This is a genomic window from Bacillus safensis FO-36b (assembly GCF_000691165.1).
Lineage (GTDB): Bacteria > Bacillota > Bacilli > Bacillales > Bacillaceae > Bacillus > Bacillus safensis.
Genome location: NZ_ASJD01000003.1, coordinates 402,176 through 459,846 on the forward strand (window position 1 = coordinate 402,176; position 57,671 = coordinate 459,846).

Consider the following 57,671-nt stretch of genomic DNA (forward strand, 5'->3'; position numbering starts at 1 on the left):
TAAACCAATATCCGATCGAAAGTTAATAACATATATCACTCCTCAGAGGAGCTATGATGGATTCACGATAATCGGAGCTTCTATATGCTGTGGAGCATTTTCTCAAGAGCTCTTAGTTGAAATTTCTAATAATAAAAATGTGTATGGTATTTTATTCTTCTTTTTATTAGGTGTCCTATTACCGTCAGTTCTATGGAAATTAAAAAACAAAGTTGTTGCATTTAGAGGCAGATATGCTGTCAATGTTGATTCAATCTTTTTTCTTCCATTAACTGCTCTATCAGAAGAATTGATTTGGCGGTTCTTTCTTCCGTTATTATTACTAACAAATTCTGTGGAATCTGTGGCGGTATCGATTTGTATCAGTTCAATAGGATTTATCTTGCTGCATATACCAATAGGCGGTGTTAAGTCTATTGCTTATATGTCGCTTTTTACATTCATCACAGTTATTTCATACTTAACATTTGGTATTCTAGCAGCGATAGCATTTCATATTTCACATAATCTGTTCATTCATTTTTTTCAACCTCTCAAAATAAACAACTTCAAAACGAAACCTCCCGTATTATCTGAAACTGATTGGTGAGGCTTTTATAAAGGTGGTAAACCCTGTGATAATACTAGAAAAGATGAAAGAGCTTAAAGGAAAAAGAGCGCTGGCTCAGTCATGGTTTTTGGATCCAGAAAAAAGAAAAATAAGTTCAAATTATGATAATCGAGAAACGCCATTTACTCGATGTCTATCAGCTGAAACTTTCATTTCTTATTATCAACTAACATTCAAAAAAAAGCCTGCCTCCATTTTAGATATAGGATGTGGACAAGGGCAGATGCTTGAGTATTTATCTAAGCAATTACCTCTAGCTGATTTGACAGGAATTGATTCATCAGAGGAAGCCATACATTGTGCAAATCAATTGAATATAAAAGCTAATTTTATTTGTACAGATATCGAAAATTTTTCATCACATGCGAAAAGTTATGATGCGATTTTAATACATCTGTGTTTTGGGCTATTTGAAGATCCTGTAGCATTATTAGAACAGTTCCTTCCTTATTTATCAAATGAATCTATTATTTATATAGTTGATTTAAATCGAGATAGTATAGAAAGTGGAATGAATTCAGTTCAGAACAAAGAAGAAGAACTGTATTTATATGATCAATATCACGCCTCATTGACATTATCTGAGTTCGAGCAGTTACTCACCTATATTACCCAACCTAGAAAAGATGTAAAGTATAAGATTGGTACTTCTATAATTGGAGGATTCAGCCCATTTAGTATGGAATTTTTATCGTTAATAGGAAATGAAAATTTACAGCACACCTTAAGGCAGGTTCCAGATGAATATAGCAGTTCAGCACAGAAGACACCTTTACTTTTACATGCATGGCTGATTAAACAGTCTGGATACATTCATTCCATATAAACATGATTCTTTCTCTATGTATAATATGAAGGTTATCCGTTTAGTTTCTGCCTGCTTTTCGGGGAGTTCAATATGAATGATTTTTAAATTGCGATTCCCTAAAAATGAGAACGCGTTTCTCTGAAGTGAAGGAGAAAGGCAGTGTGATTAAAATTGAACTGCTTATTTCTTTAACGTTGAAGTACTTATCCATTAGGGGGTTTTGAGAAAGTGGAAAGTGAAGGCTGTTTACTGATACACTCTTTGCTTCTATATGAATAACCATACTGTGTCATACAAAGTTTTTTGGAATTAGAGATGACTTAGTGTAGATGTTACTTTCTTTCATAGGGAGCTCTGTTGTTCGCTCATTGTATTCAGGTGCATTATTATCAGTCCGCTCTGTTCATAGTGGCTTTCCGTTTATATATAAAGGAAGAGAGAGGTATTAATGGTACTGAACATGCTGCATTAATCGATGAGCGAGTACCTATTATAAGGAGGAACTTCATTTGCATAAAAAAATTGGATATGGTATAGTTTTTATGGAAATGCTAACGATTACCGAGACAAGAGTGGGGAAACCCGCTCTTTTGTATTGAACAGGCAATTTTTGTCTCGACATTATTCATCCGTTTTCTGCTCCCCCTGCTCACATAAAGCAGGGTTTTTATGCAGAATGATTGATAAGAGCGTTTATCGAAAGCACAAGGAGGAAGAGAATGAGCAAAAAAGTAGTGGATGTCGTAAGCGAAATGGTGCAGCCAATTTTAGATGGCTTACAGCTTGAACTCGTTGATGTTGAATTTGTCAAAGAGGGTCAAAACTGGTTCCTTCGCGTGTTTATTGACTCTGATAAAGGTGTCGATATCGAAGAGTGTGCCAAAGTGAGCGAAGCCTTGAGCGAAAAGCTTGATGAGGCAGATCCGATTAGCCAAAACTACTTTCTTGAAGTGTCCTCTCCTGGAGCGGAGCGCCCATTAAAGAAAAAAGCTGATTTTGAAAAAGCACTTGGAAAAAATGTTTTCATGAAAACATATGAACCAATTGATGGTGAAAAAGCATTTGAAGGTGAGCTTACAAGCTTTGATGGTGAGATTGCAACAGTGACAGTGAAGATCAAGACAAGAAAGAAAGAGATCAATATTCCATACGAGAAAATAGCTAACGCAAGATTAGCAGTTTCGTTCAATTAACCTTTTCATTGATATAAGGGGGAACCATAAAAATGAGTAGTGAGTTGTTAGATGCCCTGACTGTTCTTGAGAAAGAGAAGGGTATTAGTAAAGAAATTATAATTGAAGCGATAGAAGCTGCACTCATTTCTGCATATAAGCGTAATTTTAATCAAGCACAAAATGTTCGTGTTGATTTAAACCGCGAAACGGGAACGATTCGTGTGTTCGCAAGAAAAGATGTTGTAGATGAAGTGTATGATTCTCGCCTTGAAATCTCTGTAGATGATGCAGCCAATATTAACCCGAATTACATGGTTGGTGACGTCGTTGAGATTGAAGTCACACCAAAAGACTTTGGACGTATTGCAGCTCAGACAGCGAAACAAGTTGTGACGCAGCGTGTGAGAGAAGCAGAGCGTGGTGTGATCTACACTGAGTTCATCGACCGCGAGGAAGACATTATGACGGGAATCGTTCAGCGGATTGACAGTAAATTTATTTACGTGTCACTTGGCAAAATTGAAGCCCTTCTTCCTGTCAATGAACAAATGCCAAATGAAGAATACAAACCGCATGACCGCATTAAAGTGTTCATTACAAAAGTAGAAAAAACAACAAAAGGACCACAAATTTATGTGTCTAGAACACATCCAGGTCTTTTAAAGCGTTTATTTGAAATTGAAGTGCCAGAAATTTATGATGGTACTGTAGAGCTTAAATCGGTTGCTAGAGAAGCTGGGGACCGTTCTAAAATATCTGTTCGTACAGATGATCCTGATGTTGATCCAGTTGGCTCCTGTGTTGGTCCAAAGGGCCAGCGTGTACAAGCAATTGTCAACGAGCTAAAAGGCGAAAAGATTGACATTGTTCATTGGTCTAATGACCCGGTTGAATTTGTTGCCAATGCGCTGAGTCCATCAAAAGTACTTGATGTCATTGTGAATGAAGAAGACAAGGCGACAACAGTTATTGTCCCTGATTATCAGCTGTCATTAGCGATTGGTAAAAGAGGTCAAAATGCCCGCCTTGCAGCGAAGCTGACCAGCTGGAAAATCGACATTAAAAGCGAAACAGATGCAAGGGAACTCGGTATTTTCCCAAGAACTGAAGACTCTGAATCTCTTTTCTTAGAGGCTGAACCAGTAGCTGAGGAATCTGACGAATAAGAGGTGATATTAAAGGTGAAAAGCCGAAAAAAAATCCCGCTTAGAAAATGCGTCGTGACGGGAGAAATGAAACCAAAGAAAGAACTGATCCGTGTTGTTCGTTCTAAAGAAGGAGAAGTGTCTGTTGACGCTACCGGAAAAATGAACGGACGCGGAGCTTACCTTTCTCTCGATAAAGAAACTATTCTTGCGGCAAAGAACAAACGCAGTTTACAGCAGCAATTTCAGACACAGATTGACGAACACATATTTGAAGAATTACTAGAACTAGCTGAAAAGGTGAAAAAACCTAATGAATGAATCTGAATGGTATCCTTTGCTTGGTCTAGCAAATCGAGCTCGTAAAGTCGTGTCAGGAGAAGATCTGGTGATCAAAGAAATTAGACATGCGCGTGCTAAGCTGGTTCTTCTTGCAGCAGATGCCTCATCTAACACAGAGAAAAAGGTATCTGACAAATGCAAATTTTATAATGTTCCGGTTAGAAAAGTTGAAGACCGTTCCGTTCTCGGACGTTCTATTGGGAAAGAAGCTCGCGTAGTTGTCGCTGTCACTGACCAAGGCTTCGCTAAGAAGCTCATAAGCTTGCTCGATTAATTTATTTGGGGGTGAACGAATGGCTAAAGTGAGAGTATATGAATACGCAAAAGCCATAGATGTTTCAAGTAAAGATATTATAGCAGCGCTTAAGGATATGAACGTGGAAGTGAACAACCACATGGCGACGCTTGAAGACGACACTGTGAAAAAGCTAGACGCTATCTATAAAAAAGCCAAAGCAAAAGAGACAGCTAACGAGAAACCCGCAGAACAAAAAAAACAATCATCTAACAAAAACAATGATAGAAAGAAGAATGACGTGCAGAATAATCAATTTAATAAAAACAAAAAAAACAACAACCAAAATAAAAACAAAAACAAACGCGGTGGAAATAACAAACCGCAGCATCAGCAAGCTAGACCTGTGAAGCCTAAAAAAGAGCTTCCTGAAAAAATTGAATTTACAAATTCAATGACTGTCGGCCAGCTGGCTGATGAGCTTGGAAAAGAATCAGCTGAAATCATTAAAAAGCTGATGATGCTTGGTGTCATGGCAACAATCAACCAAGAACTTGATAAAGATACAGTTGAATTAATCGCTTCTGAATATGGTGTTCCAGTTGAGGAAGTCATCATTTTAGAAGAAACTGAACTTGAAAAGTATGAAGTTGAAGATAAAGAAGAAGATATGCAAGTACGCCCTCCAGTTGTAACGATCATGGGACACGTTGACCACGGGAAAACAACTCTTCTTGACAGCATTCGTAAGACAAAAGTCGTCGAAGGCGAAGCAGGTGGAATCACGCAGCATATCGGTGCATACCAAATTGAAGAAAATGGCAAAAAAATTACGTTCCTTGATACACCTGGACACGCAGCATTTACAACGATGCGTGCACGTGGTGCCGAAGTAACGGATACGACAATTCTAGTCGTTGCAGCAGATGATGGTGTCATGCCGCAAACAATTGAAGCGATTAACCATGCGAAAGCGGCAGAAGTGCCAATCATTGTCGCTGTGAACAAAATTGACAAACCAACAGCGAACCCTGACCGTGTGATGCAGGAATTAACTGAGCATGGTCTTGTACCAGAAGCTTGGGGCGGCGAAACGATTTTCGTTCCACTATCTGCGAAAACAGGTGAAGGTATTGATGAATTGATCGAAATGATCCTTCTTGTCAGTGAAGTTGCAGAACTGAAAGCCAACCCAAATCGTGCGGCAAAAGGGACTGTCATCGAGGCTGAGCTTGATAAAGGAAGAGGTTCTGTTGCAACCCTTCTTGTTCAAACAGGTACACTTCAAGTAGGTGACCCAATCGTTGTCGGAAATACATTTGGCCGTGTACGTGCAATGGTCAATGACATCGGCCGCCGCGTGAAAACAGCAGGACCATCTACACCTGTTGAAATCACTGGTTTAAACGATGTACCGAATGCAGGGGATCAGTTCCTCGTATTCAAAGATGAAAAAACAGCTCGTCAAGTCGGTGAGGCGCGTGCTTCTAAACAGCTGGACGAACAGCGTTCAGATAAAGCAAAATTATCTCTAGACGACCTATTTGAGCAAATCAAACAAGGTGACGTAAAAGATATCAACTTGATCGTGAAAGCAGACGTACAAGGCTCTGCTGAAGCATTAACAGCAGCTCTTCAAAAAATAGAAGTCGAAGGCGTAAAAGTGAAAATCATCCATACGGGTGTTGGAGCGATTACAGAATCAGACATCATTTTAGCAAGTGCTTCTAATGCCATCGTGATTGGCTTTAACGTACGTCCTGATGGAAATGCGAAGAGCACAGCTGAGACTGAGAACGTTGATATCCGCTTGCACCGCATTATTTATAAAGTCATCGATGAAATTGAAGCTGCGATGAAAGGAATGCTTGACCCTGAATATGAAGAAAAAGTCATCGGTCAAGTTGAAGTTCGTCAAACGTTCAAAGTATCTAAAATCGGTACAATTGCTGGCGGCTATGTAACTGAAGGAACGATTACAAGAGATAGCGGAATCCGCTTAATCCGTGACGGCGTCGTTATTTTTGAAGGCGAAGTTGACGTGTTAAAACGATTTAAAGATGATGTGAAAGAAGTTTCACAAGGCTATGAATGTGGTATTACCATTAAGAAATACAATGATATCCGTGAAGGTGATGTCATGGAATCATTCGTTATGCAAGAAATCGAAAGAAAATGATCGGTTATACCGAATGTGAGTGCATGATCTATGATGCATCCTCACTGAAGGAAAAACGTGCGGTTCTTCAGCGTATATTGACAAGAACGCGTCATAAATTCAATGTAACCATTGCTGAAATGGATTACCAGGATACATGGCAGCGTACATCAATTGGAATCGCCGTGATTTCCTCATCTCGGGTTCAAGTGGAAAAGGAGCTTCAGCGTGTATTAAGCTTTATCGATTCTTTTCCTGAAATTGAACGAACGATCACGAAAACTGAGTGGTTTTAATTAGAGGTGATAAGATCATGAGTATGAGAGCAACCCGTGTGGGTGAGCAAATGAAAAAAGAATTGGGTGACATCTTAGGCAGAAAGCTAAAAGATCCAAGAATCGGCTTTTTGACTGTAACCGATGTCGAAGTATCCGGTGATTTGCAAATTGCCAAAGTCTACATTTCTGTTCTTGGCGACGAGAAGAAAAGAGAGGAAACCTTAAAAGGCCTTGCAAAGGCTAAAGGGTATATCCGCTCTGAAATTGGCAATCGAATCAGACTTCGCAAAACACCAGAACTGCATTTTGAATTCGACGAATCCGTAGACTACGGAAACCGAATTGAAAGCCTGATTGCTGAATTAAACACAAAAGATCACGAATAAGACGTTGAAATAAGGATAGGCGAAGATCGTCTGTCCTTTTTCATCGTTTATGAAAGGAGAGAACGCAGATGATAAATGGTGTTCTTTTATTACATAAAGAAAGAGGCATGACCTCACACGACTGCGTGTTTAAAGTAAGAAAAATTTTACACACAAAAAAAGTCGGCCATACAGGCACCCTCGACCCAGAGGTTTCAGGTGTTCTGCCTATTTGTATCGGAAGAGCAACGAAGATTGTAGAATACTTAACAGATAAATCGAAAACATACGATGCAGAAATCACGATTGGTTTTTCTACAACAACAGAAGACCAAACAGGTGAGATCGTAGAAGAAAAAAAGGTGGAAAAACCGATCTCAGAAAAAGAAATTGATGCGGCGCTGAAGCAGTTTGAAGGAACCATTGAACAAATTCCTCCCATGTTTTCTGCTGTGAAAATTGGCGGGAAAAAGCTCTATGAGTATGCAAGAGAGGGCATCGAAATTGAGCGGCCAAGCCGAGAAATTACTATTCACCGTATTGAGCGGACTACACCTGTCACATATGAGGATGGCAGCGTGTCATTTAGGTTTACTGTTCTATGCTCAAAGGGAACGTATGTGAGGACTTTAGCGGTTGATATCGGGAAGAAACTAGGGTTTCCAGCCCACATGTCACATCTTATTCGTACGGGGTCTGGTGATTTTACACTTGATGAATGTATTACGCTGGATGAGCTGCGAGATATAAGCGAGGAAGGAACTGTAGATGAGCACCTTGTCCCGATCGAGCGTGCGCTCAATCATTTGCCGAAATGGGAGATAAATGATACATTAGCAAGTAAAGTGGAAAACGGTGCAGTCCTGCCAATGCCTGATGAATTTGCTCATTTCGCAGAGGAGGATCGTGTCGCTGTATTTGCTCCTTCAGGTCGTTGTCTGGCAATATATATGAAGCACCCGACCAAACAGAACCTGATGAAGCCGGCGAAAATCTTATCTCAGGACAAGCAATCTTAAAGAAAAGGTGACATCTCGTGAAGACTATACATATTTCACACCCACATACATTGAATCAAAAGGATCAAGTCCCGTCTGTCATGGCTTTAGGGTACTTTGACGGTGTTCACCTCGGGCATCAAAAAGTCATTGACGAAGCGAAAAGCATTGCGAAAAAAGAAGGATTGGCCTTAGCAGTCATGACCTTTCATCCGCATCCATCACATGTTTTGCAAAAGGCACGGGAACCAAAAGACTTAATTACACCGCTTGAGGATAAAATTGATTTTATCGAACAGCTGGGCGCTGACTATTTATACATCGTACAATTCAGCGAGAGCTTTGCAGCTCTATCTCCTCAAGAGTTTGTGGATCAATATTTGGATGAATTGAATGTGAAGCACGCAGTAGCGGGGTTTGATTTTACGTTTGGCCGTTTTGGTGCAGGCACAATGGAAACGTTCGATGAATACGGAAAAGGCCGTATCAATGCAACCATCGTACCTAAGCTGTCCAATCAAGACCGAAAAGTCAGTTCCACTCTCATCCGTTCCGCATTAAAAAATGGGGATGTTGAATATGTGAGCGAGCTTTTAGGAAAACCTTATCAGCTTCGCGGCATTGTCATCCATGGAGACAAACGCGGACGGACGATCGGATTTCCGACAGCTAATGTCGGCTTATCTGCTGAATACATTATTCCGCCAACAGGGGTATATGCAGTAAGAGCAGAAGTAAAAGGTAAAGTATATGACGGCGTTTGTAATGTCGGCTATAAACCAACATTTTATGAAAAACGTCCTGATCAGCCGGCCATTGAAGTAAACCTTTTTGATTTTAACGAAGAAATATATGGCCAGCCGATTAAATTACAATGGTTCAAGCGCATTCGCAGTGAACGAAAATTTAACGGAATCCAGGAGCTGACGGCTCAAATCAGTCAAGATAAAGAAGAAGCGATTCAGTTTTTTCAAGATCAGCTCAAGCAAACAAAAAAATCATAGAAAAACTGCTCTACCATTTGCAAATTCAGCATATTTTTAGTATGATTATTCCTGTAGCTTTAAAACCACTTACTTGGCAGGCCGACTTCACCGACGGTTGCGAGGTAGATGGGGCTAACATGATTTGGAGGTGAAACAGGATGGCTATTACTCAAGAGCGTAAAACGCAATTAATTAATGAGTTCAAAACACACGAATCTGATACTGGATCTCCAGAAGTTCAGATCGCTGTCCTAACAGAATCAATTAACAACTTGAACGAGCATTTACGTACTCATAAGAAAGATCACCACTCACGTCGCGGTCTTTTGAAAATGGTAGGTAGACGTCGTAATCTTCTTACGTATCTACGTAATAAAGACGTAACTCGTTACCGTGAGTTAATTAACAAACTAGGCTTACGTCGATAATCGTAAAAAGCGGGAGGATTCCCGCTTTTTTATCGTATAATCACTAATATTTTATGGTTAAAATGTTGAAAGAATGGCAAAAACCCTTCTACATACAGCTTTCACATTGATATGTGAAAATCATTTTGTTCATAATAAGAACTAACTAAAACTTTACGATAAGAGAGGAGTTTATCTCAGAATGGGACAAGAGAAACATGTCTTCACCATAGACTGGGCTGGACGTCAACTGACAGTTGAAACTGGCCAGCTTGCGAAGCAAGCAAACGGAGCGGTCCTCGTACGCTACGGAGATACGGCTGTGCTTAGCTCAGCAACAGCTTCTAAAGAACCAAAACCACTTGATTTCTTCCCGCTCACTGTGAACTACGAAGAAAGACTATACGCAGTAGGTAAAATTCCTGGCGGCTTCATTAAAAGAGAAGGCCGTCCAAGTGAAAAGGCGATCCTTGCCAGCCGCTTAATTGACAGACCAATTCGTCCGCTGTTTGCAGATGGATTTAGAAACGAAGTACAAGTCATTAGTATCGTCATGAGTGTGGATCAAGATTGCTCATCTGAAATGGCTGCAATGTTTGGCTCATCTTTAGCTTTATGTGTGTCTGACATTCCATTTGAGGGACCAATCGCCGGCGTTACAGTAGGACGAGTGGATGGAAAGCTTATCATTAACCCGAATGTGGAGCAGCTTGAACAAAGTGACATCAATCTTGTGGTTGCCGGAACAAAAGATGCGATCAACATGGTAGAAGCTGGTGCTGATGAAGTACCGGAAGAAACAATGCTTGAAGCGATCATGTACGGTCACCAGGAGATCAAACGCTTAATCGAATTCCAAGAAGAAATTGTGAAGGCAGTCGGTAAGGAAAAAATCGATATTCCTTTATATGAAGTAGATCAAACGTTAGCAGACGAAGTAAAAGCACTTGCTGAAGCTGACCTGCTGAAAGCGATTCAAGTACATGAGAAGCATGCGCGTGAGGATGCAATCAGTGCTGTGAAAAAAGCTGTAGTTGAGAAGTTTGAAGCAGAAGAACGTGACGAAGCAACGATTAAACAAGCGAAAGATGTATTAAACAAGCTTGTCAAAAACGAAGTTCGCCGTCTGATTACTGAAGAGAAAGTACGTCCAGATGGACGCGGCGTAGATCAAATCCGTCCACTTTCTTCAGAAGTAGGACTTCTGCCAAGAACGCACGGTTCAGGCCTATTTACAAGAGGACAAACACAGGCGCTCAGTATTTGTACATTAGGTGCACTTGGCGATGTGCAAATTCTTGATGGTTTAGGTGTTGAAGAATCAAAACGCTTCATGCACCATTACAACTTCCCGCAATTCAGTGTTGGTGAGACAGGTCCAATGCGCGGTCCAGGCCGTCGTGAGATCGGGCATGGTGCACTAGGTGAACGTGCACTAGAACCAGTCATTCCATCCGAAAAAGATTTCCCTTATACGGTTCGCCTCGTTTCAGAGGTATTAGAATCTAACGGATCTACTTCACAAGCAAGTATTTGCGCAAGCACACTTGCGATGATGGATGCCGGTGTTCCAATTAAAGCACCAGTTGCAGGGATTGCAATGGGACTTGTGAAATCTGGTGAATACTACACAGTGCTGACAGACATTCAAGGAATGGAAGATGCACTTGGAGATATGGACTTTAAAGTTGCAGGTACATCAAAAGGTGTAACAGCCCTTCAAATGGACATCAAAATCGATGGTCTATCAAAAGACATCTTAGAAGAGGCTCTTCAACAAGCGAAAAAAGGAAGAATGGAAATTTTAGACAGTATGCTGTCGACAATTCCTGCTTCTAGAGGAGAATTGTCTCGTTATGCACCTAAAATCTTAACGATGACAATCAATCCGGATAAAATTCGCGATGTCATTGGACCAAGCGGTAAACAAATCAATAAAATCATTGAAGATACCGGTGTGAAAATCGATATTGAACAAGATGGTACAATCTTTATTTCTTCTACAGAAGAAGATATGAACCAAAAAGCGAAGAAAATCATTGAAGATCTTGTGAGAGAAGTTGAAGTAGGACAGCTTTACCTAGGTAAAGTCAAACGCATTGAAAAATTCGGTGCCTTCCTTGAAATCTTCAGTGGAAAAGATGGACTTGTTCATATTTCTGAGCTTGCGCTTGAGCGTGTTGGCAAAGTAGAAGATGTCGTGAAACTTGGCGATGAATTACTTGTCAAAGTCACTGAAATCGATAAACAAGGCCGTGTGAACCTTTCTCGAAAAGCTGTTTTACGTGAAGAAAAGGAAAAAGAAGAAAAGCAGTCTTAATGAGATCAAATAAAATGTGTTAGAAGCCAGGTATCCGTGCCAGGCTTCTTTCTTTTCTTGCGCTAACAATAGTTCTAGCTTGTTTCTCCCCATCATAATTTGTGGTATAGGGGAGGGACAACCATTGAAAAAAACGTTACCATTCATTGTGTTTGTATTTTTACTGCTCGTGTCATATCAAACGATGAAGCAGCCGGCTGCTGTTACATATATTGAATCAATGAAAGAGCATGCCGAGGTTGCATCTGTTTCAAAAGATATTTTATATCAGGAGATTGAATCGAAGTCTTCTGACTATGAAGTAAAGGCGCAAAATGCTAAGATTGATAAAGTGTGGAAAAAGATGCCTGGCTTAAATGGACAGACAGTTGATGTCGATGTCTCTTATGAAAAAATGAAGAAACAGGGGTCATTCGATGAAAAGCTGCTTGTTTTTAATGAAACAAAACCATCTATTCATTTACATGAGCTTGGTCCAGAGCCCATTTATAAGGGACATCCAGATAAAAAAATGAATGCATTCCTCATCAACGTAGCTTGGGGTGACGAGCATTTAATCAACATGTTAAAGACGCTGGAAAAGCATCAAGTCAAGGCGACCTTTTTCTTAGAAGGCAAATGGGTGAAAAAAAGCACAGAGCTTGCTAAAAAAATCGCGGCAGATGGTCATGAAATTGGAAATCATTCATACAATCACCCAGATATGCGCACACTGACAAGAGAACGAGCATTAGAGCAGATAACGAAAACAAATCGCCAAATTGAAGAATCCCTTGGGAAGAAACCAAAATGGTTTGCGCCTCCAAGCGGCAGCTTTAAAGAAGAAACAGTCAAGCTTGCCAAACAAGAAGGCATGGAAACCATTATGTGGACAGTAGACACCATCGACTGGCAAAAACCATCCCCGGCTATTTTACAAAAGCGGGTGCTTGGGAAAATTCACAATGGGGCGATGATATTAATGCATCCAACAGATGCAACAGCGAAAAGTCTTGACGCACTTATCACTCAAATTAAAGAAAGAGGATATGAATTAGGGACGGTTTCAGACCTCCTAAGTGAAAAAAGACATCCGTGATGCGATCTGTTTGTTGAATAGGAGGAGCAAAACTTGGTCAAAACGTATACATGCCAAAACGGAGTAAGAATTGTACTCGAAAACAATCCCACTGTAAGGTCTGTCGCAATTGGCGTCTGGATTGGAACAGGCTCTAGACATGAGACACCTGAAATTAATGGAATCTCACACTTTTTAGAGCATATGTTCTTTAAAGGAACAAAGACAAGATCTGCACGTGATATCGCAGAATCCTTTGACCGCATTGGTGGTCAGGTGAATGCCTTTACATCAAAAGAATACACTTGCTACTATGCGAAGGTGCTTGATTCACATGCTGGCTACGCCCTCGATGTATTAAGCGACATGTTCTTTCACTCAGCTTTTGATGAAGAAGAGCTGAAAAAAGAAAAAAATGTGGTGTACGAAGAAATTAAAATGTATGAGGATACTCCTGATGACATCGTTCATGATTTATTAAGCAAAGCCATTTATGGTGATCATTCATTAGGATATCCAATTTTAGGAACAGAGGAAACACTCTCAACCTTTAACGGAGACTCGCTTAGAAAATACATGGATGAATTCTATACCCCGGACCGCGTCGTGATCTCAGTTGCAGGGAACGTAGATGAGACCTTTATTCGCGAGGTTGAAAAGCTGTTCGGTTCTTATGAAGGAAAAGGGAAAAAGCAGCCTGTAGAAGCTCCAGCATTTCATTATGGCAAGCTCACACGCAAAAAGGAAACGGAACAAGCGCACCTATGCCTGGGCTTTAATGGCCTTCCAGCTGGAGATAAGGGCATCTATGACTTAATCGTCTTAAATAATGTTCTTGGCGGAAGCATGAGCAGCCGATTATTCCAAGATGTAAGAGAGGACAAAGGACTTGCTTATTCCGTCTTCAGCTATCACAGTTCATTTGCAGATAATGGAATGCTGACGATTTATGGCGGAACTGGAGCGAAACAGCTAAACCTGCTCTCTGAGACCATCTTACAAACATTAGACGTCTTAAAACGTGAGGGAATCACGCAGAAAGAACTAGAGAACTCTAAGGAGCAAATGAAAGGCAACCTTATGCTCAGCCTTGAAAGCACAAACAGCAAAATGAGCCGAAACGGTAAAAATGAACTGCTCCTTGGCAAACATCGGACACTCGATGAAATTATTGATGAAATCAACAGCGTCACATTAGACGGCGTGAATAACTTATCTAAACGCATCTTTACAGAAGATTATGCGCTCTCGCTTATTAGTCCGACGGGTGATGTACCTTCTGCTTAAACAAAAAAGGCATGTCTTTTAAAGAGATGCCTTTTTTTGATACAAAAAAGATTAATCAGCTAACTTGTTTTGCAGCTGATGAACAATTTTATTGATTGTTGAAAAGTGCTCTGTCAGTAATTCCTCATCTGCAAATTGAATATCAAAAACCTCTTCTAATTCCAAAATGAGTGAAACTGCTTTAATCGAATCGAGACCGTGATTTGTTAATTCCTCATCTGCACCAATAGAAACCTTGCTGCTATCATCCAAAGAACGCAGAACCAAATCTTTTACTTGACTTGAAAGTGAAAGGACATCTGTCGTTTCATTCATCTGCAACGCTCCCTTTTACAAATTTTCTATCATTTACATAAATTAACTATATTAGAATGGAAAAACATTGTAAAGCAGTTTCGACATAAATAGGAATTGTTGATCATTCTATTCAAATGAAATATTTGGTAGAGTGAGAAGAAAAGAGACTGGAAGGATGAATCAATCCATGAATAAAACAGACCTTATGCAGCACATTCCCTTATTAAAAGAAGCGGTCAGCATAGACCACATTGATAAAGGATATTCTCGGGATGAAAAATGGGTCATGACTACGGTGTCAGGTGAAAAATATGTCCTTCGATTCACAGATCAAGACCAGTATGACAAAATAAAGATGCAGTTTGAGCTGCTTTCCGAATTAAGACGTCATGGTGTTCAGTGTGCTGATCCAGTGAATATCGGTGTTCTAGAAGCAAAACAGCAAGTGTACTATATTTTATCGTTTATAGAAGGCCAGGAAGCAAAAGAAATCATGAGTCAGTTAACTGAAGAACAGCAGTATGCTATCGGGGTAAGTGCAGGTCAGGATTTACGAAATATGCACAAATATCCGGCACCTTCACACATTGAACCTTGGGAAGATCGTGTCATTAAAAAGCATCATCGATATTTAACTGCTTACCGAGAAAGCGGTATCTCCCTTGAAGGGGATGAAAAAGTGGCTCAGTTTATAGCAAAGCACTTACATATTGTGAAAGGCAGACCTAATCAATTTCAGCACGATGATTTTCATTTAGGGAACATTATTGTCAACAATCATAAATATGCAGGTGTTATTGATTTTAACAATTTTGACTGGGGAGATCCCATTCACGATTTTTATAAAGTAGCTCTTTTCAGCAGAGAAACAAGTGAAGCTTTTTCAGCTGGTCAAATCAATGGATATTTTGATGGGAACATTCCAGATGATTTTTGGCTGCTTTACTCTGTTTATGTCGCAATGAGTATCTTTTCATCGATTATGTGGGTTATTAAATTCGATCCGGGTCAAATGGATGAGATGATTGAAAGACTAGAAAATGTGCTAAAAGAACATGATTATTTTAATCAAATAGAGCCTCAGTGGTATGCGCGTATCACTAGATAACAGTGAAATATAGGACGATTGGGCAGTGATGGAAGTCACTGCCTTTTTTGTTATAATGATGCAAATTACACATTGTCATGACTAAAAACATTTTATATAATCCAAACAAGGATCGAAAAAGATGTAAAAAAATTCCGTTTTTTGTTGAAAAAGAGCAAAAGGCTGGTGATGGATTGAAACAAATCGACAAGGATTCAAAGCAGTTATGGCGTGTTTATTTATGGACACTTTCATTCTTAAAGCCTTATACAGGTAAAGTGATTCTAGTTATTATGAGTGGTTTCGTTATTACCTTGAGCGAGCTCATCATACCTAAATTTATTCAATATTTTATTGAGACCATTTTGCCAGCAAAAGACTTTTCAAAAATGAATGGTTTATTGTTAGGACTGACTGGCTTAATTGTACTCGGTATTATACTGACAGCCGCACGAAATTTATGGCAAAGAAAATTAATTGAACAAGCCTCAAGAGATTCACAATTTGCTGCCTTCCAGCAAATCCGTCAACTTGGTTTCTCATACTACGAACAACATTCTGTTAGTGAAACACTCTCCTTTGTTAACACACAGACACGAGCTGTACAAGAAATTTACAGACGATACTTCCCACAATTTATCAATCAGATATTATTTATCGCCATCTCACTTTACTTTATGATAAACATTTCTATTTTTCTCACACTAATCATCATTCCAAGTTTTATTCTCTACTATGTCTTTGGGCCATGGCTTGAAAAAAAGGCCACGATCTACGGTAGACAAAGTGCAGAAGGTTTTCGCACGCTGCAAACAAAATTATACGAAAGTCTTGCTTCGATGGAAGAGCTTAGAATTTTAGGCTATATGAAATGGGATATGGAACGAATTCAAAAACTCCATGAAAAAGTGCGCCAAGATCATGAGAAAAATGTTTTTTTCGCCTATTTACGAGGAAGCAACCGCAGGCTGACTTATTATATTGGCGCTCTTGCCACTTTTGGTATTGGTATCCACCTTGTAAAGACTGGACAGCTAACGTCAGGTGGTTTTGTGGCATATATATTATATTATTTTTCAGCGATGCATATGCTTACTTCCATTGTCACACTTTTAACAGAACAACGAATATTAACATTTCAAATTGAACCTTTATATCATTTTATGAAAAAAACACCTGATATTAGAGAGCCTCAGCAGCCGGTGTACCTTGATCATGTAGAAGGCGATATCGTGTTTCATGACGTCAGTTTTCATTATCCAAATCATCCTCCTTTATTAAAAGAGATGAATCTACATATTCGGAAGGGTGAAAAAGTAGCGCTTGTCGGTACAAGCGGCGGAGGGAAAACATCGCTTCTTAAGTTAATTGGACGCTTTTATGATCCCTCATCCGGGATGATTACAATGAATGGAGTTGATTTGCGCCGTTTACCTACTAGTCAAATAAGAGGTGCGATGGGATTTGTTTTTCAAGAAACGTTCTTATTTAATATGAGTGTAAAGGACAATATTCGTTTTGGAGATACAAGTCTTTCAGATCAACAGATCATTGAAGCCGCAAAAAAAGCAGACTGTGATTCATTTATAAGAGAGTTAGAAAATGGATACGATACCATACTCGGGGAAAGGGGATTAAAACTTTCCGGAGGGCAAAAGCAAAAAATAGCGATTGCCAGGCTATTTGCTAAAAATCCAAGAGTTGTATTACTCGACGAAGCCACAGCATCTCTTGACAATGTCAGTGAGCAAAAAGTCCAGCATGCATTACACCAAACATTTAAGGAATCTACTGTCATTGCAGTTGCGCATCGTTTATCAACGGTCAGCCATTTTGACAGAATTATTTTTATAAAAGATGGTTGTGTGTTAGAAACTGGACCATTTCATGAATTGATGAGGAAAAAAGGGCATTTTTATCAATTGGCGTCTGACCGCTCAGAAAAGGAGGCAGGTGTAACATGAGAAAAAATTGGCTGTTTCTTTTGATCACAAGGCAAAAATGGATGCTCATCCTTGCTCTTTTACTCGTTTTGATTGAAGCAGCAGCTAATTTAGCCATGATAGGACTGCAAAAGTGGCTCATTGATGATGTTCTTTTGAATAGTGGTATCAGTCAACATTTCTCCCAGATCTTGATGCTGTTTGCCATTATATTTCTTGTATATGTTGTGATGTTTGTTGCCAGCCCATATGTGATGCATAAAAACTATCTGACCATCCATCATTCATTGCAGAAAATGATGTTAGATCAGCTTCAGCAAGTATCCATGAGATCATATAAAACTCACCCAGTTAGTTTTTATTTACACAAACTTAATCAAGATGTAAAGACAGTTGCTGTTACGGCTGCTTTACATATACCGAAAATTGTACAAACGATTTTTATGGCCATTGTTTTATCTATCATTTTGCTATCTGTGAGTTCTGTCTTATTTTTCTTGCTTCTCTTTGCAAGCGCTTGTTATTTTATTGTCGGTAAAAAAATGGCGAAAACGGCAACAAACATAGCAAAAGATGTGCAGGAGAGAAGATCAGACCTATTCGTGCATGTAGAAGAAGGCATTTCTTCTACAAGGGAAGTTGTCGCATTCGATCGACGCAAGTGGGAAATCGGTTTGTATGAAAAGCTGTTTAACAAAATGATGGATCGTGTCATGAAGGAAGGTAAGTTTCAAAACAAGCTTCTTTTTTTAACAGAGCCATTGAAATGGTTTGGGATACTATCAGTTCTAGTGTTTGGCACATATCAAGTAGCAGCAGGAAACATGTCCATCGGTTTATTTGTCGTCATTTACCAATATGCATCTCAATTAATGAAGAGTTATCAAGAGTTATTCCAGTATGTATTTGAATTTTTCCAGCAGCGTGCATCTGTTCACCGAATCGCAGAAGTGCTGCAAATGGAAAACGAAGAAAAAGGAACAAAACGAATAGATGCTGTAGAAGACGTGGTGTTTGAAGATGTTTGCTTTTCTTATGAACAAACATCTAAAGGCGCTTTAGACGGCTTGAATCTTCATATTCCAAAGGGAAGGAAAGTGGCGATTGTTGGAGCGAGCGGCAGCGGGAAATCAACGATTTCAAAGCTTACACTTGGACTTTACCGGCCAGACAGCGGGGGAATTTTAGTGAATGGGGTTGATCTATCAGAGATCAATCCATCTCATTTATTAAAGCGAATAGCCGTTGTCCCGCAAGAGCCCTATTTTTTCCCAGACACGATACGCCTGAATTTAATCATGGGATTACATGATGTGACCGAAGAACAACTTGAACAGGCTTGTGAAGTTGCACAAATTCTTTCCTTCATCAAAGGGCTTGAAAAAGGTTTTGACACAGTCATTGGAGAGAGGGGAATTTCCTTATCAGGAGGACAAAGACAGCGTTTAGCTATCGCCAGAGCGCTTTTAAAACAGGCTGATTTACTTATATTAGATGAGGCGACCTCCGCGCTAGATCGGCAGACAGAAAGGAAGGTTCAAAAAGGGATAGACGATGCCAAAGGAGGCGGCACCTTGCTTGTGATTGCACACAGATTATCGACCATACAAAATGCAGATTTAATCTATGTACTTGAAGGCGGTGCTGTTCAAAGCTGCGGTACTCATGAGGAGCTGATGGAAGCCTCCTCGCATTACCGCTCTTTATTTATGGCCCAGGTAATTACAGCGTCTTAGTCAGTTTGTTTTTAACTAAAGTGAAGAGTCGTTCTAAGGTGCGGAAGTGGTCAGGGTGTAATTCTTCGTCTTCAAAGGCAATATGAAAGGTGTCTTCTAATGAAATAACAAAAGAGACGATTTGGACAGAATTTAATCCTAAAGCTTTTAAACTATCATCTCGGCTTGGCTGCTCATTGAGAGACAACTTATTCATGACAAGCTGGACAATTTTTTCTTCAACTTCAGTTATTGTCAGTTCATTCATGTCGCGGCTCCTTTCTAAGAGATTGATATATGTTACATTTTGGTTGATTAAGGAAAAAAATGCAATTGTTTTTATAAATCTATCATAAGGGGTGGCATTCATTGTCATATGTAAGCTATCAAAAAAATGATGTTCGTGTCGTATTAGGTGCAGATGAATCAGTTCAGAATTTAGTGATAAGTAAAGTGCATCCATATATTGACTGCAGCAAAATAACAGAAAAACATGAAGGTGACGTTTGGACGATTTTAACCAGTAAATATGCACAAGAAATTCAAAAAGAAATACCTCTTGAAGAAGTCTTTTACCAAACGAAGATGGAGCCCCGCTGCCGCTACTTGTATGACGGAGAGAAAAAAATCATTGTGATAGATGAACCAAAAGATATCAGATGGACAGCCCAGCATGCGCTTCGGTTAATAAGAGTTTTGCTTCGCCTTTTGTGTTATCAGGATGGACTCATCTATTTGCATGGGGGCATGATGGAGATGAATCAAAAGGGAATTGCCCTAGTGGGCGGATCAAGGGCAGGGAAAACGTCCACCATCTTATCCTTATTATCATTAACCGATGCTCGATATATCACAAACGATGATATAGGTGTTTCATATACGAACACCGAGTACACAGGAACTGGCTGGCCGAGATCTATGAGTATTCGGAAAGATTCGTTTGAAGCCATTGAAAAGCTGGGTACCCCATACAGACTCCAAACATCGAGTCATCCATTTAACGAGGATGATAAAAGCTATCATTTTGTATATCCAGAGGAGCTAGAAAAATGGTTTTCACGTGAAGTCAAAACAATGGGGAAAATCGATGTGATTGTATTTCCTGAATTTTTACCACACGGGCAAACTGGGGCAGAACTTTCGAAAATGACTCCGCAGGAAGCAGCGGAACGTTTGAAGCAGCATGCAGTCATTAATCCTGGAAGACATAATGAATTCTTATTACCATATTTCACATTGCCAACACCCGAAGAGCTAGAACCATTCCTTAACGCACTAGCGGAAAAGGTGCCCTGTTACTCATTAAAACAGGCATTTACTTCTTTAGAGAAAGGCACTGTCCTCATTCAAGAGCTTCTTGAGCAATCCGACATTGTCGTGTAAGACTTTTTGGAGGTGAATTATGGTTGAGCAGGAGTACAAATATTTGTTGTCACAAACAGATTTTCAGCACATATATGACATGTTCATTCAATATCATACACCTACTTATGTTCTTAATTTCAATTACTATTACGACACACCAGATTTTTTATTAAAACGATTTGGTTATACCGTACGTATCCGTCAAATCAGCGGCAAACTAACACTTGAAATCAAATGCCCCAGTCAAACGTCTGGCTATAAAAGAGTAAGAGAAGAAACGTCATTACCTATTGAGGAGTTACCGCAAAAACTAGATGTACAGAACATCATGACGTCTTTACCAATTACAATCACTCAACAGCCAGAATTGTTAGGGCTATTGGTCACTGAGCGAACAACCTTTTACATTGAGAAAGGCATTAAAATCGATTTGGATCAAAGCAGCTATCTTGGCATCACAGATTATGAACTGGAAATTGAATATGACAGTGAAAAAGCATATGAGGCAGATCAATTGTTTCATACATTAACTGATGATTTGGACATGCCAGCCAATCGAAAAGGAAAGCGCTCTCGATTTATCACTAGATTTCAATCGTTTTACGGGAAGGAGTAGTCAAACATGCAGGCTGTTTTGGATCAATCCACTCTCTCAAATGAGCAGAGGCTGTTATTACTTAGCTCACGTATTCAATTAAATGAACAAGAAGAAGAGTCTATTAGAGCTCTATTGAAAGATGGCATCGATATGCCTAAATTAATTGGACTGGCATCAAGACATAAGGTGCTTCAGCTGATGACGCCTCATTTAATTCGCCTTGATGATGAAAAAAACATTACGACGACATACAAATTTTTGCTTCACTATCACTATATAGGGAATCGTCAAAAAAATGTGGAGAGATTCAAGGAATTCAAACGTCTTTTACAAACATTCCGAAATGCAAAGCTAAAAGCGGTCCCCCTTAAAGGCGCCATTTTAACCCCGCTTGTGTACCAAGATTATGGACTGCGAATGATGTCAGACCTTGATTTCTTAATTCATCCAGATGACCGGAAGAATGCCTCTTCATTGCTCAAGAAGGAAGGGTTTATCATCGGGAAATATGACTGGGCTGCCGATCAGGAAATACCGATTGAAAGAGAAGAAGAAATGATGTGGAGAATAAATGCCGGGAATCTTTATTCACATATTAAACGAAGCGGAGAAGATTTTTTGAAGGTACACCGGGTCGATTTCTCTTATGATGTTGAGCTGAAAAAAAACTACGAAGCAACAAATGCCTTGCTGGATGCTGCTGAAGAAAAGCCCTTTTTTCAAACAGATGTCTATTTGCTTCAGCCGTTAGATTTTCTTATCCATCTTGCCTTCCATCTATATAAGGAGGCAACAAACGTACAGTATGTCTACTTACATGCAGATCTTAATTTGATTAAGTTTTGTGATGTAAGGGAGTACGTCATGTTTGCTGAAGAGCAAAATCAGCTTGATTGGCATGCTTTGCAAGAAAGAGCGAAGGAATTAGGGGCCGAGAAAGCACTTTTTTACACGTTTACGTTTTTAGATTTACTGTACCAAACGAACTATATTGACGAATTGAAGCAGCTAGACATGAGTGACCAATCATTCTTAGAAGCCTATGGAGAGAATGATTTCGGTTCTTCGAAAATATGGAAAAAATCCTTTATTGAACGTTTTTTCAGCTTGGATAATCGCAATGAGCTTGAAGAGGAACCAGCCATACAGCTATTTCCTGAAAGGCAATAGCAAATTGAAGGGGAGGATTCTATATGGATATAAAAGCGTTTTTTGAAAAGTCGAAGACCGATTTTCCTTATGAAAAATCATTTGTGTTTGCAGGTATTCATTTTCATATTCTATCTATGGAATTGCTGGCGGTTGAAGATATTGAACATTATATCCCAAAAGAATTGGATCGCCGCGAGGGGGATATCCCATCACAGATTGAAATACGGTTTATCATTGATCCGGAGCTTGAACAGTCTATTCGCAGTGTTTGCTTTCAAAAGGGTGAAACCATTACTGCAAAAAGGAAGTTTACTTACAAACGATTAACATTAGACGATCAAGTATTATTTGCCTCACATGAAGGTGACGAACCGCACAGTGTGGCGGTCAATAACGGGCGTTATGCTGTGATTGGAAAAAACAATAATGAGTCTGCGATACGCTGTCCACTGCGAATTGTTCGAGAGATTGCCCTTAGAACATTAGAAAATCAAGGCGGATGCTTTACGCATGCAGCAGCTGTCTCTTTTGAAGATGGCCAAAAAGGAGCGCTCATTATCGGCGATAAAGGTGCCGGGAAGTCAACCACTATGTGGCAGTTTTTGCATCATGGAGGAGCAGATTTTATTACAAACGATCGTTCCATTTCAGTGCTTGAAGATCAGGAACTTATTGTGTATGGATGGCCGATGTGCTTGGCGCTTGGAGTAGGAACTGTCCAAGCCACCACAAATATACAGGAACTGAAAAACAAAAAATTCAGCCGGTCTCAAGATAAAAGATTATGGGATGAAACGATATCAACAGAGGAAGAGGCAAAAGAAAAATGGGCGAGCGGCTGTAAGTTTGAAATTACACCAAAAGAAGCTGCTGAAATGACAGGAACAACGATTAGAAGCTCTACGAAAGTAGATATGGTAATTTTTCCTTCACTTAAAATAGGTTCGGGTGAGATTAGGCTTGTGCCGGTAAAAAAAGATGATCAAAGAGCAAAAGAAATTATGGCAGCAAATATAAGAGAACCGGAAGATCCCGACTATTTAAAAGGCTGGCTCGGACTTCGACAAGTGTCAGATACCTTTCTAGAGCAAAAGGCATCTGAGCTTATCCATCACTTGTTTAACATGCCATGCTTTTATTTAGAGGGTGATCCACGTTATCTGCAAGAAGCAATTCCAGATCTGTTAAACAAAAAAGTCAGTTCGATTTAAAGAGACGATTGTCTAAACATTCGTTTGAGCCGGTCTTCACGTTTTTTCATTTGCTTGTGATCTGCTGGCAGCAAAATTTGAAAGAGCATTTCGGCAATTGGCCGTGCGAGCCTTTCGTCAGAGTTCATTAGAATGCACACACCTAATTTTGTCTTGGGAATGAATCCAATATAGGAGGTGAACCCTTTAATTTCTCCGCTATGTTCAGCTAAGGTGCATCCGTTAAAAGGTCTCAAAAACCATGAAAGACCGGCACCTCTGCTGAAATCTTCTTCAACCATAACGGGGCTTTGCATTTCTTTTAGCGAATGCTGTTGAAGCACGCTGTTTGCACCGTATTGAGCTTGAATGAATTGAATCAGATCTTCTGCTGTGGAGATTAGTCCGCTTGAACCGTCCTCCCAAGATGGTGTTTCAGCACTTGGATAGGATACGCCGGACAGGCCTGAGGAAGAAACTGTATACCCTTTGGCTGTGGATGCTGTTTCAATAAATCCAGTTTGCTTCAAGTCGAGCGGTTTTAGTATGTGGGTATGCACTAATTCTCTATATGGCTGATGACTCACTTTTTCTAGCACTTTACTTAATATAGAGTAGCCAAGACTGGAATAATTGATGATAGACCAAGGCGGTGTGAAAATAGTGAGTATTTCAATACACTGAGCTAGCGTCATATCTCGTAAATGAACGGCTTTGTCGAGTGCTTTGGGCAGGCCTGAGATATGAGAGGCAATCATTCGGAAAGTGAGTGGAATTGGTTCAGACAAGTGACTTTTTATGAAAGAAAGTAGTGGTTCGTAAGTATGAATGGGTTCATCGAGTTGAATGAATCCTTCCTCTCGCAATTTCATCATAACCATTGCAGTAAAAGGCTTAGTCACAGAACCAATTCGAAAGGTTGTGTCTTTTGTAACAGGGGTGCCGCTTTCAATATCAGCGAGGCCTTCATGCCACGACCAAATGTGCTCATCTTCATGAGAAATACAAATGGAACAGCCGGGAATTTGATGTTGTTCCAATAATTCCCTAATATTAGTGGTTGTATCTTGCAGACGCTGCAGGATCGATTCATTGATCAAAATAGACACCTCTTTCATACAGAATATATATATATTACCAAATGTTTCATGTTGTTTTAAGATGAACGATCAATATTTTTATATTTTAAAAGAGAGCGGGCGATAGATGATGAAAACAATTCAAAAAACCATTCTTGATATTTTAAAAGGTGATGGCCAAGATATAGAACAAATTCCATATGAGCTTGTGGAACGTAAAGGTGTAGGACATCCAGATACGATGTGTGATGCTATAGCAGAAAGAGCTTCTCAATATTATTCTCAATATTGCATGGAGCATTTTGGCAGAGTGGCACACCACTGGTTTGACAAAGTCATGCTTCTTGGCGGAGATGCTGATGTCACGTATGGGAAAGGGACAATGGTCAAACCGTATCAAGTTGTGTTTGCAGGAAAAGGGGCATACGCATACGGCGATGAGCCCATTCCTCTTAAAAAGATTCTTTTCGATGCGGCAAAGGATGTGTTATCAGAGGTGACAACAGGATTTGATCCTGAAGAACATCTCGTCATCGACTGCCGGATCGTTGATCATCAGGGGGCAGGCCGCAAAAACTCACGATATCGTCCGATGGTTGAAACGGACATGATTGAAATCGGTGATCCAAAGCTTGTGTCAAACGACTGTAACTTACTGCATGCTCATGCGCCATTAAGCCGTCTTGAGAAGCTGGTTCTTTATACAGAGCGTTATGTGAATGGTCCAGAATTTAAAAAGGTCAATCCAGATACCGGCTGGGATGTGAAAATATTTGGAAGCAGACGTCATGAAGATTTCAAACTCATTGTGAACATGCCATTTCTAGCTAAAGATATTCATAGTCTTGAGGAATATTTTGCCCGCAAAAAAGAATGCCAAGATCAAATTGCTCGCTATATTCATGAAACGTTAGGCCTCACGCCTGATCTCATGCTGAACGCAACAGATCGCAATGGCCGTCCGTACTTAACAGCGCTAGGTTCTGTAGCAGATACCGGCGATGTAGGAGTTGTTGGAAGAGGAAATAGATTAAATGGCCTGATCACCCCAATGCGATCTATGAGTATTGAAGCGCCGGCTGGGAAAAACCCGCTTGATCATACAGGAAAATTATATGGGGTGCTCGCACAACGGCTGGCAGATCAAATTTTTGAGACGATTCAAAAGCCAACAGAAGTGCATATCTTTACTTCAAAAGAGGCACCGCTCCACAATCCTGATGAAATTTCCGTTCGTATTCAGCAGTGGGATGGAAATGAAGTGGATAGAAAAAGAATTGAAGACCTCGTCATGAATGCGGTTCATTCAATGGGCGATGTGACAACAGATTTAATTTTTAAAGGCGTGACAATGTGGTAAAAAGGATGAAAAAAAGTGTCATTGAAGCCGTACATGCATGTATTCATACAAAAGAACCTATGGCAGTGACCATTCATCCCTATGAAATTGAAAAACAACAACAATTGAAACAACACCATCTTCTGTTGATGCTAAAGCCTGAATTAACAAGCATCAATAAAGGTGTACAGCTTGATCTCATACTAGATGAACTTCTCCACCGATTAGATGATCGTGATGTAGAAATAGGAGCCGTGCGTGTTATATCATCCTTATATTTGAAAGAAAAGAAAATAATTGAAAATCAATATGGGATGCTAAATAAAATTTCTAAAAATGGTCTGAGTGAAGTGTCAGATGCAGCCAAAAAGATACTGGCTTTGAAATACCCAGAGTTTAAAAAGAAGGAACATTTCATATATGGAGGCCATCAATTTTTACAAAAGTACAAAGAGCTCACGCCGTATGGTTTAGAGCTTTTAACCCGAAACGTCAAAGTAGACAAGCTGGGTGCGGGCACATACGCCATAGAGGCCGAGGTGGATGGAGAAAAAATGCTTCTGCTCAATTCATTCCACCCTTGTCAAATAGAGTGGTTCACTGCACCTGCAAAGTCTATTATCGTCATTGAATGTTTTTCAAAGCAGCCAATGAGGATGTTGAGAGAAGATTTCATCGGTGCAACGGACCCTAAAGAGGCTAAAGCGGGTTCTTTTAAACACATGCTGCTGTCGGAGCAAAAACGGTTTGGTTTATCTAACGTGTGTACTCGGTTTAATGGCATTCACCTGTCACCGGGTCCTGTAGAAGCGATGGCGGGAATGATTCACTATTTTAGTACACCTGATACAAGACTGACTCCCGCGCATACACTTTTTGGCCAGCTGTTAAAGGAAAATGGCTTTTCGGCGGAAGCATTAGATCTATTATGTAAAGATGTGTCCATTCATTCAAGCGAAACGCCCGTATTTGAATTAACAGAAAACCTAAATTGGAATGAAGCACTTGATCTGCTAGTAAAAGTGAGAGACGACATTCAAAAGCATCAACGTGTTCTGTAACGGAGGGAACAACTTGAACAATAAAGGAGCTAGCCAGCGAATTTGGATTGTCGGTCCGCCTGGATCTGGAAAAACAACCCTTGCACATCAATTGAAGCAGGAGTTAACGTTACCTCACTATGAACTCGATGCTCTATTCTGGCAAGCGAACTGGAAAAAAACAGATAAGCCGGTGTTTATCGATAACGTCCATGAAATTGTCAAACAAAAGAAATGGGTCGTCGATGGTCAATATTCATCTGTTCACCACATATTGGCTGAATATGCTGATACGATCATTTGGCTTGATGTCAAGAGAAGACAGACATTCCCCCGTCTCATGAAAAGGACATTCAAACGGCTCATCACAAGGGAGAAACTTTGGAATGGAAATAAGGAGCGAATGGGTAACGCGCTCCAATTTTTCTCATATGCCTTTCAAGTCTATCCAGAGGTGATTCATCAAAACGAAAAGCTTTTTCACAAATTAAAAGAAAAATCTCATGTGAAATGCTTGCGCATAGACAAACGGGACGATGCAGACCAGGTGCTAATGAAAATCAAAAACCTTGAGAAAAAGGGGTGAGGACATGACGACACTAGATGATGCTAATAATGTCCTGAAATATTGGTTTTCGGAACAGCCGATTCGCTTAACACCTTTAAACGGAAGAAGCCCTAATGAAGGATGGCTTGTCGAAACGATCAAAAACCGTTTTGTCTTAAAAAAATGTGCGAGAAATCATGATGCAAAGTGGCTTCAATATTTAGAGGAATTAACAGATGCTCTGCTTGATCATGGCTTCCCGATTCAACCTATGGTGGAGGCAGAAGATCATCGTAAGACCATTTTATTCAAAGAACACTTTTGGCAGCTGCGGCCCTATTTCGAAGGAAGACCATATGAAATGGGAAATCGTTCAGATGAACAAGAAGCCATCCGGGTAATAAAACAGCTCCATTCACTGAAGAACTTACCGAAAGGACCTGTGAATCCAAACTGCGAATTGAAGAACTGGATTACTTCTCCGGACGAAACGCTCGGCAAGACGGCTTATGCCCTAAAAAAGGTTGTTTCTTCTAAAAAGGCTGCTGCTTTGCTCAAAGTGTATGAACGGGAACTAATGAATATCATCACGCTGCTAAACCCTAGTATATACGAAGCATTACCTCATGCTGTTACACATGGTGACTTTCATTCTGGCAATCTGCTCATTCGTAACAAAAGGCTTGCCATGGTTCTTGATTTTGATACAGCATGCTTTAGACCGCGAGTATATGATGCAGCCATATCTGCTTTTTTGTTAACGAGAATCAAGAGAGGAACGTTTCAACTAGATATTGTGAAAACGATTCAATTTTTAAAGGCATATGCAGATGACTTATCCGAATATGAATGGCGCTCAATATCTGCGTTTATCAGACTTTTATATATTCCGACAGAGCGGTATTTAACACTGCTGCACACCTATACACCTCACTTACTAAACTGGTATATTGATTGGTCTTTCGAAGCACTAGAATCTGCATCAAACCAGCTGAAGGAAGATTGGTATCTCCAAAAGGAGATGAGAACATGAAGATCGCTGTTGTCACTGGCGGAAACAGGGGCATAGGCAAAGAAGTATGCAGACAGCTTGCGCAGTGTGGAATGCTTGTTATTTTAACTGCACGGCAGCTTGAAAGTGCCAAAATAGCTGCGTCTGAAATGACTGAGCATGTTGTGCCATTTCAGCTGGATGTAACAAATGAAGAATCGGTTGAACGTTTCTCGGCATTTATAAAAGATTCGTTCGGGAGAGTGGATGTGCTCATTAATAATGCCGGTGTCTTTCATGACAACATAAAGGATCACACCTTTCCATCTTTTCTAGATCTTCCTGTATCGACACTCCAAGAAACGATGAATGTGAATGTGTATGGTGCAGTCAGAATGACCAAGGCCGTTTTCCCTTACATGAAAGAGGCGGGATATGGACGGATTGTCAATGTATCCAGCGGTATGGGAAGGCTCTCTGCGATCTACGCTTCAGGCGATGTCAGGCGTGATGGAAAAAGCGGTCCTTACTACCGGATGTCAAAAGCGGCGCTGCATGTTCTCACAAAAGTCACAGCTTTAGAGGGGGCACCCTATTCTATCCTTGCGAATGCAGTGTGTCCTGGCTGGGTACAAACGGACATGGGGTCATCAGAGGCTGTTAAAACCATACAGGAAGGTGCATCAGGAATCGTGTGGGCGGCACAGCTGCCCCGAGATGGACCAACAGGAGAATTGTTGAGGGACGGGCAAAGACTTCAGTGGTAAGAGGAGGCAACTACATGCGAGGTATGAAAGGAAAGACAGTTATTGTGACAGGCGGAGCTCAGGGGATTGGATATGCGGTCGCAGAACGAGCCGCACAAGAAGGCGCACAAGTCGCCATTGCTGATCATCATGTAGATTACGGAATTGCAGCAGAAAAACAGCTCAAAGCAAATGGATATGATGTTTTGTTTATAGAGGCTGATATTGCTGATGAAGCATCCATTGTTTCAATGATCGAAAAAACAGCCAATCATTTTGGGAAAATAGACATGCTGGTGAATTGTGCAGCCGTGTTTATCATGCGGGGTCTTGAAGCAACCGTTGAAGAATGGCGGCGCATTATGGATTTGAATATTATGGGACAAGCGCTTTGTGTCAAACACACTTCGCCTTACATGGAGAAAATAGGAAAAGGATCGATTGTAAATATTGCCTCCATTTCAGGCCACATTGCCCAGCCGAAATATTTAACATATAACGCGACAAAAGCAGCTGTTGTCAATATGACGCGGTGCATGGCAATGGATTTGGCGGATGCAGGTATTCGTGTAAACGCAGTGAATCCAGGCACGGTATGGAACAAAAATAACGAGCGGTTCCATTTAGAAGAGCTTGGATTGACAAGAGAGCAAGCAAATCAGCATCCTGATATTGGCGGGATGCACATGTTGAAACGAACCGCTGATCCAGAAGAGATCGCATCTGCTGTCATCTTCCTTCTTTCAGATGAAGCGAGTTTTATTACAGGAGAAAATTTGATGGTTGACGGCGGCTATACTGCCATGTAGAGGAGTAAAAATTGCATGAAATTTGATCTGCACACACATCATCAACGCTGTGGTCATGCGGAAGGGAACATCAGAGAATATATCGATGAGGCTGTCAAATTAGGTCTGGATTTTATTGGGATATCAGATCACTCTCCGTTCTTTGGTGAAGAGGCTGACCACTTTAAACCATGGGTAGCGATGGCTAAAAGTGAATTTCAATCATATATAGAGGAAGTCCTGCAGTTGAAAAAGGAATATGACGGAAAAATTCACGTGCTGTTAGGTGTCGAATCTGACTATTTTCCAGATCACGAGACCCTTTACCGAGACGTGTATCGACATTATCCATTTGATTATATCATTGGCTCGGTTCATGTCAGTAATGGATATGACCTATTTAACCGGAAACGGTGGGAACAAATCACAGAGCAGAAAGCCATCATTGAAAAAGAAACGTATTACCAGTTAATTAAAATGTCTGCTGAGAGTCAAATGTTCGACGTTTTAGGCCATATTGACGCCTTAAAAGGTTTTTATCCAGAGATTGCTCATCTCAAAACAGAAGCTGTCGATGATGCACTGCAAGCAATTGCGGAGAGTGGTTCTGTCATTGAAGTGAATACCTCTGGCAAAACAAAAGACTGCGGCGGCTGGTATCCATCAATGGATCTATTAGAGCGAGCCAAATTTTATGGTGTGGATGTCACGTTTGGCTCAGATGCACATCAGCCAGCCCGCGTAGCAGATGATTGGCTGAAAGTAAAAGAGACGCTGAAGGAATTGGGTTACAAGGAATGGTATATCTTTCAATCTCGTCAAAAACGAAAATTGGCTCTATAAATTCTAAAAAAAGGGGTTATGAAAATGACAAAAGTTCGCGTAGCAATTGCAGGAGTAGGATCATGCGCTTCAAGTATCGTTCAATTTGTAGAATTGGCAAAGGAAAAGATGGATACGCTCTCCGGTGTTATGCATGATGTCATTGGAGGTTATCACTTGTCTGATGTGGAATTTGTTGCAGCTTTTGAAGTAGATCAAAATAAAGTAGGAAAAGACTTATCAGAGGCTATTTTTACTAAACCAACGGCTGCAGTTAAACATATTGATGTTCCGTTTTTCCAAGTACCTGTTGAAGCAGGTCCTTTATGTGATGGTCTTGAAGGAGATTTGTCCAACTGCATTCAGCCGCATGAACATTCATTAAAAATGAACACACATGATGTGACGCAAAGATTAAAGGACGTTCAGGCAGATGTACTAGTCTGCTTCTTACCGACAGGTTCGTTTGAAGCAGTTCGAGTATACGCAGAGGCGTGTGCACACGCGCAAACTGCCTTTATTAATGCGACACCTGAACCAGTGGCAAATGATCCTGAATTTGTCAAAATGTTTGAAGAGTCGAATACCCCGCTCCTTGGAGATGACTTAAGAAGTCATTTAGGTGCCACAACACTGCATACAGCGTTAATTGAGCTATTAAAATCCCGAGGGATTGACATTACCAATACGTACCAATTAAATGTCGGAGGCAATACAGACTTTTTAAACCTTGCCAACCCAATGAGATCAACGAGTAAACAAAAATCGAAGCGGAAAGCATTATTTGCCTCTGGTATTGATGCCAGCGAAGTGGCAGCAGGTCCAAATGGCTATGTCAGCTATTTAGGGGATCATAAAGTCTGCTTCCTGCGATTGGAAGGAAATTCTGTTTTAGATTCAGACATTTCGCTTGAAATCCGTTTACAAGTAGAAGATTCTCCGAATTCAGCTGGTGTTATTGCTAACGCAATGCGCGTAGCAAAAGCAGCTAAAGATATGAATCACAGTGGTGTCATACATGACGTTTGCCCATTCTTATTCAAAAGCCCTCCAATTGGACAAGTAGATTCAGAATCATTGCGTCTATTCAATGAATATGTAGCAAATGCTGAGCTGAAAAAGGTGTGATCAGTGGAAGCAGAACTAAATCTTTGCGAGATAAAATTTGCCGCTTTTGACTTGGATGGAACATTAATTGATGAACGAGGCGAGCTTATTGGTGATGTCCATGGCGCAGTGAATATGCTGCGCCAAAGAGGCATTATTTCAATAATTGTCACAGGCAGAACCTATGATTCTTTCTTCTCTCTGAACTTAGATCCTTCTTTACTCAATTTATTTCATCATGATGTTTTGCTGAATGATGGAAATGTGATTTGCCATCATCAAAAGAAAACATTTGACGTTAAACAATATCTAAATGCTGCTATATGCCGGCAGGTTATCTCATCACTTGATGGTCAAGCTGAATTTGTCATGGAATCACACGGGAAGCATGTGGCATCAAGTAAAAGCGCTAAGTTGAAATATTGCATGCTTTACACATTTCCACGAGAAAAAATAGAGGTTGGTCATCAGAAAGAATTCACATTTGACCGTGTGACAAAACTATTTATTTTACCGAAAGAAAAAATAGATATCGCTCATCTATTAAGAGATTGTCATTGTGATGTTGCGGATGCCCAGTTTTTAAATGCACAAGTGGTATCCCCGAAAGGAATTTGTAAGGCGGATATGCTTGAACGCCATTTATTAGATTGTTTTGGAGAAAGTGATTTAAATCGTGTGATTGCTTTTGGAAATGGTCATAATGACAGACTGCTGCTCAAGAAGGCGAGGTGGGGGCTGGCAGTTCAAGATAGCCATCCATCGGCGATTGAGTTATGTGATGTTCATCTGGGGGAGTCTATTTATGACTATCTTGATAAAGTTTCACAACCATTAGAAGCACCAAAAGTGATCAATGAAAAGGGAGGAATTTAGTTGAGTACCCTTCAGCTGCCTTTACCAGATGCGCTAGAAGATACAATGATACCAGATTTTGTGGAAAGAGTTTCTTTTCTATCAGCCCATATTTTGCACGTTGATCTTCTTGAAGAGGAATCTGTTATTGAAGTAACAGTCGATCATACGGGAGATGCAGAGGCAATATCAGCTGCGTTTTTAAAGTTATCGTCAAATGTAGCTCAACTGCGGAGGTTTCGTGAAAAGGAAATGAAATCAAATATTCATTTAAAAAGTGAGCCTGTTCATTCGAAACTAAGCGGGGATGACCAAAAGAGAACTTTCTATGACGAAATTGAAATGGAACTCGCACACTATTTTGATCAATTATTCTTAAATATGGGGGCTTCACTTGGGGCCAAATTAAGAAAATACCCTTCTACGATGAGTAAAGAATTAATGGAAAAGTGTAAATACCATACAAATTTTCCGCAAAATATTTATTCTGTTTTTGAAATACCTCATGATTACCAGGTTATTGATGACATTCGAGAAAAGCATCATGGTTTTCTGCCTGAACACTTCCAGCAAGCAGGTCGATTTTTACAGCCGTGCATTTGTTATCACTGCTACGAGGAATGGGAAGGGAAGACCTATACAGACAATCAAATGATGACAGCAGCGGGGCAGTGTTTTAGACATGAAATTTCTTGGAAAGTAGATCCCCTAAGGAAACTAGAATTTAGTATGCGTGAAATTGTCTTTATCGGTAATAACGAATACATTAACGAAACAAGAAAAACACTTCTTGAACACACATGGCAATGTTTTCATCAGCTTGGCCTTAGTGGTAAGGTCACCACCGCAAATGACCCCTTTTTCTTTTATGATGATATGGATAAAGCGAATTATCAATTAATGGCAAACAGCAAATATGAGTTAGTAGCTGTGACAGAAAAGAAAGACGTTTCGATCGCTTCATTTAACGACTGTGGAGAGATGCTTTGTGAAAGGTTCCAAATCAAGGGAGAAAATGATAAGCCGCTTTATTCGGGTTGTGCCGCATTTGGAATCGATCGATGGGTTCAAGTATTTTTACAAACATACGGTCGAAATAAAACGAATTGGCCGGATGAGATGCTTCATATAAAGGAGGGTCACTATGCTGCAAAGTAATCTGACTCAAGAAGAGCACACAGCCCTCATTTTATCTACTCCTTTTTTAGAAGACAGCCAGATAGAAGAGATGCAGGAGCTTCTGTATCAGCAGCAAGACTGGAATGTCATTCTTGGAATGCTGCATGTTCATCGGACAGCTGGTATTGCATGGAAAAATATTAAACGTTACGCCATTCATTTAAGAAAAGATTTTAAAGCAACTTATTTTTTAAAGTCATTAGAGATTATGTATAAGGGGCAATTAGAAACGGCACGAGACAATATCACGTTAAACGATCAGTTATTTCAAGCACTTGATCAAAAAGGAATTGAATATGCCATTGTAAAAGGAAGTGTGATTGGCCAGTGGGCATACGGCGATGTAGGGCTTCGTTTATTTGGGGACAACGATCTCTTTATCTCACAAGATCAGCTGCAAGAAACTGGACATGTATTAAAAGAATTAGGCTATGTTCAAGGTTCTTGGAATTATGAAACGGAGACAGTCACACCTGCGAAACGAAAAGACATTCTTTACCTCATCATGAACTCACATCAAACCTACACCTACATGAAACCTACACCAGAATGCCGCTTTATTGACTGTCATAAAATTGATGTTCAGTTTTCAGTTGACCTCATGACAGGAAACCGGACAGATTCAATTGTCCAAGAAATGCTGTCTAGACGAATTCAAACGTCTGTTGACGATCACCTTGTATGGTCATTAAAAGAAGAGGATATGCTGATTTTCTTATGTATTCATTTTTACAAAGAGGCGATTTATTTAAATGAAGTGGAGTCAATGAAAGATTTACTGCTTTATAAGCTGCTTGATATATATGGCATGTTTATGAGAGAAGACCTATTGGATGTGGAGTTGTTTGTCCGTCGAACGAAAGCGTATGGCTTTGGAAAGATGGTCTATTTTGCTTTGCATTATGTGAATGAAGTCTTTCCTCATACGATTCCTGATCTTGTCATGGAGGCACTTCAGCCTGAATCACTTGCTTATTTATCCGAAGTGCTGGATGCAAATGATGTCGTTCATACATGGAATCAGCCTATTCGTAAACGATTCTTTCACATTAATCGGTCTTTAGAAATTAAAAAGCATTCTGTTCATAAGGAGTAGTGTGATGAAAGATCCGGCAGCTCTATTTGATTTTAAGGGAAGAAACGACGTGATATGGTTTGGGAATATGAATCAAGAACAAATCTGGGATCAAACAAAGGCTTTACCTGTGATGACAGACCATGTTCAAAATGAACTCGTTCTTCAGCAAGAACAACAACTGCTTTTGATTGCTTCTAAGGATCATCATGTCATCATGCATCATCAGCCAGAACCAGCTTTTTTAGTCTATTTGGAAAAGCAGGGTATCAAGCTTCCACATATGATTCAAAAAGAAGATGCGTTCAATTTAAAGGGACTCATTGTACCCTATCTTTTAGATGAATCGGTTGATCAAGATTCGCCACTTGAAAAAAGAAAGATTTATGGTTCAAATCCAACACTCGTAAAGCGATTTAATCATAAGGTTTCGACTAGAAAGTGGGCAGAAGAACATCAGTTTAATGTTACGTGTGGTGCTGTTTGTCAAAATGCTGACGAGTTAAAACAGACGTATGAAGAATTAAGGGCGAATCATTTCTCAAAAATGGTTCTGAAATTACCTTATGGATCATCTGGTAAGGGACTTCGTATTTTAAAAAGCGAGAGAGAATTCATGCAGTTAGTGACTTTTATTGAAAGAAGAAAAATTCAAACAGACCTCCTCTTAGAGGGATGGCATCCAATTAAGCGATCTTTAAATGCCCAATTGCTCATTCAAGAGGAAGGATCACACTTACTTTCAATTACAGAACAGAAAATCAATGAGGACGGCATCTACTTAGGGACGAATTTTGCGCCTATTTATGAACAGGACAAAAAACGTGAATATGAAGTAAGCATGCATCGAATCATAGAGCTTCTATATGCAGAAGGGTATCGAGGCGTGGTTGGCGTTGATTCGATCATTGATATTAATGAACAGCTCATACCGATCATTGAAATAAATGCAAGGTTTACGCAGGTTACTTATTTACTCCCAATCATTTGCCGTTTTTTTTCAACCTACGAATATATTGAAAGCCGCTTTAAAAGATTCTCAAGCAGTGCCGACCTGCCGTTTGAAGATGTGTTAACGGAGGTAACAGAAGCACTCGATCCCGGAGAAGATGGTGGGTTTTTTATTTATACTTTCGGTAAAACGAGAGCGGATAATATGTGGCACTATCGACTGTTTATATTGTTTTACCATATGAAGAAGGACAAGCAGATTCATATGCTGACAAAGTTTGATGATATGGAATTTTCAGCTGAAAGGGGGAGGGAATTTGCCGAAAAATGACGCTACGCTCTTAGAGAAAGCGAATGGTTATGGGACGCCGATGTATGTATACGATGGAGATGCATTAAAAGATCACTATGATCACATTACAGCATGGCTCCATCAATCAGCTGAGGTGTTCTTTTCATTTAAGTCCAATGGAAATGCCTCAATTGCGTCACTGTTACGGTCTTTTGGGGCTGGTATAGAAGTGGCTTCTGCAGGGGAGCTCCTTATGGCTGTAAAAGCAGGTTATTCCCCGGAGCATATCATTTTTTCTGGCCCTGGTAAGCAGAAGCAAGAGATCGATGCCGCTATTCAGCATGAGATCTATTGTATTATCGCCGAATCAAAGGAAGAGCTCATTTATATCGCTGAGTCTGCAAAGCATCAGGATAAACAGGTATCAGTAGGCATTCGGATTAATCCTGAATCCATTGAGTCACGGGCAAAAATCAAAATGGGCGGAGTTCCAAGTCCATTTGGGATAGATGAATCCAAACTGAAAGACGTATTTGACCTATTTCAGAAGTATGATCATTCTCTCTTATTTAAAGGGATTCATATGTATTTGGGAACGCAGGTTCTTGATGAAACATCGCTTTTATCATCGTTTGAATACACGCTCAACACAGCTGTTCGAATCAAGAATGAATTTGGACTAACATGCCAGATGGTTGATTTAGGCGGTGGGTTTGGCATTCCGTATTTTCAGCATGAGACACCTCTTCATGCTGAACGTTTATTTCAAAGCGTAGCGGAATTGATTCGAACGTACGAAACTGAGCTGGAATTTCCGAGGTTTATTATTGAGATGGGGAGATTCCTTTTAGCGGAATGTGGGGTTTATTTAACCACTATACAATATGTAAAAGAATCAAAAGGACAGACGTTTTTAATTGCAGATGGAGGAATGCATCATCATCAAGCGATGACGTTTAGAGGCAGGCTGCTCCGCAATAATTATCCAATGCGGCTCATTAAACCTTCCAGCAAGCCCTCAGCTGTAGTGAAACAATCGATTGTAGGTCCACTATGTACTCCGGAAGACTTAATTGGCCGGCAGGTGGAGCTTCCGCAAGGCGATGTAGGTGATCTTCTTTGTATTGAGAAATCTGGGGCATATGGACTTTGCTACAGTCCTACCTTATTTTTAGGTCATTCTTCTCCGCTAGAGCTGCTTTTGTTTGAAGGAAACGATTATGTCATTCGAGAGAGAGGGACCCCGGATGATCTTTTATTAAAACAAAATAGATTATTCTTTACACAAAGGAGGGATGAATATGACACTGACAGAGCTACGTCAAGAAACGATTGATCGTCTTATTTTGCAATTTTCGGAAAGGGCGAGTCAGCTTGATGACAAATTTCAGTTCCCGCATCAAAATCTAGACGAACTGATTGATTGTGGATTACATGTCGCCAATATGCCGAAACAAGACGGGGGTCTTGGTTATGGATTTGAAGAAACGGTGACTCTTTTGTCACACATATCTAAAGGATGCGCGTCGACAGGACTCATTATGGCGATGCATTACTATTCGCTCGGCGCATTTTCTGAAGTGCTTACAAGTGAGCAGCAGGCCATGGTTTTTGACGATATTCGGCGTTCAGGAGAACTAATCGCTTCTGTTAGCGATCCGAATGTGATTTTTATTTATCAGCGTAAGCAAATGGACGGAATTCCGACCATTACCGCAGAAAAAACAGATGGCGGATATCTTGTAAGCGGAACTAAATTTACAGTAACTGGTGCACCGCGCATTAAATATTTACCGATTTATTGTCAGTATGCTCCGTCGTCATGCACATCTCAATATGGAATGACGGCTCTATTAATGACATTACCTACTGAAGGCGCTGCGATTGAAGAATCGTGGAATTATTCGGGCATGAGGGCATCGATGAGTCATCACATTCATTTTGACCAAGTGTTTATACCCGATCATCAGCTAATCGGACGGGAAGGCTACGCGATAGAAGATACTGAAAATTTAATTTACTGGTTTCGTCTAGCTGTTACAGCTGTTTATTATGGCATTGCAAAAGCAGCATATGAACATGCCCTCGGTATGGCATATAAAAGAAATGATCGAATTTCCAAGAAAAAATCAGCCTTTTTACCAGGTCCACAATTTCGTATTGCAGATATGAAAATTAAATTAGATGTTGCACATTCTCAGCTTATGGCTTGCGCTCAGCAAGCAGATCAAGAAAAGAAACAAAATCATTACTCAAGTGATTTGTATACGAAGACACTGATTACAAAACATTTTGTGACGCAAGCAGCAGAAGAAATCGTGCAGCTAGCTTCTCAGGTCGAGGGTTTTTCTTCATTACAGCAAGGATCTTTGCTCGAGCGTTTAAGCCGAGATGTGAAAGCGGCAAAATTTCATCCGCCTTCTGAAGATTTATTAAAAGAAGTGATTGCGAAAAAAGAGCTGGGCATTATCCCGTTAAAAAATCGATGGGTATGATGGCAAGAAAAAGGAGGAGACATAAGTGGCTACTGCAGCACCTATTTACCGGAACAATTACTTAAACTGTTCTCAATTAACGATTGCAGCCATGCTTCTTAGAAAAGGGATTGAAATTGATAGGATTTGGAGGCAGGCAGGCCTTGTTTATAGACCCCAAGACAAAGGGTTTGTTTTGATCGGTTCCTTTAAACATTTTCGTGAGGATATTCTTCATCATAATGGCATTCATTTAGAAGAAATTTTTTACACGGAAGAGGAATTAGACCTCTATATCAATCGTGTGTTTAAACAGCATCCAAGCGGAGGGACTGTGTCTGTTTCCCTAGATATATTTGAATTACCGTACTGTCCATTTTACGAAAGAGAACATGGGTATCACACATTGGAAGTACTTGAGGTGAATGATGATCATGCAGTGGTCAGTGATCATGCATACTCCTATCATGGCACATTGAGTAAAGACCATTTGATGAAAGCTGCGCGCTCTGTATATGAACATACACCTCGAACCGAAAATCGTTATAAGTGGATTAAACATGTGGAACTTCAGAAAGAACCGGATGTGCTGGTGATATTAAAAGAGCATGCGGCCATATTAGAAGGAGCACCGCCGCATTTTGATTTGCCTGGAGCAGTCACAGGGCTGGGCGCTATTTCAGTCATTCAAAGGGATTATATTGATAGTATCAAAGACAATGAAACTGGAAATTTATTAGACAATGTTTACTTTGAAGGACTAAAGGATGTGGCTAATTCCAGAAAACATATGGTGACATTCCTATCTTCTTATGAAAATGAGCTTTTACATCCCCTTATTCAAGCGTTTGAAGATGCTTATCAAAGCTGGACAGTACTCGCCAATTTTACGGCTAGAGTAGGCCTCAGTAAAAATCCTCGCAGTATGATAGAAAGAACGGCGAATCGGTTTCAAAAAACATTAGAAGTGGAGACCAGCCTGCTCACAGAACTAAAAGAGGTGATTCAAAATGAAGACTTATCAAACTCTTTCTCTTCATGATTATGTCAATAACAGAGGCATCACATATCAAAATGAATATGAAAAAGGCCAATTAACAATTGGCGGAGCTTCTTTGCCGGCTGAGTTAATTATGAACGTGCAAGATCCTTTTATCGAAGGGATTCCATTTCAGTTCATATATCAAGATCAAGGAGACAATATTGAATTAGAGGGACAGTCTCTTCATTTTCCGCCACTTGAAGCAGAAGCGCTTCATGTCGTTGGCTGTTCATCCAATGGCAATCTTTACGAAGAGATTTCATTATTACGAGAGGGGAACGTTGTCTGTGAGACTCGGCTTTCATTAACGGATGTGATTGAACGTGAACCTGCATTTCATGATCGAGCGGCATATGCATTTGATTATATTCATACGGTATCCGGCATTAATCATCATATGACATCAAACCTATGGCTTGATTCGCTCACCTTCTCGAAAAAAGTAGTTTTTGATGAAATTCGCTTTCAAGATAATCCATTTATGCATATTTTCGCAATGACGATTCAGCAGTCAAATCATTAATGGAAGGGAGCCATGTCTATGTGCGGCATTGCAGGTTATTGTCATTTTAACCAAGCACCACTAGATCCTCACATCTTACTGAAGATGAAAAACGCCCTTGCTGTGCGTGGACCTGATGATAGTGGTGTATATCAAGATGACTCAGTTGGTTTGGTTCATACGCGGCTTTCCATTATTGATATTCAATCTGGACCGCAGCCAATAACAAATGAAGATGATTCTATCTGTGTGATTCTAAATGGTGAGATTTATAATTTCAAAGATTTAAGAGAGAAATTATGGAATAAAGGCCATTTGTTTCGTACGCAGACAGATACAGAAGTACTTGTTCATGGTTATGAAGAATACGGAATTTCCTTTGTTGAGCAATTAAACGGAATGTTTGCAGCTGCGATATGGGATAAAAAGAAGAAAGCACTTTATTTGTTTAGAGACCGGTCTGGGATCAAACCGCTGTATGTTTCAGAATGCCGGGGAGGGCTTATTTTTGGATCGGAAATGAAGGCTCTTTTTCAGCATCCTGACATAAAAACTGCTATTGAGCCGGAGGCTGTTCTTAGTTATTTATCCTTCCGTTATTCGATCGGAGAGCAGACTTTTTTTCAAGGAATTCAAAAATTACCCCCAGGTGTTATCTTGAGAATAGATGAAACAGGCATAACAAAAGAGGCCTACTGGCAATATCCGCTTCCGGCTGATGGGATCGATCGGGGAGAACGTTATTATCAAAAGGAATTGTTTGAATTAATTCAAGATAGTGTGCAAAAACAGATGATGTCTGATGTGCCTGTGGGAGCTTTTTTGAGCGGGGGAGTGGATTCGACTTCGATTGTCGCTTTGATGTCCAAATACAAAAACGAGAATATTCATTGTTTTTCGACCAGCTTTGAAGAGGAAGGCTTTTCTGAAGAAAGTTATGCCAAACTCGCGGCAGATCAATACAATGTCAAGCTTCACTCACATCGAATGAGTGAAGAAGAGTACTTTCAATTACTGCCTGAAGTTGTGAAGCGAAGAGATCATCCTCTTTCTATTCCTCATGAAGTCGCTTTTTACCATATGTCACGGGAAGCAAAAAAGCACGTGACGGTTGTTTTATGTGGTGAAGGAGCGGATGAATTGTTTGCAGGTTATGGACGTGTCTTTAGGAGTCCAGCAGATTGGCGGAAAATTTTATGGCTTCAAAAAAACAGAAAACTGTCCTCCATCCTTTCTAAGGTATTATTTGAACCATCCTTTCAGCACGAGGTCCATCAAATGATCCACCTTGAAGGTGAGATGGATCATTACAAAAAAAGGTATGCATGGTTTACTGCTGGCGAAAAAGAGCTGCTTTTAAGTCGTCACGCTGATTCAATTGATCCTCCTGACTCGCACATGAACCAGTTTATTGCCCATTGTTTTCAAAAGATGGGGGGGGAGTCTTATGAAAATAAACTGCTCTATTTATTTCAGCAGATTCATTTACCCAATCTGTTAGACCGGCTGGATATGATGACGATGTCACATGGACTAGAAGCGCGTGTTCCATTTCTTGATCATCGCATCATCCAATTTGTCAATGACATGCCCTTCAAATATAAGCTTCCTTATAAAGGACTGCCTAGCAGGCTGCAAGCCTTTTTTCAGTCGAGTCTCAAAACAAGTGAGGTACAAGACATTCCGAAATATATGTTGAAAAAGACAATGGAGCAAACGGTGGATAAGCGTATATTATATAGAAGAAAAATGGGTTTTCCGGTTCCTGTGTATCATTGGATGAGCAAAAGGATGAAAGAAATCGAAGAGAAGCTTCTTGATCAACAAAGCTTTGCAACAGAACTGTTTCAAAGAAAGCCGCTAGAGCAATTTTTACGAAATCATTCGAATCAGAAAAACAAAAATGGAGCGGATCAAAAAGTCTGGATGCTTTACAACTTGGAATTATGGCATGATCACTACATGAAAGAGGCGCGGCTTCCTCTCCAAACTAGTCATTAAAGAGATCCGGTCTATTCCTCTTGCCTGCTGCATATATGATACGGAAGGGAAGTGATGCGATTTTGAGGCTGAGTGAACTGTCGGGAAAAGAGATTGTCGATATTAAAAGAGCGGAGCGGCTTGGCGTGCTTGGACAAACTGACCTTGAAATCAATGAACAGGACGGTCAAATTACAGCACTCATTATACCTTCCGTGAAGTGGTTTGGCTTTCGAAAACAAGGAAATGACATCCGCGTCCCGTGGAATCACATTCAAAAAATAGGATCAGATATGATCATTCTCGATGTGCCTGAAGAACTTCAGCTGCACGGAGAAAAAGAGCACCCGCAATAATGGGTGCTCTTTTTCTTTTCTCTCTCTGATTTGTTCACAGGCTGAATCCTCTCCTCATATGCTGAAAGGGAGATTCAGAAAATATTACAGACTTTTTTAAATAAAGAAGGTGAACGGTCAGTATGTTGAGCGGTTTAACGGTTGCGGTGATCGGTGGAGATGCAAGGCAGCTTGAAATTATTCGCAAGTTGTCACAGCAGCATGCCAAAGTATTTTTGGTTGGATTTGACCAGCTGGATCATGGATTTATCGGTGCTGAAAAGCTGAAAATGTCTGAACTTCCATTCGAACAAGTAGACAGTATGATCCTGCCAGTATCTGGGACAACGGATGAAGGCGCTGTTGCTACAGTTTTTTCAAACGAGCAGGTCTTGCTGGAAGCTAAATATTTAGAAAGAACCCCTGCCCATTGTACCTTGTACTCAGGTATTTCAAATACGTACTTAGACAATCTGGCAAAGCAGGTGAACCGGAAGCTTGTGAAGCTGTTTGAGCGAGATGATATTGCCATATATAACTCTATTCCAACAGTTGAAGGAATTATCATGATGGCCATTCAGCAAACGGACTATACGATTCACGGGTCTCATGTCACAGTCCTCGGACTTGGAAGAACAGGACTCACCATTGCCCGCACATTTCGGGCACTAGGGGCAGACGTAAAAGTAGGGGCGGCAGACACAGCACATTTAGCGCGGGCCTTTGAGATGGGTCTTCATCCATTTTCAATGGACCAGTTAAAAGAGGAAGTAACGGATGTTGATATTATCATCAATACCATTCCAAGTCTTGTATTAGATTCATCTGTCATTGTCAGCATGACACCAAAGACACTCATTTTGGATATCGCCTCACGCCCAGGCGGAACAGACTTTGACTTTGCACAAAAGCACGGAGTGAAGGCACTTCTTGCACCAGGACTCCCGGGGATTGTTGCACCAAAAACAGCAGGACAAATCATTGCAAAAGTGCTTTCCGGGCTTTTATGTGAACTTGCGGAGGAAAAAAGGGGGATGGAATCATGACAACATTAAAAGGGAAAAGAATCGGCTTTGGTTTAACAGGTTCCCACTGTACGTATGAAGCTGTTTTTCCGCAAATCGAAGCGCTTGTAAAAGAAGGGGCAGAGGTGCGTCCAGTGGTGTCGTACACGGTGCAGAGCACGAATACGAGATTTGGAGATGGAGCCGAGTGGATCGAACGGATTGAGAAGCTGACTGGATTTCAAGCGATTGACTCAATCGTGAAAGCAGAGCCGCTCGGGCCTAAGCTGCCGCTTGATTGTATGGTCATTGCTCCTTTAACTGGAAACTCGATGGCGAAATTTGCAAATGCCATGACAGACAGTCCTGTTTTAATGGCTGCTAAAGCAACCATACGGAATCATCGACCTGTCGTTTTAGGAATCTCAACAAATGATGCGTTAGGTTTAAATGGTACAAATCTGATGAGGCTCATGTCGACAAAGAATATTTTCTTTATTCCGTTTGGTCAGGATGATCCATTCAAAAAACCGACCTCTATGGTCGCGAACATGGATCTGCTATCTCAAACAGTAGAAGAGGCACTCCAGCATAGACAAATTCAGCCAATTTTAATTGGACCAAACGAATAATAGATTCACTAGAAAATCATGAAAGATTCAAAAAAGATGCTTCAAGCCTTGCTTTTCTATGGTAAAATAAAATGTAAAAAGTCATAGGATGGCCATCCGAAAGAAAAGAATCATGGATGGGTCGGAAGGAGTTTTACTGATGGGAAGAGGATTGCATGTAGCTGTAGTTGGAGCGACTGGAGCTGTCGGTCAACAAATGTTAAAAACACTAGCTGACAGAGATTTTGAAATGGATACACTTACTCTACTATCCTCAAAACGTTCTGCTGGAACAAAAGTGACATTCAGAGGTCAAGAGTACACTGTTCAGGAAGCAACACCTGAAAGCTTTGAAGGAGTGAACATTGCATTATTCAGTGCTGGAGGAAATGTTTCTAAAGCGCTGGCTCCTGAAGCAGTCAAACGAGGTGCGATTGTTGTTGACAACACAAGTGCTTTTCGTATGGACGAAAACATCCCTCTTGTCGTACCAGAGGTAAACGAAAAAGATTTGCATGATCATCAAGGGATCATTGCAAACCCTAACTGTTCAACGATTCAAATGGTAGCGGCATTAGAACCGCTTCGTCAGGCATATGGAATGAAAAAAGTTATTGTCTCTACGTATCAAGCAGTATCAGGTGCGGGACATGAAGCCATTGACGAACTATACAGCCAATCACAAGCCATTTTAAATAAAGAGGATGTAACACCAGAAGTCATGCCTTATCAAATTGCATTTAATGCGATTCCGCAAATTGATAAATTCCAAGACAACGGTTATACATTCGAAGAAATGAAAATGATCAACGAAACGAAAAAAATCATGCATATGCCTGAGCTGGAAGTAGCTGCAACATGCGTAAGGCTTCCAATTGAAACAGGTCATTCAGAATCTGTCTACGTCGAACTAGAATCAAATGATGCAACAGTGGAAGACCTCAAATCAATTCTAAAAGATGCACCAGGAATTACGCTGCAAGATGATCCGTCTCAGCAAATTTATCCAATGCCAGCAGATGCTGTTGGGAAAAACGACGTATTTGTCGGCCGCATTCGGAAAGATTTGGACCGTCCAAACGGGTTCCATATGTGGATTGTATCTGATAACCTGCTTAAAGGCGCTGCATGGAACTCTGTTCAAATTGCAGAAAGCTTAAAAGCATTAAAATTAGTTTAACATTCAATGGATGATGAGGACGAACAGAAGAGAGTTAGGCATCTTTCGCCTGCTCTCTTCTGTTACGTCAGAATGAACTTGGAGTGAAAACAGTGAAAATAATTGTCCAAAAATTTGGCGGTACATCTGTCAAAGATGATCAAGGTAGAAAAAGGGCACTTGCACATATCTTATCTGCAAAAGAGAAAGGCTATAAGTCGGTTGTTGTCGTTTCTGCAATGGGACGAAAAGGCGATCCCTATGCGACAGATACGCTGCTCGGTCTGCTTTACGGCAGCGCGCAGCATATGACAAACAGAGAAAAAGACTTACTTGTTTCCTGCGGGGAGAATATCTCAGCTGTTGTGTTTTCAAGTATGCTGAATGAAAACGGTCTAAAGGCTGTAGCGATGACTGGAGCTCAGGCGGGCTTTGTGACAGATAAGGAGCATACAAGTGCGAAAATTATTGACATGAAGTGCGAACGTCTGGAAGCAGCACTGTCTGAACATGATGTTGTCGTTGTCGCTGGGTTCCAGGGAGCGGCGAAAAATGGAGACGTGACAACAATCGGACGAGGTGGCAGTGATACGTCCGCAGCAGCTTTAGGCGCTGCATTGCAGGCAGACTTTATTGATATTTTTACAGATGTAGAAGGCGTTATGACAGCAGATCCCCGCATTGTTGAAAATGCAAAACCGCTGAGAGTCGTGACATATACGGAAATTTGCAACCTCGCATATCAAGGGGCAAAAGTCATTCACCCGCGAGCTGTTGAAATTGCGATGCAGGCAAAAGTACCAATGAGGGTCCGTTCAACATACTCTGATGATGAGGGCACGCTCGTTACATCACACTACTCAGATAAAATGAGCCATGATGTGTATGACCGCCTCATTACGGGTATTGCACATGTCAATGATGTGACACAAATCAAAGTCCCTGCAAAAGAAGGTCAGTACAGCGTACAAACAGAGGTCTTCAAAGCAATGGCAAACGCACAAATCAGTGTCGACTTCTTCAATATCACACCGAGTGAAATTGTGTATACAGTGACAGGTGCAATGACTGAAAAGGCAACGTCGATCCTAAAAGATCTTGGCTATACACCAATTGTGACAACAAATTGTGCGAAAGTATCAGCTGTTGGCGCAGGCATTATGGGTGTACCAGGTGTCACATCTAAAATTGTAACGGCTCTATCCGAGCAAAACATTCCGATTTTACAATCGGCTGACAGTCATACGACCATTTGGGTGTTAGTGAACGAAGAAAACATGAGAGCGGCTGTCAATGCCCTGCATGAAGTGTTTGAACTTTCAAGATAAATGTGATTGAATCATGATGAGGTGAAAAAAATGAATTTCGGAAATATCGCAACAGCTATGATTACACCTTTTGATAAAAAGGGCAACATCGATTTCCAAAAGCTATCAATTCTCATTGATTACTTGTTAAAAAACGGCAGTGACTCCTTAGTCGTTGCAGGGACAACAGGCGAATCGCCAACTTTATCGAATGAAGAAAAAGTCGCTCTTTTTCAGCAATCGGTCAAATTAGCAAATGGTCGTTGTAAAATCATTGCAGGAACAGGCAGTAATAATACAAATGCGTCTATCAAACTAACGAAAAAAGCAGAAGAAGCGGGCGTTGATGCAGTGATGCTTGTCGTACCTTATTACAACAAGCCATCACAGGAAGGCATGTATGCACACTTTAAAGCCATTGCCGAGTCTACATCTCTTCCTGTCATGCTTTACAATGTACCAGGAAGAACGGCTGCGTCATTAGCACCAGAAACAACGATTAAGCTTGCGCAAATACCTAACATTGTTGCCATCAAAGAAGCAAGCGGCGATCTCGATGCCATGACAAAAATCATTGCAGAGACGCCAGAAGATTTCGACGTATATTCAGGGGACGACAGTTTAACACTTCCGGCTGTATCTGTTGGTGCAAAAGGAGTTGTCTCGGTTGCGTCTCATATCGTAGGACTGGATATGCAGCAAATGCTGAAAAGCTATGCTTCAGGCCAGACAGCGAATGCAGCTTTGATCCATCAAAAGCTGCTTCCAATCATGAAACAGCTTTTCTCAGCGCCAAATCCAACACCTGTCAAAACAGCCCTTCAGCTGAAAGGACTAGATGTCGGATCTGTTCGTCTTCCGCTTTTGCCTTTGTCAGAAGAAGAGAGACTGGATTTAAGCAGCGTTTTAAACAGCTGATCAAAACAAAAGATTTCGTAAGCGGTCATTCTCAGATGTCCCTGAGTATGACCGTTTTTTATACATAAACACTTTCTTAAAATGTGACTTCATCTTGTTTTCTAAAATTAGATTCAGTTATAATAGCATTAAGCGATGATGGACGGGCTTGAGACTAGGAGGATAAGAATTTTGAAAAAGAAAAATACAGAGAACGTAAGAATTATTGCACTCGGAGGCGTTGGAGAAATCGGAAAAAACCTATATGTCATTGAGATTGATTCGGACATATATGTAGTAGATGCAGGTTTAATGCATCCAGAAAATGAAATGCTGGGCATTGACGTCGTCATTCCTGATATCTCTTATTTAACAGAGCGTGCTGATCGGGTGAAAGCAATTTTTCTTACCCACGGACATGATGAAGCAATCGGAGGCGTATTCCATTGCTTGAGCAAATTGTCTGTACCAGTCTACGGAACGAAGCTGACCCTTGCGTTACTTCGAGAAAAATTAAAGCAGTATGGCTTCAATCAAAAAGCTGATTTGCGTGAGGTACATGCAAAATCAGTTATTACTTTTGAAACAACAAAAGTATCGTTCTTTAGAACGAATCACAGCATTCCTGATTCAGTTGGGATCAGCTTCAAAACCTCTCTTGGTTCAATCGTATGCACAGGTGATTTTAAATTTGATCAAACCCCAGCGCTTAACCAAGCCTGTGACATCGGAGAGATTGCGAAAATTGGAAACAACGGCGTTTTAGCACTACTTTCAGACAGTGCAAATGCGGAAAAACCAGGCTATACACCTTCTGAGGCGCTCGTCCAAGACGAAATCTCAAATGCGATGTACAATGCTGAAAATCGTGTGATTGTTGCTGTGTCTTCATCTAATATTAACCGCGTGCAGCAAATCATTAATGCAACAAATCAAAATGGCCGTAAGCTTGCCGTTGCAGGGAAAAATATGATGACAACCCTTCAGCTGGCGATCAAGCTGGGTTATGTTACAGCAGACGAAGAATTATTTGTACCCGTTCAAGAAGTGAAGAAAATGGCGAAAAACGACGTGGTCATCCTGACCGCTGGAAGCCACGGAGAGCCGCTTGCTGCTTTAACAAAAATGGCGAAGCAAAATCACAAACAGCTTCATATTGAAAAAGATGATACAGTTGTGATTGCATCTACACCTCTTCCTGGACAAGAACTCACATACTCTAAAACAGTGGATTTCCTTACAAGGAGCGGAGCACAAGTCATTTTTGCGCAAAAACGTGTACATGTATCTGGACATGGGTGCCAAGAAGAGTTAAAGCTGATGCTGAACTTACTAAAACCGAAGTATTTAATTCCGGTGAATGGCGAATATCGTATGCAAAAAGCACATTCTCGTATTGCTGAAGAAGTAGGTATGAAACGAAGTGACATTTTCTTGATTGATAAAGGAGATGTTGTTGAGTTTAGAGGACAGAACGTCAAAATCGGTGAAAAAGTTCACCAAGGAAACATTTTGATCGATGGTCTTGGCGTTGGTGATATCGGAAACATCGTGTTACGCGATAGACGTCTATTGTCTCAAGACGGTATCTTGATTGTTGTCATTACGCTCGATAAACAAAAGAAACAATTAATTTCTGGACCTGAAATCATCACAAGAGGATTTGTCTATGTAAGAGAATCCGAAGAGCTGATTGTGAAAGCAACAGAAATGGTCAAAGAGATTGTCAAAGAGCAAACGGAAAACTCAATTGTTGAATGGTCAACATTGAAACAATCCATGCGCGATGTGCTAAATCAATTCCTATATGAAAAAACAAAACGTAAGCCGATGATCATTCCAATTATTATGGAAGTGTGATGATAAAGCCCAAGGAGCATAAGCTCTTTGGGCTTTTTAGATGTGGCATGAGGAATGCGGATGGAATATGCCCTATTTGTTCATAATAGGAGAAGAGTTTGAGGAAAGGATGGAGACAAATGGACGAAAAGAATGAACAGCAGCCTGAGCGAAAGCCAGAAGAAAAAGACAGCATTATGAGCAAAATACAGCAGCTTGGTGAAACAGCCGTTCCGCAGCTGCCACAAGATACAAATATCCATTGCCTCACCATTATTGGACAAATTGAAGGCCACATGCAGCTTCCACCGCAAAATAAAACAACCAAATACGAACATGTCATTCCACAAATCGTAGCTGTTGAACAAAACCCGAAAATAGAAGGTCTTCTGATCATCTTAAATACAGTAGGAGGAGATGTTGAAGCGGGACTCGCGATTGCAGAAATGCTTGCTTCTTTATCGAAACCAACTGTCTCGATTGTGCTTGGCGGCGGCCACTCGATAGGTGTCCCGATTGCTGTATCATGTGACTATTCGTATATTGCAGAAACAGCCACAATGACCATTCATCCTGTGCGATTAACAGGTCTTGTGATTGGCGTTCCGCAAACCTTTGAATACTTAGATAAAATGCAGGAAAGAGTCATTAACTTTGTTACAAGCCACTCCAACATTACAGAAGAGAAGTTTAAAGAGCTCATGTTCTCAAAAGGCAATTTGACGAGAGACATCGGAACAAATGTCGTTGGTCATGAGGCAGCAGAATACGGACTCATGAATGAAGTGGGCGGCGTAGGACAAGCGATTAAAAAGTTGAACGAACTTATCGGAGACAGGGCATCTCAAAACGAGGGGCTGATCCAATGATTTTATATACGCCTATGCCATATGAAGCCATTTACGCTGAGGAACAGGGAGAACGCAAGCTCCAGCAGGTAAACATTCAAGGTGTGCCAGTGATGGTTGAAATGAAAGAAGATGAAGCAGAAATCGTTCAAGTCATGAGCACCAATCCAATGGATTTTCTCAATCAAGAGCTTGCACCAGGCAAGCGATTGAAGTTACATTTAGGCACCAATCAAACCGACTCATATGAATGATTCTATGCTATAATAAAGGGAAAACTTACAACAAGATGCAGCCAAAACCAGGCTGCTTTCTTTCTGATCTTTCGGTAGGTTATATTTTCTTTCGTAGTAAGGTGATGAGTATGGCTAAAAAGAGAAAACGGAAAACGAGAAAAAAACAAAATAAACAGCTAAAACTGAAATATGAATTAAATGGGTTAGTCTGTATTGCCATAGCGATCATTGCCATTTTACAGCTGGGCGTTGTTGGACAAACCTTTGTACATCTATTCCGATTTTTTGCAGGTGAATGGTTCATTCTCTGCCTTATCGGATTATTTCTTTTTGGTGTGACGATTTTCTGGAAAAAACAAATCCCAGATATTTTAACAAGAAGAAAAGCAGGTCTCTACTGCATCATTGCGAGTATCTTGCTTTTGTCACATGTGAAGCTCTTTCAGCATCTTTCATCTGCTGGTGTCATTGGCTCTCAAAGTGTGATTAGAAATACATTTGAGCTCTTCTTGATGGATATGAAAGGTGAAACAGGATCGCCTGATTTAGGGGGCGGCATGATCGGAGCCGTATTGTTTGCTGCTTCTTATTTCTTATTTGCACAAGCAGGCTCGCAAATCATGGCGATTGTTCTGATGCTGATTGGAATTGTCCTGATTACAAACCGATCCCTTCAGGAAATGGTGAAAAAAGTGACGATTCCTCTATCACAATTTATGGTGAAGCAGTGGAAAGCGTTTGTTGAAGATATGAAAGGAATCAGGCAGGCGAAAAAGAGCGCGTCCTCTCAGAAAACAGGTGAAAAGAAAAAACGTTCACGCATTCAAGAAGAAGAAGACGAGGATGATCTGATCTTGATCGAAGAGGAAACGCCGTCTTCTGATAATAGCCAGCCGATTATTTCAAGCTTTGCAGATAGAGATGACATTCTCACCCCGACGGTTCAAAAAAAGCAGGCGGCAAAAGAGACAGCGCCTCTTCAGGACTCTGTGCAAAGTGCACCAGTTCAATCAGATACAGTCGATGAACCAAAAGAGGCACCGCCGATGACATTTACAGAACTTGAAAACAAAGATTACGAATTGCCGTCACTTGATATTTTGGCAGAGCCCCAGCATTCAGGTCAGCAAACAGATAAGAAAAATATTTATGAAAATGCCAGAAAGCTTGAAAAAACATTTCAAAGCTTTGGTGTGAAAGCAAAAGTCACACAGGTTCATTTAGGTCCAGCTGTGACCAAATATGAAGTATATCCAGATGTCGGCGTGAAGGTCAGCAAAATCGTCAATCTAAGTGATGATTTAGCCCTCGCGCTCGCAGCAAAGGATATTCGAATTGAGGCTCCGATTCCTGGTAAATCAGCCATAGGCATCGAAGTTCCGAATGCAGAAATTGCTATGGTTTCATTAAAAGAGGTATTAGAATCGAAGCAAAATGACCGTCCAAATGCTAAGCTCCTCATTGGACTCGGCCGTAATATCTCGGGTGAAGCTGTGCTTGCTGAAATGAACAAAATGCCGCATTTGCTTGTAGCAGGTTCGACTGGAAGCGGAAAAAGTGTGTGTATCAATGGTATTATCACAAGCATTCTCATGAGAGCGAAGCCTCATGAAGTGAAAATGATGATGATTGATCCGAAAATGGTTGAATTAAATGTGTATAACGGTATTCCGCACCTTTTGGCTCCTGTCGTAACTGACCCTAAGAAAGCCTCGCAGGCACTGAAAAAAGTAGTCAGCGAAATGGAACGCCGCTATGAATTGTTTTCGCATACGGGGACAAGAAATATTGAAGGATATAATGATTACATTAAACGGATGAATCAAACAGAAGATGCTAAACAGCCAGAGCTTCCTTATATTGTTGTCATTGTAGACGAGCTTGCAGATTTAATGATGGTCGCTTCCTCTGATGTGGAGGATTCCATTACAAGGCTTTCTCAAATGGCACGTGCTGCGGGAATTCATTTGATTATCGCCACACAAAGACCTTCTGTCGATGTCATTACAGGTGTCATTAAGGCCAACATCCCGTCCCGCATTGCCTTTAGCGTATCCTCACAAACAGATTCAAGGACGATCCTTGATATGGGAGGCGCAGAAAAGCTGCTGGGCAGAGGGGACATGCTGTTTTTACCTGTTGGTGCAAACAAGCCGGTTCGTGTGCAAGGCGCCTTTTTATCAGATGAAGAAGTGGAGCATGTTGTGGATCACGTGATCACACAGCAAAAAGCTCAATACCAAGAGGAAATGATTCCGAGCGAAGAAACGCAGGATCAGCTTGCGGCTGTGGAAGATGATCTGTATGATGAAGCAGTTGAATTGATTATCGGCATGCAGACGGCTTCTGTTTCTATGCTGCAAAGAAGATTCCGCATCGGTTATACCCGGGCGGCACGTCTCATTGACGCAATGGAAGAGCGGGGCGTGGTAGGTCCATATGAAGGAAGTAAACCGAGAGAAGTTCTTCTCTCAAAAGAACAATATGACGAGCTCTCTTCATAATTGAAGAGAGCTTTCCTGAAAAATAGTAAACGATAGTATGATTATGTTAACTGGATGTCAGACTATTTATTTATTTGCAAAAACATGATATAGTTATGTTCAACTTATCTCGGAATAGAGATTTCTCATCTTATCATTTGTATTGATTAGACGGAGGGAAAACATGTCGACCAAAACAGACAATCGCCATTTATATTTGAAAGTGATTGACCGTATTAAAGAAGATATTCAAACAGGTGTATATGCCGAAAAAGAAAAGCTGCCTTCTGAGTTTGAGCTCTCAAAACTTTTAGGTGTGAGCAGAGCGACACTGCGTGAGGCCCTTCGTATATTAGAAGAAGAGAAGTATTTAATTAGAAGGCATGGGGTAGGGACTTTCGTCAATTCAAGACCACTTTTTTCGACAGGCATAGAACAGCTGACAAGCGTCACGAAAATGATTGAGCAGGTCAATATGACGCCTGGCACCATCTTTTTATCCTCGCAAGAAGGGGAGCCAACAGAGAATGATGTCATTCGTTTTCAGTGTGATAAATCTGATGGGATTTTTTCAATGGAACGCGTTCGAACGGCAGATGGGCAGCCAGTTGTTTATTGTTTAGATAAAATTCCGGTCAAACATCTTCCCGCTTCTTTTACACATGAAGAAGAGTCTCTTTTTGAGCTGTTTGGAAGAGAACCGCACAGCGGGATTAAATATGCAGTTGCTGACATTGAACCAATTGGCTACCACGATCAGGTCTCACCGATTCTAGATTGTGACCCTGAAACGGCGTTATTATTACTGAAACAAATGCACTATGATCAGGATGATCAGCCGGTCTTATACTCCCTCAATTATTTTCGAGCGGATAAATTCAGCTTTCATGTCATACGCAAACGATTTTAACAAGCAGTCGCTTCCATAGGCGTCTGCTTTTTGTTTGCCCATACATAATACTCGTCAAACTTGCCACACTAATACGTAACAGTATATAGAATTGGGTGAATGATGTTGGGCGAGAAAACAGTCAGTAAAAAGAATATCATTGCATTATCATCAGTCCCTCTAATCATGACACTAGGGAACTCGATGTTAATACCAGTATTGCCAGAGATAGAAAAGAAACTCTCGATTACTTCCTTTCAAGTCTCTCTCATTATTACGGTATATTCGGTTGTAGCCATCTTATGTATTCCAATCGCCGGTTACTTATCAGACCGGATTGGGCGGAAAAAGGTACTGCTGCCGTGTCTTTTAATCGCCGGACTTGGAGGAGCTGTGGCAGCAGTCGCCTCAACGATCATGAAAGAACCTTATATGTGGATTCTGTTTGGAAGGGTCCTTCAAGGTATTGGTTCAGCTGGAGCCGCACCTGTCGTTATGCCGTTTATTGGAGATTTGTTTCATGATGATGAAGAGGTCAGTGCAGGACTTGGCGCCATTGAAACCTCTAATACAGCAGGTAAGGTACTAAGCCCTATTATTGGGGCACTTCTTGCTTCATGGTTTTGGTTTGTGCCGTTTTGGTTCATCCCGTTCTTTTCGATCATCAGCTTTCTCATGGTACTGTTCATGGTAGAGTCGGCGAAAAAAGAGGAGGACCCGCCTACATTTAAAGAATTTTTAAAATCAACAAAGACCATTTTTAAGCATGAGGGACGCTGGCTTTATGCCATTTTTGCTATTGGCGGTTTTATTATGTTTCTTCTTTTTGGTGTGCTTTTTTACCTATCCGATAACCTAGAGGCGGCTTATCAAATAAAGGGCGTCAAGAAAGGGCTCTTGCTGAGTATTCCGCTCCTTTTTCTATCAATCAGTTCCTACATTGCTGGAAAAACGATTGGAAAAGAAAAAGGAAAAATGAGAATCTTTTTAATTGTAGGGATGGCTTTGTTATCACTTTCTTATATTTTTTTATGGTGGAATCACAGCTTTTACGTATTGTTTATCTGTTTAAGCATTGGCGGAGTGGGCATCGGTATTGTGCTGCCTGCACTTGATGCGCTGATTACAGAAGGAATTGAAAAAGAGCAGTGCGGTACCATTACGTCATTTTATAGCAGTATGCGTTTTATCGGTGTTGCTTTAGGACCTCCGATTTTTGCCTATCTAATGGATAAAGGGGACTCCATTGTTTTTATTCTCTCGACCATTTGCAGTCTCATCTCACTATTTTTGGTCCTCTTTTTCATCCAGCCAGATGAAGAGGATGAGAGTGAACAATTAAAAACGGTTTAAATATAGAAAAAAGATGGTATTTTGCCATCTTTTTTCTTTTTTATAAATTGACATGTAAAATTTTGATAGTTAAACTAATGTATAGTAATATCTTTTAAATTATCCCAAATTGGAGGTGTTCAAAAACATTCATTTTCTGTCTTTCTTTAGGCAGAAATTGAGCTCGCGTGCTGATGATGGAGATATGCTTCTTCAACACGAAAGGACAATTGAATAGGTCATCCTGCCATTTGAAGGAGACGCAGTCAGCACTTCAGACACGCTCAAATACAGCAAATTGATTGAAGAAGTAGAAGGAGCTTGAAGCAGCTATGTTGCAAATAATTAAAGCAAGATGGATTGTATTAGTGGTGTGGATGATAACAGCTGTGATTCTGTTTATTACTGCGCCCGATTTAGAGGAATTAACAAGAGAAAAAGGGCAATTAAAGGTTCCGGAGGGGACACCAACAGCTGAGGCACTTCACCTATTGGATAAGCTGTCAGATAAGAACGGGAAGAAAGATACAGGTGTGCTTGTATTCTCCGAACAACATCTGTTCCCTGCGAAAGAGCAGGAATTAAAAAAGGCTTTAGCTGCACTCATGTCAAATGCCCCAGAACTCCACATTGACGGAATTACTTCGTATTTTCATGTAGATCCGGACATTCAAAAACAACTTTTATCAAAGGATAAAAGTACACTTCTTGTTCCATTCAAATTCGACCACTACGAAACAAAAGCTGTGAAGATTAAAGAACAAATTGAGGAAGTTTTAAAGCACTATCATGTCTCATATGAAATAACGGGTCAAAAGTTTGTGGATTCAGATGTCATTCAAAGCTCTCAACAAGGTCTGAAGAAAACCGAACTTATCACGATGATTTTTATTTTCTTTATTTTAATTATTGTTTTCAGATCGATATTGGCACCTGTTGTTCCGCTCATTACGATAGGCATTTCTTACGCTGTCAGCCGGTGTATTGTGGCTTTTCTCGTAGAATATACACAATTTCCTCTATCTAATTTTACTCAGATTTTTATGGTAGCCATTATGTTCGGTATCGGAACGGATTATTGCATCCTGCTGTTAAGCCGTTTTAAAGAGGAGATCGGTCAAGGCCGTGATGTCAAAGAGTCGATTATCGTCACGTATCAATGTGCAGGGAAAACGGTATTTTTCAGCGGCTTAGCCGTGTTAGTCGGCTTCTCAAGTATTGGATTTGCTAAATTCCAATTGTATCAATCAGCCGTTAGTGTTGCCGTTGGAGTAGGCATTCTGCTGATTGCCCTTGTCACCATCGTTCCCTTTTTTATGTCTGTTTTCGGAAAATCTCTATTCTGGCCATCTAAAAGAGAAAACATTCGGCACCCGCAAAGTAAAATGTGGGAATGGGCTGGGCGTTTTTCATTTAAAAGGCCGCTGATCAGCTTAGGGTTAGTCGCTCTTATTACGGTACCTCCTATTCTGATGTACGACGGGACCCTATCTTATAACAGTTTAAATGAAATTGGGAATAAATATGAGTCGGTGTCTGCATTTAATACGATATCAGAGCAATTTGGCTTTGGTGAAGCGCTGCCGCTGAATGTGCTTGTCGAAAATGATGATAAGCTAGATAATCAAGAAAAGATTGTCATGATTGAAAAACTGACTCGTAAATTAAATGACATTGACGAAGTCAAAACAGTCCGCAGTGTCACGCGTCCTGTTGGGGACGGGCTGAGCCAGCTTTATGTCACCTCTCAAGCGAAAGAGCTGGGAGGAGAACTTGGCAAAGGCCATGAAGGAATCGGGAAAATTTCAGATGGCTTGACCGAAACAAATCTCGCTCTTCTCAAACAAAAACCAAAAATTGAAGAATCCGCTCAAGGCATTGACCAGCTGATTGATGGAACAAAAGCAATCAAAAGCGGTGTCGGAGAAGTCAGGGAATCCCTAATCTCTTTAGAAGATGGGGTGAGACGCAGTAAGGAAGGCGTCGGCACCATTCGAAGTAAAATCAAAAAAGCGAAAAAAGAATTAGAGCAAGAATATCGCAGCAGCGAAACGATGATTCAAGAGCTAGAGCGTGTGGTGAATACACTTGAACGCCATGCGAAATCGAATCAGCAGCTGATGACAACCATTAAGAAAGTAAAAGCATCCTATGAAAATCTATCATTTGAAGCACTAGAAAATCGTCTTCCAGAAGTAAAAGACATGGATGAATATAAAGAAATCAAGAAGGTATTCAAAGAAACAAAAGGAATGCTTGATCAAGCAGGGGATCAAATGAGTGTATATGAAGAGGAAGCCGCTCATTTTAAGCAAAAGATCAAACAGGCAGATCAAGTGCTTCAAACCTTATCAAGCAAGCAAAAAGAAGTAAAACGCCAAGTGCAAGCGCTCATGGACGGGCT

General features: G+C 40.6%; 55 protein-coding genes (2 of these 55 running past the window's edge). 52 read left to right on the plus strand and 3 right to left on the minus strand.

Annotation, left to right across the window (positions count from 1 at the left end):
* From BA81_RS09890 to BA81_RS09960, 15 genes are all read left to right on the plus strand, one after another.
* Positions 1-589 carry the 3' portion of a CPBP family intramembrane glutamic endopeptidase gene (locus tag BA81_RS09890; protein ID WP_051627338.1) on the plus strand. The gene continues 77 nt to the left of window position 1, outside the view, so only the last 589 of its 666 coding nucleotides appear in the window; its start codon lies off the left edge, out of view; it ends in the stop codon at positions 587-589.
* Between the two features lie 25 nt (positions 590-614).
* Complete coding sequence (locus tag BA81_RS09895; RefSeq protein ID WP_152031911.1) at positions 615-1,436, plus strand: class I SAM-dependent methyltransferase; 822 nt, start codon at positions 615-617, stop codon at positions 1,434-1,436.
* A 701-nt stretch (positions 1,437-2,137) separates the two neighbouring features.
* Positions 2,138-2,611: a ribosome maturation factor RimP gene (rimP, locus tag BA81_RS09900; RefSeq protein WP_003211398.1), complete on the plus strand. Its 474-nt coding sequence runs from the start codon at positions 2,138-2,140 to the stop codon at positions 2,609-2,611.
* A 32-nt stretch (positions 2,612-2,643) separates the two neighbouring features.
* A complete protein-coding gene (gene nusA / locus BA81_RS09905) occupies positions 2,644-3,759 on the plus strand; it encodes a transcription termination factor NusA (RefSeq protein WP_024424140.1) in 1,116 nt (371 codons plus the stop codon).
* 15 nt (positions 3,760-3,774) lie between these two features.
* On the plus strand, positions 3,775-4,059 hold the full coding sequence (gene rnpM, locus BA81_RS09910) for an RNase P modulator RnpM (RefSeq protein WP_024424139.1): 285 nt from the start codon (positions 3,775-3,777) through the stop codon (positions 4,057-4,059).
* Positions 4,052-4,354 (plus strand): YlxQ family RNA-binding protein, encoded by a 303-nt coding sequence (locus tag BA81_RS09915; protein WP_024424138.1) that lies wholly within the window; start codon positions 4,052-4,054, stop codon positions 4,352-4,354. Before rnpM ends, BA81_RS09915 begins: the two co-directional genes overlap by 8 nt.
* A gap of 19 nt (positions 4,355-4,373) precedes the next feature.
* Positions 4,374-6,494: a translation initiation factor IF-2 gene (gene infB / locus BA81_RS09920; RefSeq protein ID WP_034281840.1), complete on the plus strand. Its 2,121-nt coding sequence runs from the start codon at positions 4,374-4,376 to the stop codon at positions 6,492-6,494.
* Positions 6,491-6,769 (plus strand): DUF503 domain-containing protein, encoded by a 279-nt coding sequence (locus tag BA81_RS09925; RefSeq protein WP_024424137.1) that lies wholly within the window; start codon positions 6,491-6,493, stop codon positions 6,767-6,769. The genes infB and BA81_RS09925 overlap by 4 nt, the downstream gene beginning before the upstream one ends.
* A gap of 17 nt (positions 6,770-6,786) precedes the next feature.
* Entirely contained in the window at positions 6,787-7,137 is a 351-nt protein-coding gene (rbfA, locus tag BA81_RS09930; protein WP_007499525.1) for a 30S ribosome-binding factor RbfA, read from the plus strand.
* A gap of 68 nt (positions 7,138-7,205) precedes the next feature.
* A complete protein-coding gene (truB, locus tag BA81_RS09935) occupies positions 7,206-8,135 on the plus strand; it encodes a tRNA pseudouridine(55) synthase TruB (protein ID WP_034281842.1) in 930 nt (309 codons plus the stop codon).
* 17 nt (positions 8,136-8,152) lie between these two features.
* Complete coding sequence (gene ribF, locus BA81_RS09940; protein WP_034281843.1) at positions 8,153-9,118, plus strand: bifunctional riboflavin kinase/FAD synthetase; 966 nt, start codon at positions 8,153-8,155, stop codon at positions 9,116-9,118.
* A 140-nt stretch (positions 9,119-9,258) separates the two neighbouring features.
* The gene (gene rpsO, locus BA81_RS09945; protein ID WP_008354438.1) at positions 9,259-9,528 is read left to right on the plus strand and encodes a 30S ribosomal protein S15; all 270 of its coding nucleotides are present in this window, start codon (positions 9,259-9,261) and stop codon (positions 9,526-9,528) included.
* Between the two features lie 181 nt (positions 9,529-9,709).
* On the plus strand, positions 9,710-11,827 hold the full coding sequence (gene pnp, locus BA81_RS09950) for a polyribonucleotide nucleotidyltransferase (protein WP_024424134.1): 2,118 nt from the start codon (positions 9,710-9,712) through the stop codon (positions 11,825-11,827).
* A 124-nt stretch (positions 11,828-11,951) separates the two neighbouring features.
* A complete protein-coding gene (locus BA81_RS09955; RefSeq protein WP_034281845.1) occupies positions 11,952-12,905 on the plus strand; it encodes a polysaccharide deacetylase family protein in 954 nt (317 codons plus the stop codon).
* A 33-nt stretch (positions 12,906-12,938) separates the two neighbouring features.
* Positions 12,939-14,171: a M16 family metallopeptidase gene (locus BA81_RS09960; protein ID WP_034281847.1), complete on the plus strand. Its 1,233-nt coding sequence runs from the start codon at positions 12,939-12,941 to the stop codon at positions 14,169-14,171.
* A gap of 51 nt (positions 14,172-14,222) precedes the next feature.
* On the opposite strand, the gene BA81_RS09965 is transcribed toward BA81_RS09960, so the two are convergent.
* Positions 14,223-14,486, minus strand: coding sequence for an acyl carrier protein (locus BA81_RS09965; RefSeq protein ID WP_051627339.1), 264 nt, complete (start codon positions 14,484-14,486; stop codon positions 14,223-14,225).
* Positions 14,487-14,655: 169 nt separating this feature from the next.
* Between BA81_RS09965 and BA81_RS09970 the strand changes: the two genes are divergently transcribed.
* The 3 genes from BA81_RS09970 to BA81_RS09980 all read left to right on the plus strand — a co-directional run bounded on the left by BA81_RS09970 (position 14,656) and on the right by BA81_RS09980 (position 19,234).
* Positions 14,656-15,576, plus strand: a complete 921-nt coding sequence (locus BA81_RS09970) for an aminoglycoside phosphotransferase family protein (RefSeq protein WP_034281964.1) — start codon at positions 14,656-14,658, stop codon at positions 15,574-15,576.
* A gap of 173 nt (positions 15,577-15,749) precedes the next feature.
* Positions 15,750-17,519, plus strand: coding sequence for an ABC transporter ATP-binding protein (locus tag BA81_RS09975; protein ID WP_161522981.1), 1,770 nt, complete (start codon positions 15,750-15,752; stop codon positions 17,517-17,519).
* Positions 17,516-19,234 (plus strand): ABC transporter ATP-binding protein, encoded by a 1,719-nt coding sequence (locus BA81_RS09980; protein ID WP_034281850.1) that lies wholly within the window; start codon positions 17,516-17,518, stop codon positions 19,232-19,234. Before BA81_RS09975 ends, BA81_RS09980 begins: the two co-directional genes overlap by 4 nt.
* On the opposite strand, the gene BA81_RS19655 is transcribed toward BA81_RS09980, so the two are convergent.
* Positions 19,221-19,481: an acyl carrier protein gene (locus BA81_RS19655; RefSeq protein WP_034281852.1), complete on the minus strand. Its 261-nt coding sequence runs from the start codon at positions 19,479-19,481 to the stop codon at positions 19,221-19,223. The two genes, BA81_RS09980 and BA81_RS19655, sit on opposite strands and share 14 nt — an antisense overlap.
* A 101-nt stretch (positions 19,482-19,582) precedes the next feature.
* Here BA81_RS19655 and BA81_RS09990 point away from each other — a divergent pair, with 101 nt between their 5' ends.
* Genes BA81_RS09990 through BA81_RS10005 form a run of 4 tightly spaced genes read left to right on the plus strand, consistent with a single transcriptional unit; the run spans position 19,583 to position 23,539 of the window.
* Positions 19,583-20,596, plus strand: a complete 1,014-nt coding sequence (locus BA81_RS09990; RefSeq protein WP_034281853.1) for a hypothetical protein — start codon at positions 19,583-19,585, stop codon at positions 20,594-20,596.
* Between the two features lie 19 nt (positions 20,597-20,615).
* A complete protein-coding gene (locus tag BA81_RS09995; protein ID WP_034281854.1) occupies positions 20,616-21,194 on the plus strand; it encodes a CYTH domain-containing protein in 579 nt (192 codons plus the stop codon).
* 6 nt (positions 21,195-21,200) lie between these two features.
* On the plus strand, positions 21,201-22,346 hold the full coding sequence (locus tag BA81_RS10000; RefSeq protein ID WP_034281855.1) for a nucleotidyltransferase domain-containing protein: 1,146 nt from the start codon (positions 21,201-21,203) through the stop codon (positions 22,344-22,346).
* A gap of 23 nt (positions 22,347-22,369) precedes the next feature.
* Positions 22,370-23,539 (plus strand): phosphoenolpyruvate carboxykinase (ATP), encoded by a 1,170-nt coding sequence (locus BA81_RS10005; protein WP_034281856.1) that lies wholly within the window; start codon positions 22,370-22,372, stop codon positions 23,537-23,539.
* Here the strand turns inward: BA81_RS10005 and BA81_RS10010 are convergent.
* The gene (locus tag BA81_RS10010) at positions 23,536-24,618 is read right to left on the minus strand and encodes a serine hydrolase domain-containing protein (protein ID WP_034281858.1); all 1,083 of its coding nucleotides are present in this window, start codon (positions 24,616-24,618) and stop codon (positions 23,536-23,538) included. The genes BA81_RS10005 and BA81_RS10010 overlap by 4 nt on opposite strands.
* A gap of 109 nt (positions 24,619-24,727) precedes the next feature.
* On the opposite strand from BA81_RS10010, the gene BA81_RS10015 reads away from it, so the two are divergent.
* The 30 genes from BA81_RS10015 to BA81_RS10160 form a co-directional block, all read left to right on the plus strand.
* Positions 24,728-25,957: a methionine adenosyltransferase gene (locus BA81_RS10015; protein WP_046312236.1), complete on the plus strand. Its 1,230-nt coding sequence runs from the start codon at positions 24,728-24,730 to the stop codon at positions 25,955-25,957.
* Positions 25,958-25,962: 5 nt separating this feature from the next.
* Entirely contained in the window at positions 25,963-26,997 is a 1,035-nt protein-coding gene (locus BA81_RS10020) for a hypothetical protein (protein WP_034281860.1), read from the plus strand.
* 13 nt (positions 26,998-27,010) lie between these two features.
* The gene (locus BA81_RS10025; protein ID WP_051627342.1) at positions 27,011-27,562 is read left to right on the plus strand and encodes an AAA family ATPase; all 552 of its coding nucleotides are present in this window, start codon (positions 27,011-27,013) and stop codon (positions 27,560-27,562) included.
* A gap of 4 nt (positions 27,563-27,566) precedes the next feature.
* Complete coding sequence (locus BA81_RS10030) at positions 27,567-28,556, plus strand: phosphotransferase enzyme family protein (RefSeq protein ID WP_034281863.1); 990 nt, start codon at positions 27,567-27,569, stop codon at positions 28,554-28,556.
* On the plus strand, positions 28,553-29,281 hold the full coding sequence (locus BA81_RS10035) for an SDR family NAD(P)-dependent oxidoreductase (protein ID WP_034281864.1): 729 nt from the start codon (positions 28,553-28,555) through the stop codon (positions 29,279-29,281). The genes BA81_RS10030 and BA81_RS10035 overlap by 4 nt, the downstream gene beginning before the upstream one ends.
* A 14-nt stretch (positions 29,282-29,295) precedes the next feature.
* Positions 29,296-30,069, plus strand: a complete 774-nt coding sequence (locus tag BA81_RS10040; RefSeq protein WP_034281865.1) for an SDR family NAD(P)-dependent oxidoreductase — start codon at positions 29,296-29,298, stop codon at positions 30,067-30,069.
* 15 nt (positions 30,070-30,084) lie between these two features.
* Entirely contained in the window at positions 30,085-30,891 is an 807-nt protein-coding gene (locus BA81_RS10045; protein WP_034281867.1) for a histidinol-phosphatase, read from the plus strand.
* Between the two features lie 24 nt (positions 30,892-30,915).
* Positions 30,916-31,998 carry an inositol-3-phosphate synthase gene (locus BA81_RS10050; protein WP_034281869.1) on the plus strand — a complete coding sequence of 361 codons (1,083 nt, stop codon included), beginning with the start codon at positions 30,916-30,918 and terminating at the stop codon, positions 31,996-31,998.
* A gap of 3 nt (positions 31,999-32,001) precedes the next feature.
* Positions 32,002-32,853 (plus strand): HAD hydrolase family protein, encoded by an 852-nt coding sequence (locus BA81_RS10055; RefSeq protein WP_034281870.1) that lies wholly within the window; start codon positions 32,002-32,004, stop codon positions 32,851-32,853.
* A complete protein-coding gene (locus tag BA81_RS18995; protein WP_051627344.1) occupies positions 32,854-33,990 on the plus strand; it encodes an aminoacyl--tRNA ligase-related protein in 1,137 nt (378 codons plus the stop codon).
* Positions 33,977-35,107: a nucleotidyltransferase family protein gene (locus tag BA81_RS10065; RefSeq protein ID WP_034281871.1), complete on the plus strand. Its 1,131-nt coding sequence runs from the start codon at positions 33,977-33,979 to the stop codon at positions 35,105-35,107. Before BA81_RS18995 ends, BA81_RS10065 begins: the two co-directional genes overlap by 14 nt.
* Positions 35,108-35,111: 4 nt before the next feature.
* On the plus strand, positions 35,112-36,368 hold the full coding sequence (locus tag BA81_RS10070; RefSeq protein ID WP_051627345.1) for an ATP-grasp domain-containing protein: 1,257 nt from the start codon (positions 35,112-35,114) through the stop codon (positions 36,366-36,368).
* Positions 36,355-37,665, plus strand: a complete 1,311-nt coding sequence (locus BA81_RS10075; RefSeq protein ID WP_051627346.1) for a type III PLP-dependent enzyme domain-containing protein — start codon at positions 36,355-36,357, stop codon at positions 37,663-37,665. Before BA81_RS10070 ends, BA81_RS10075 begins: the two co-directional genes overlap by 14 nt.
* Positions 37,631-38,824, plus strand: a complete 1,194-nt coding sequence (locus BA81_RS10080) for an acyl-CoA dehydrogenase family protein (RefSeq protein WP_034281872.1) — start codon at positions 37,631-37,633, stop codon at positions 38,822-38,824. Before BA81_RS10075 ends, BA81_RS10080 begins: the two co-directional genes overlap by 35 nt.
* Positions 38,825-38,849: 25 nt before the next feature.
* On the plus strand, positions 38,850-39,845 hold the full coding sequence (locus BA81_RS10085) for a hypothetical protein (protein ID WP_034281875.1): 996 nt from the start codon (positions 38,850-38,852) through the stop codon (positions 39,843-39,845).
* Positions 39,814-40,368, plus strand: coding sequence for a hypothetical protein (locus BA81_RS10090; RefSeq protein ID WP_034281877.1), 555 nt, complete (start codon positions 39,814-39,816; stop codon positions 40,366-40,368). Before BA81_RS10085 ends, BA81_RS10090 begins: the two co-directional genes overlap by 32 nt.
* 18 nt (positions 40,369-40,386) lie before the next feature.
* The gene (gene asnB / locus BA81_RS10095; protein WP_034281878.1) at positions 40,387-42,348 is read left to right on the plus strand and encodes an asparagine synthase (glutamine-hydrolyzing); all 1,962 of its coding nucleotides are present in this window, start codon (positions 40,387-40,389) and stop codon (positions 42,346-42,348) included.
* Between the two features lie 62 nt (positions 42,349-42,410).
* Positions 42,411-42,683 carry a YlmC/YmxH family sporulation protein gene (locus BA81_RS10100; protein WP_034281978.1) on the plus strand — a complete coding sequence of 91 codons (273 nt, stop codon included), beginning with the start codon at positions 42,411-42,413 and terminating at the stop codon, positions 42,681-42,683.
* A gap of 122 nt (positions 42,684-42,805) precedes the next feature.
* The gene (dpaA, locus tag BA81_RS10105; protein WP_034281879.1) at positions 42,806-43,708 is read left to right on the plus strand and encodes a dipicolinic acid synthetase subunit A; all 903 of its coding nucleotides are present in this window, start codon (positions 42,806-42,808) and stop codon (positions 43,706-43,708) included.
* Positions 43,705-44,298 carry a dipicolinate synthase subunit B gene (gene dpaB, locus BA81_RS10110; protein WP_024427009.1) on the plus strand — a complete coding sequence of 198 codons (594 nt, stop codon included), beginning with the start codon at positions 43,705-43,707 and terminating at the stop codon, positions 44,296-44,298. The genes dpaA and dpaB overlap by 4 nt, the downstream gene beginning before the upstream one ends.
* Positions 44,299-44,437: 139 nt before the next feature.
* Positions 44,438-45,457 (plus strand): aspartate-semialdehyde dehydrogenase, encoded by a 1,020-nt coding sequence (gene asd, locus BA81_RS10115; protein WP_024427010.1) that lies wholly within the window; start codon positions 44,438-44,440, stop codon positions 45,455-45,457.
* Positions 45,458-45,549: 92 nt separating this feature from the next.
* The gene (dapG, locus tag BA81_RS10120; RefSeq protein WP_034281880.1) at positions 45,550-46,764 is read left to right on the plus strand and encodes an aspartate kinase; all 1,215 of its coding nucleotides are present in this window, start codon (positions 45,550-45,552) and stop codon (positions 46,762-46,764) included.
* Between the two features lie 30 nt (positions 46,765-46,794).
* Entirely contained in the window at positions 46,795-47,661 is an 867-nt protein-coding gene (gene dapA / locus BA81_RS10125; protein ID WP_024427012.1) for a 4-hydroxy-tetrahydrodipicolinate synthase, read from the plus strand.
* Between the two features lie 171 nt (positions 47,662-47,832).
* The gene (rnjB, locus tag BA81_RS10130) at positions 47,833-49,500 is read left to right on the plus strand and encodes a ribonuclease J2 (protein ID WP_034281883.1); all 1,668 of its coding nucleotides are present in this window, start codon (positions 47,833-47,835) and stop codon (positions 49,498-49,500) included.
* 119 nt (positions 49,501-49,619) lie between these two features.
* Complete coding sequence (locus BA81_RS10135) at positions 49,620-50,348, plus strand: ClpP family protease (RefSeq protein ID WP_024424124.1); 729 nt, start codon at positions 49,620-49,622, stop codon at positions 50,346-50,348.
* The gene (locus BA81_RS10140) at positions 50,345-50,581 is read left to right on the plus strand and encodes a YlzJ-like family protein (protein WP_008344712.1); all 237 of its coding nucleotides are present in this window, start codon (positions 50,345-50,347) and stop codon (positions 50,579-50,581) included. The genes BA81_RS10135 and BA81_RS10140 overlap by 4 nt, the downstream gene beginning before the upstream one ends.
* Positions 50,582-50,691: 110 nt before the next feature.
* A complete protein-coding gene (locus BA81_RS10145) occupies positions 50,692-53,067 on the plus strand; it encodes an FtsK/SpoIIIE family DNA translocase (protein WP_034281884.1) in 2,376 nt (791 codons plus the stop codon).
* 163 nt (positions 53,068-53,230) lie between these two features.
* Positions 53,231-53,956: a GntR family transcriptional regulator gene (locus tag BA81_RS10150; RefSeq protein ID WP_024424122.1), complete on the plus strand. Its 726-nt coding sequence runs from the start codon at positions 53,231-53,233 to the stop codon at positions 53,954-53,956.
* Positions 53,957-54,058: 102 nt separating this feature from the next.
* Positions 54,059-55,288, plus strand: a complete 1,230-nt coding sequence (gene bcbE / locus BA81_RS10155; RefSeq protein WP_227001732.1) for a bacillibactin exporter BcbE — start codon at positions 54,059-54,061, stop codon at positions 55,286-55,288.
* A gap of 311 nt (positions 55,289-55,599) precedes the next feature.
* Positions 55,600-57,671 carry the 5' portion of an MMPL family transporter gene (locus tag BA81_RS10160; protein ID WP_034281888.1) on the plus strand. It continues 1,045 nt past the right edge of the window, so 2,072 of the gene's 3,117 nt are visible here — the first part of the coding sequence; its start codon is at positions 55,600-55,602; its stop codon lies off the right edge, out of view.

Bases quoted from the DNA above. Each gene is read 5' to 3' on its own strand.
- BA81_RS10040 (WP_034281865.1), top strand. From the start codon at position 29,296: ATGCGAGGTATGAAAGGAAAGACAGTTATTGTGACAGGCGGAGCTCAG.
- BA81_RS09970 (WP_034281964.1), top strand. From the start codon at position 14,656: ATGAATAAAACAGACCTTATGCAGCACATTCCCTTATTAAAAGAAGCG.
- asd (WP_024427010.1), top strand. From the start codon at position 44,438: ATGGGAAGAGGATTGCATGTAGCTGTAGTTGGAGCGACTGGAGCTGTC.
- BA81_RS09980 (WP_034281850.1), top strand. From the start codon at position 17,516: ATGAGAAAAAATTGGCTGTTTCTTTTGATCACAAGGCAAAAATGGATG.
- BA81_RS10065 (WP_034281871.1), top strand. From the start codon at position 33,977: ATGCTGCAAAGTAATCTGACTCAAGAAGAGCACACAGCCCTCATTTTA.
- BA81_RS10035 (WP_034281864.1), top strand. From the start codon at position 28,553: ATGAAGATCGCTGTTGTCACTGGCGGAAACAGGGGCATAGGCAAAGAA.
- BA81_RS09915 (WP_024424138.1), top strand. From the start codon at position 4,052: ATGAATGAATCTGAATGGTATCCTTTGCTTGGTCTAGCAAATCGAGCT.
- nusA (WP_024424140.1), top strand. From the start codon at position 2,644: ATGAGTAGTGAGTTGTTAGATGCCCTGACTGTTCTTGAGAAAGAGAAG.
- BA81_RS10145 (WP_034281884.1), top strand. From the start codon at position 50,692: ATGGCTAAAAAGAGAAAACGGAAAACGAGAAAAAAACAAAATAAACAG.
- BA81_RS10140 (WP_008344712.1), top strand. From the start codon at position 50,345: ATGATTTTATATACGCCTATGCCATATGAAGCCATTTACGCTGAGGAA.
- BA81_RS10150 (WP_024424122.1), top strand. From the start codon at position 53,231: ATGTCGACCAAAACAGACAATCGCCATTTATATTTGAAAGTGATTGAC.
- BA81_RS10050 (WP_034281869.1), top strand. From the start codon at position 30,916: ATGACAAAAGTTCGCGTAGCAATTGCAGGAGTAGGATCATGCGCTTCA.
- BA81_RS10080 (WP_034281872.1), top strand. From the start codon at position 37,631: ATGACACTGACAGAGCTACGTCAAGAAACGATTGATCGTCTTATTTTG.
- BA81_RS10015 (WP_046312236.1), top strand. From the start codon at position 24,728: ATGAAAACAATTCAAAAAACCATTCTTGATATTTTAAAAGGTGATGGC.
- BA81_RS10135 (WP_024424124.1), top strand. From the start codon at position 49,620: ATGGACGAAAAGAATGAACAGCAGCCTGAGCGAAAGCCAGAAGAAAAA.
- dapA (WP_024427012.1), top strand. From the start codon at position 46,795: ATGAATTTCGGAAATATCGCAACAGCTATGATTACACCTTTTGATAAA.
- pnp (WP_024424134.1), top strand. From the start codon at position 9,710: ATGGGACAAGAGAAACATGTCTTCACCATAGACTGGGCTGGACGTCAA.
- asnB (WP_034281878.1), top strand. From the start codon at position 40,387: ATGTGCGGCATTGCAGGTTATTGTCATTTTAACCAAGCACCACTAGAT.
- BA81_RS09965 (WP_051627339.1), bottom strand. From the start codon at position 14,486: ATGAATGAAACGACAGATGTCCTTTCACTTTCAAGTCAAGTAAAAGAT.
- rimP (WP_003211398.1), top strand. From the start codon at position 2,138: ATGAGCAAAAAAGTAGTGGATGTCGTAAGCGAAATGGTGCAGCCAATT.
- dpaB (WP_024427009.1), top strand. From the start codon at position 43,705: ATGACAACATTAAAAGGGAAAAGAATCGGCTTTGGTTTAACAGGTTCC.
- BA81_RS10020 (WP_034281860.1), top strand. From the start codon at position 25,963: ATGAAAAAAAGTGTCATTGAAGCCGTACATGCATGTATTCATACAAAA.
- BA81_RS19655 (WP_034281852.1), bottom strand. From the start codon at position 19,481: ATGAATGAACTGACAATAACTGAAGTTGAAGAAAAAATTGTCCAGCTT.
- BA81_RS10005 (WP_034281856.1), top strand. From the start codon at position 22,370: ATGGATATAAAAGCGTTTTTTGAAAAGTCGAAGACCGATTTTCCTTAT.
- BA81_RS09925 (WP_024424137.1), top strand. From the start codon at position 6,491: ATGATCGGTTATACCGAATGTGAGTGCATGATCTATGATGCATCCTCA.
- BA81_RS10000 (WP_034281855.1), top strand. From the start codon at position 21,201: ATGCAGGCTGTTTTGGATCAATCCACTCTCTCAAATGAGCAGAGGCTG.
- rpsO (WP_008354438.1), top strand. From the start codon at position 9,259: ATGGCTATTACTCAAGAGCGTAAAACGCAATTAATTAATGAGTTCAAA.
- BA81_RS10045 (WP_034281867.1), top strand. From the start codon at position 30,085: ATGAAATTTGATCTGCACACACATCATCAACGCTGTGGTCATGCGGAA.
- rbfA (WP_007499525.1), top strand. From the start codon at position 6,787: ATGAGTATGAGAGCAACCCGTGTGGGTGAGCAAATGAAAAAAGAATTG.
- infB (WP_034281840.1), top strand. From the start codon at position 4,374: ATGGCTAAAGTGAGAGTATATGAATACGCAAAAGCCATAGATGTTTCA.
- BA81_RS10030 (WP_034281863.1), top strand. From the start codon at position 27,567: ATGACGACACTAGATGATGCTAATAATGTCCTGAAATATTGGTTTTCG.
- dpaA (WP_034281879.1), top strand. From the start codon at position 42,806: ATGTTGAGCGGTTTAACGGTTGCGGTGATCGGTGGAGATGCAAGGCAG.
- BA81_RS09995 (WP_034281854.1), top strand. From the start codon at position 20,616: ATGGTTGAGCAGGAGTACAAATATTTGTTGTCACAAACAGATTTTCAG.
- BA81_RS10090 (WP_034281877.1), top strand. From the start codon at position 39,814: ATGAAGACTTATCAAACTCTTTCTCTTCATGATTATGTCAATAACAGA.
- BA81_RS10070 (WP_051627345.1), top strand. From the start codon at position 35,112: ATGAAAGATCCGGCAGCTCTATTTGATTTTAAGGGAAGAAACGACGTG.
- truB (WP_034281842.1), top strand. From the start codon at position 7,206: ATGATAAATGGTGTTCTTTTATTACATAAAGAAAGAGGCATGACCTCA.
- bcbE (WP_227001732.1), top strand. From the start codon at position 54,059: ATGTTGGGCGAGAAAACAGTCAGTAAAAAGAATATCATTGCATTATCA.